General features: G+C 67.8%; 50 protein-coding genes and 1 pseudogene (1 of these 51 running past the window's edge). 36 read left to right on the forward strand and 15 right to left on the reverse strand.

The features are described 5' to 3' along the window. Positions 1-98 precede the first annotated feature (98 nt). The 4 genes from ABT288_RS14965 to ABT288_RS14980 form a co-directional block, all read right to left on the reverse strand. Positions 99-1295, reverse strand: a complete 1197-nt coding sequence (locus tag ABT288_RS14965) for a tyrosine-type recombinase/integrase (RefSeq protein ID WP_351606960.1) — start codon at positions 1293-1295, stop codon at positions 99-101. A 134-nt stretch (positions 1296-1429) separates the two neighbouring features. Then, positions 1430-1630, reverse strand: coding sequence for a helix-turn-helix domain-containing protein (locus ABT288_RS14970; RefSeq protein ID WP_351606963.1), 201 nt, complete (start codon positions 1628-1630; stop codon positions 1430-1432). Positions 1631-2514: 884 nt separating this feature from the next. Beyond that, the gene (locus tag ABT288_RS14975) at positions 2515-3000 is read right to left on the reverse strand and encodes a TrmO family methyltransferase domain-containing protein (RefSeq protein ID WP_351606966.1); all 486 of its coding nucleotides are present in this window, start codon (positions 2998-3000) and stop codon (positions 2515-2517) included. A gap of 74 nt (positions 3001-3074) precedes the next feature. Beyond that, on the reverse strand, positions 3075-4463 hold the full coding sequence (locus ABT288_RS14980) for an NsdA family TPR-like regulatory protein (RefSeq protein ID WP_351606968.1): 1389 nt from the start codon (positions 4461-4463) through the stop codon (positions 3075-3077). A gap of 665 nt (positions 4464-5128) precedes the next feature. Here ABT288_RS14980 and ABT288_RS14985 point away from each other — a divergent pair. The 17 genes from ABT288_RS14985 (at position 5129) to ABT288_RS15065 (ending at position 24680) form a co-directional block, all read left to right on the forward strand. Next, entirely contained in the window at positions 5129-5548 is a 420-nt protein-coding gene (locus tag ABT288_RS14985; RefSeq protein WP_351607106.1) for an ATP-binding protein, read from the forward strand. Between the two features lie 143 nt (positions 5549-5691). Then, positions 5692-6117, forward strand: coding sequence for a DUF6415 family natural product biosynthesis protein (locus ABT288_RS14990; RefSeq protein WP_351606971.1), 426 nt, complete (start codon positions 5692-5694; stop codon positions 6115-6117). Beyond that, the gene (locus ABT288_RS14995) at positions 6114-7070 is read left to right on the forward strand and encodes an ATP-binding protein (RefSeq protein ID WP_351606974.1); all 957 of its coding nucleotides are present in this window, start codon (positions 6114-6116) and stop codon (positions 7068-7070) included. Before ABT288_RS14990 ends, ABT288_RS14995 begins: the two co-directional genes overlap by 4 nt. A gap of 433 nt (positions 7071-7503) precedes the next feature. Next, on the forward strand, positions 7504-8535 hold the full coding sequence (locus ABT288_RS15000) for a radical SAM protein (protein WP_351606977.1): 1032 nt from the start codon (positions 7504-7506) through the stop codon (positions 8533-8535). Further along, positions 8532-9938: a B12-binding domain-containing radical SAM protein gene (locus ABT288_RS15005; protein ID WP_351606980.1), complete on the forward strand. Its 1407-nt coding sequence runs from the start codon at positions 8532-8534 to the stop codon at positions 9936-9938. Before ABT288_RS15000 ends, ABT288_RS15005 begins: the two co-directional genes overlap by 4 nt. Before the next feature lie 84 nt (positions 9939-10022). Continuing rightward, positions 10023-10976, forward strand: a complete 954-nt coding sequence (locus ABT288_RS15010; RefSeq protein WP_351606982.1) for a S66 peptidase family protein — start codon at positions 10023-10025, stop codon at positions 10974-10976. Further along, positions 10973-11977, forward strand: coding sequence for an amino acid--tRNA ligase-related protein (locus ABT288_RS15015; protein WP_351606985.1), 1005 nt, complete (start codon positions 10973-10975; stop codon positions 11975-11977). The genes ABT288_RS15010 and ABT288_RS15015 overlap by 4 nt, the downstream gene beginning before the upstream one ends. Before the next feature lie 21 nt (positions 11978-11998). Further along, complete coding sequence (locus tag ABT288_RS15020; RefSeq protein WP_351606987.1) at positions 11999-12415, forward strand: hypothetical protein; 417 nt, start codon at positions 11999-12001, stop codon at positions 12413-12415. Then, on the forward strand, positions 12412-13155 hold the full coding sequence (locus ABT288_RS15025; RefSeq protein WP_351606989.1) for an SDR family NAD(P)-dependent oxidoreductase: 744 nt from the start codon (positions 12412-12414) through the stop codon (positions 13153-13155). Before ABT288_RS15020 ends, ABT288_RS15025 begins: the two co-directional genes overlap by 4 nt. After that, positions 13155-14186, forward strand: a complete 1032-nt coding sequence (locus ABT288_RS15030) for a helix-turn-helix transcriptional regulator (protein WP_351606992.1) — start codon at positions 13155-13157, stop codon at positions 14184-14186. The genes ABT288_RS15025 and ABT288_RS15030 overlap by 1 nt, the downstream gene beginning before the upstream one ends. Before the next feature lies 1 nt (position 14187). Beyond that, complete coding sequence (locus ABT288_RS15035) at positions 14188-15174, forward strand: DNA glycosylase family protein (RefSeq protein ID WP_351606994.1); 987 nt, start codon at positions 14188-14190, stop codon at positions 15172-15174. 576 nt (positions 15175-15750) lie between these two features. After that, positions 15751-17619 (forward strand): ABC transporter ATP-binding protein, encoded by a 1869-nt coding sequence (locus ABT288_RS15040; RefSeq protein ID WP_351606996.1) that lies wholly within the window; start codon positions 15751-15753, stop codon positions 17617-17619. A 279-nt stretch (positions 17620-17898) separates the two neighbouring features. After that, complete coding sequence (locus tag ABT288_RS15045) at positions 17899-18684, forward strand: MFS transporter (protein ID WP_351606999.1); 786 nt, start codon at positions 17899-17901, stop codon at positions 18682-18684. Between the two features lie 162 nt (positions 18685-18846). Continuing rightward, positions 18847-20226: a site-specific integrase gene (locus ABT288_RS15050; protein ID WP_351607109.1), complete on the forward strand. Its 1380-nt coding sequence runs from the start codon at positions 18847-18849 to the stop codon at positions 20224-20226. Continuing rightward, a complete protein-coding gene (locus ABT288_RS15055; protein WP_351607001.1) occupies positions 20226-22004 on the forward strand; it encodes a hypothetical protein in 1779 nt (592 codons plus the stop codon). Before ABT288_RS15050 ends, ABT288_RS15055 begins: the two co-directional genes overlap by 1 nt. 188 nt (positions 22005-22192) lie before the next feature. Further along, positions 22193-24181 carry a site-specific integrase gene (locus tag ABT288_RS15060; protein ID WP_351607004.1) on the forward strand — a complete coding sequence of 663 codons (1989 nt, stop codon included), beginning with the start codon at positions 22193-22195 and terminating at the stop codon, positions 24179-24181. Between the two features lies 1 nt (position 24182). Next, positions 24183-24680, forward strand: coding sequence for a hypothetical protein (locus tag ABT288_RS15065; protein WP_351607007.1), 498 nt, complete (start codon positions 24183-24185; stop codon positions 24678-24680). 358 nt (positions 24681-25038) lie between these two features. On the opposite strand, the gene ABT288_RS15070 is transcribed toward ABT288_RS15065, so the two are convergent. Further along, positions 25039-26091 carry a PLL family lectin gene (locus ABT288_RS15070; protein ID WP_351607009.1) on the reverse strand — a complete coding sequence of 351 codons (1053 nt, stop codon included), beginning with the start codon at positions 26089-26091 and terminating at the stop codon, positions 25039-25041. Between the two features lie 1082 nt (positions 26092-27173). Here ABT288_RS15070 and ABT288_RS15075 point away from each other — a divergent pair. Then, the gene (locus ABT288_RS15075; RefSeq protein ID WP_351607012.1) at positions 27174-28772 is read left to right on the forward strand and encodes an NHL domain-containing protein; all 1599 of its coding nucleotides are present in this window, start codon (positions 27174-27176) and stop codon (positions 28770-28772) included. A 53-nt stretch (positions 28773-28825) separates the two neighbouring features. Here ABT288_RS15075 and ABT288_RS15080 read toward each other — a convergent pair whose 3' ends face one another. Then, the gene (locus ABT288_RS15080; RefSeq protein ID WP_351607014.1) at positions 28826-29365 is read right to left on the reverse strand and encodes a hypothetical protein; all 540 of its coding nucleotides are present in this window, start codon (positions 29363-29365) and stop codon (positions 28826-28828) included. 33 nt (positions 29366-29398) lie between these two features. Further along, positions 29399-30508, reverse strand: a complete 1110-nt coding sequence (locus tag ABT288_RS15085) for a hypothetical protein (protein ID WP_351607017.1) — start codon at positions 30506-30508, stop codon at positions 29399-29401. A gap of 348 nt (positions 30509-30856) precedes the next feature. Between ABT288_RS15085 and ABT288_RS15090 the strand changes: the two genes are divergently transcribed. The 3 genes from ABT288_RS15090 (at position 30857) to ABT288_RS15100 (ending at position 34409) form a co-directional block, all read left to right on the forward strand. After that, the gene (locus ABT288_RS15090; RefSeq protein ID WP_351607019.1) at positions 30857-31576 is read left to right on the forward strand and encodes a hypothetical protein; all 720 of its coding nucleotides are present in this window, start codon (positions 30857-30859) and stop codon (positions 31574-31576) included. A 67-nt stretch (positions 31577-31643) separates the two neighbouring features. Further along, entirely contained in the window at positions 31644-33509 is a 1866-nt protein-coding gene (locus ABT288_RS15095; RefSeq protein ID WP_351607021.1) for an FG-GAP-like repeat-containing protein, read from the forward strand. Between the two features lie 234 nt (positions 33510-33743). Further along, on the forward strand, positions 33744-34409 hold the full coding sequence (locus tag ABT288_RS15100) for an HNH endonuclease family protein (RefSeq protein WP_351607024.1): 666 nt from the start codon (positions 33744-33746) through the stop codon (positions 34407-34409). A 343-nt stretch (positions 34410-34752) separates the two neighbouring features. On the opposite strand, the gene ABT288_RS15105 is transcribed toward ABT288_RS15100, so the two are convergent. The 3 genes from ABT288_RS15105 to ABT288_RS15115 are packed head-to-tail and all read right to left on the reverse strand — an operon-like array spanning position 34753 to position 38027. Continuing rightward, positions 34753-35958, reverse strand: coding sequence for a terpene synthase family protein (locus tag ABT288_RS15105; protein WP_351607027.1), 1206 nt, complete (start codon positions 35956-35958; stop codon positions 34753-34755). A 5-nt stretch (positions 35959-35963) separates the two neighbouring features. After that, positions 35964-37118, reverse strand: coding sequence for a cytochrome P450 (locus ABT288_RS15110; protein WP_351607030.1), 1155 nt, complete (start codon positions 37116-37118; stop codon positions 35964-35966). A 21-nt stretch (positions 37119-37139) separates the two neighbouring features. Continuing rightward, positions 37140-38027: a recombinase family protein gene (locus ABT288_RS15115; protein WP_351607033.1), complete on the reverse strand. Its 888-nt coding sequence runs from the start codon at positions 38025-38027 to the stop codon at positions 37140-37142. A 332-nt stretch (positions 38028-38359) separates the two neighbouring features. Between ABT288_RS15115 and ABT288_RS15120 the strand changes: the two genes are divergently transcribed. Further along, positions 38360-38842: a hypothetical protein gene (locus ABT288_RS15120; RefSeq protein ID WP_351607036.1), complete on the forward strand. Its 483-nt coding sequence runs from the start codon at positions 38360-38362 to the stop codon at positions 38840-38842. A gap of 89 nt (positions 38843-38931) precedes the next feature. On the opposite strand, the gene ABT288_RS15125 is transcribed toward ABT288_RS15120, so the two are convergent. The 3 genes from ABT288_RS15125 to ABT288_RS15135 all read right to left on the reverse strand — a co-directional run bounded on the left by ABT288_RS15125 (position 38932) and on the right by ABT288_RS15135 (position 43355). Next, positions 38932-39231, reverse strand: a complete 300-nt coding sequence (locus ABT288_RS15125) for a serine integrase family protein (protein WP_351607039.1) — start codon at positions 39229-39231, stop codon at positions 38932-38934. A 66-nt stretch (positions 39232-39297) separates the two neighbouring features. Then, positions 39298-40368, reverse strand: coding sequence for a hypothetical protein (locus ABT288_RS15130; RefSeq protein ID WP_351607041.1), 1071 nt, complete (start codon positions 40366-40368; stop codon positions 39298-39300). Beyond that, on the reverse strand, positions 40365-43355 hold the full coding sequence (locus tag ABT288_RS15135; RefSeq protein WP_351607043.1) for a Tn3 family transposase: 2991 nt from the start codon (positions 43353-43355) through the stop codon (positions 40365-40367). Before ABT288_RS15135 ends, ABT288_RS15130 begins: the two co-directional genes overlap by 4 nt. Positions 43356-44426: 1071 nt before the next feature. Between ABT288_RS15135 and ABT288_RS15140 the strand changes: the two genes are divergently transcribed. From ABT288_RS15140 to ABT288_RS15190, 11 genes and pseudogenes are all read left to right on the forward strand, one after another. Continuing rightward, positions 44427-44786: a hypothetical protein gene (locus tag ABT288_RS15140; RefSeq protein ID WP_351607045.1), complete on the forward strand. Its 360-nt coding sequence runs from the start codon at positions 44427-44429 to the stop codon at positions 44784-44786. A gap of 66 nt (positions 44787-44852) precedes the next feature. Beyond that, positions 44853-45524 (forward strand): transposase, encoded by a 672-nt coding sequence (locus ABT288_RS15145; RefSeq protein ID WP_351607047.1) that lies wholly within the window; start codon positions 44853-44855, stop codon positions 45522-45524. Positions 45525-45775: 251 nt separating this feature from the next. Continuing rightward, positions 45776-46387, forward strand: a complete 612-nt coding sequence (locus tag ABT288_RS15150; protein WP_351607050.1) for an MFS transporter — start codon at positions 45776-45778, stop codon at positions 46385-46387. Next, positions 46384-46833, forward strand: coding sequence for an NUDIX hydrolase (locus ABT288_RS15155; protein ID WP_351607051.1), 450 nt, complete (start codon positions 46384-46386; stop codon positions 46831-46833). Before ABT288_RS15150 ends, ABT288_RS15155 begins: the two co-directional genes overlap by 4 nt. 209 nt (positions 46834-47042) lie before the next feature. After that, positions 47043-48275, forward strand: a complete 1233-nt coding sequence (locus ABT288_RS15160) for a methyltransferase domain-containing protein (protein WP_351607053.1) — start codon at positions 47043-47045, stop codon at positions 48273-48275. Continuing rightward, positions 48272-48805 (forward strand): HIT family protein, encoded by a 534-nt coding sequence (locus ABT288_RS15165; RefSeq protein WP_351607056.1) that lies wholly within the window; start codon positions 48272-48274, stop codon positions 48803-48805. Before ABT288_RS15160 ends, ABT288_RS15165 begins: the two co-directional genes overlap by 4 nt. Further along, a pseudogene (locus ABT288_RS15170) lies at positions 48802-49173 on the forward strand (class I SAM-dependent methyltransferase); the annotation flags it as partial. The gene ABT288_RS15165 and the pseudogene ABT288_RS15170, both read left to right, overlap by 4 nt. A 74-nt stretch (positions 49174-49247) precedes the next feature. Next, positions 49248-49637: a hypothetical protein gene (locus ABT288_RS15175; RefSeq protein WP_351607059.1), complete on the forward strand. Its 390-nt coding sequence runs from the start codon at positions 49248-49250 to the stop codon at positions 49635-49637. A 29-nt stretch (positions 49638-49666) separates the two neighbouring features. Further along, positions 49667-51010: a phosphotransferase gene (locus ABT288_RS15180; RefSeq protein ID WP_502972752.1), complete on the forward strand. Its 1344-nt coding sequence runs from the start codon at positions 49667-49669 to the stop codon at positions 51008-51010. A gap of 50 nt (positions 51011-51060) precedes the next feature. Beyond that, positions 51061-53436, forward strand: a complete 2376-nt coding sequence (gene fxlM, locus ABT288_RS15185; protein WP_351607064.1) for a methyltransferase, FxLD system — start codon at positions 51061-51063, stop codon at positions 53434-53436. Between the two features lie 202 nt (positions 53437-53638). Then, entirely contained in the window at positions 53639-54202 is a 564-nt protein-coding gene (locus ABT288_RS15190) for a GFA family protein (protein ID WP_351607066.1), read from the forward strand. A 522-nt stretch (positions 54203-54724) separates the two neighbouring features. On the opposite strand, the gene ABT288_RS15195 is transcribed toward ABT288_RS15190, so the two are convergent. Next, complete coding sequence (locus ABT288_RS15195) at positions 54725-54961, reverse strand: hypothetical protein (protein WP_351607069.1); 237 nt, start codon at positions 54959-54961, stop codon at positions 54725-54727. A gap of 190 nt (positions 54962-55151) precedes the next feature. On the opposite strand from ABT288_RS15195, the gene ABT288_RS15200 reads away from it, so the two are divergent. Beyond that, the gene (locus tag ABT288_RS15200; RefSeq protein ID WP_351607072.1) at positions 55152-55490 is read left to right on the forward strand and encodes a MazG nucleotide pyrophosphohydrolase domain-containing protein; all 339 of its coding nucleotides are present in this window, start codon (positions 55152-55154) and stop codon (positions 55488-55490) included. A 180-nt stretch (positions 55491-55670) separates the two neighbouring features. Then, a complete protein-coding gene (locus ABT288_RS15205) occupies positions 55671-56300 on the forward strand; it encodes a 2'-5' RNA ligase family protein (protein WP_351607075.1) in 630 nt (209 codons plus the stop codon). A gap of 132 nt (positions 56301-56432) precedes the next feature. On the opposite strand, the gene ABT288_RS15210 is transcribed toward ABT288_RS15205, so the two are convergent. Then, a complete protein-coding gene (locus ABT288_RS15210; protein WP_351607077.1) occupies positions 56433-57092 on the reverse strand; it encodes a hypothetical protein in 660 nt (219 codons plus the stop codon). A gap of 17 nt (positions 57093-57109) precedes the next feature. Between ABT288_RS15210 and ABT288_RS15215 the strand changes: the two genes are divergently transcribed. After that, a protein-coding gene (locus tag ABT288_RS15215) for a site-specific integrase (RefSeq protein ID WP_351607080.1) crosses the window boundary here: on the forward strand, positions 57110-57671 show its start. Its footprint extends 995 nt past the window's final position; 562 of the gene's 1557 nt are visible here — the first part of the coding sequence; it begins with the start codon at positions 57110-57112; its stop codon lies off the right edge, out of view.

Raw genomic sequence — 57671 nt, forward strand, 5'->3', positions numbered from 1 at the left:
TGGGGCGCCGGGGGGGGGGGGGGGCCCCCCTGTCCCGCGGGGGGGGCCCTGGCCCGGGGGGCGGGGCCTGGGCCCCACCACACGTTCGTAACTTTGTTTCACGCCGCCTCGACCACGGCCTCGAACTCGAGGGGCAAGTCGAGCTCGGTCCGCATAGTGAAGACTGCATCCATCAGAGACCTCAGGCGCTCGGGAGCATCGGGCATCACATGCGCGTAGGTCTGATGTGTGATCCTGGGGTCACGGTGCCCCAGCCACTCAGCCATGTCCGTCACCGGAACGCCCTTCGACAGGCCGGCCGAGGCAAAGAAGTGCCGGAGCCAGTGCGTGGTGATCCTCCGCGAGATGCCCGCCGCCTTCTTCGCGTTACGCCACAGCCGGTCGACGAGGGAGTACATGAGGATGTTGGTGCGCCCGACGTTGGAGAAGAGGTAGTCCCCCTCCAGGCGGTTGAGACCCTCCTCTACGCGAAAGGTGCCATACAGTCGGACATGCTCCTGTACCCGGGCGGCGATGGTGGGTGGCACGGGAACCGCTCGACCCTCGTCCAGGTCACGCCACTTGAGGTGGCGGATGCAATGGGCACGCCCCTTGCCCTTAGTGATGGCCTTTTGGACGGTGGTCTTAGGCTCCTCGTTCTCACCATCTTGCGTGACCTGGCGGTCGACGTAGAGAGTGCCACTCTCAAAATCAAACTGCTGCAACGTCACTGCACACGCCTCACCGATGCGCAACCCGCACCCAGCCATGAGCCACACGAGCAGCTTGTAGGGCCCGGGTAGGTGCCGCTCAATCGCCTCGATCTCTGCCAAGGTCGGCAGGCGGATGGTCCTTTTGACCCTCCGTTTCACTCGTTGGCGACCGGTGCGGACATGCTGGCACGGATTCCTGGTTATGTACTCGTTGGCGACGGCGAAGCTGAAGACACCGGCGAGCGTCTCATAGCGATTGATCGCCGTGCTCTCCTCATAACCGCGCTCTTCCACCATCCACTTCAACCACGCATTGAGATGCTTTGGCTTGACGGCACCGATGGCAGTAGTCCCAAAATAGGGATCCACGTGTAGGCGAAGACTCGTCTCATACTGGTAACGCGTCCCATTCACCCGGCTCCCAGAGTCGATGAACTCACGGTACACGGTCACAAGAGGGACGAGCAGCCCTGTGGGGGCGATGTAGGTACCGAGATCTTTCTCTCGCTCTACCTTGGCGGCAAAGGAGTCGGCTGACCCCTTTTTCTCGAACGACTTCTCCCGCTGCCGCCCACCGCGCCCACCAGGCTCCCGGTAGCGCACCGTCCAGGGATGGCCGCAGCGAGTTGCAGTGCAGGGATAGTTACCGCTCTTCTCGTCTTCCTTGCATTTCTGGAAAACCCGAGCCAACCTACCGGACCACCTGCCAGCCGACCAAGAGGACTCGATTCACCAAACTACCCGTACTTCCTTTCCAGGTATGCGACGATGTCACGCTCGCGAAATCTCAGGAGTCGACCGACCTTTTGAGGCCGCAAACCCCAGGCTCGGTATTTGTTCTTGATCGTCAATTCACTTACCTTCAGCCAATCGGCCACTTCAGCTGGCGTTAGAAGCCGGTAGCTTCCACCCTGCGTCAAAATCACACCTACCATCATCACCGGTAATGAATGCCATCAGAGAATCAGCAGAGGGTGCGCCCGACCTTCCAATTCTTGGATTGCAGCGCTGCCTACTGCGCCCGCTACGGCGCCCTGCCAAGGTCAGCCAAGCGCGACTCGCTCAATGGTCGTCACGATCGCCGGTTTGGCTAACCGGCGATCGTCGTCTATGTTGCACTCGCACTTGGTTAGGGCACCTGTCCTAGCTGCGGTCTCCGCACGAACTAGGTGTCGGCAGCGACGCGTCCAGCACAGCCAGCGTTGACACAACCAGCTGAACAGGGAGAAGAGGACTCCTCATCTGATTACACAGTGGGCCGGTTACCGACCTCATGGTTGGGGTGTGTTGTACGTTGACATAGCCCCGGAGAGGGTTCCAGTCTTCCGAGAGTCTTTCTCGTCTGCCGTGGGCGAATGCCAGGTCGGCCTGACAGCGCAGAAAGAGGACCCCTCGTCGGCCAGGACGACGTATGGCCTCGTAGGCTCGACGGGGCATGATCGTGGCGGCCGGTTGGCCGCCGCCATAGGGATTCAGATTCCGCTGCATGCCCCGCATGTGCGCAGGCCGCCAACGACGTATTCACTCCGCCTGTGCACCACGACCTGCGGCGGGCCGTTCGTGGCGTTATCGTGCCTCCACCCGCATGAATCGGCTCCGTGTAAGCGCGAGCTGGAAACTCCGCTGCTGAAGGTTGGCGCAACAGCCAAGGCTCTTCGCCGCCGGGTGGCGGCGAAGAGCCTTGTATGCGGCACTGTCGTGCATTTGGCGGTCACCCTCACCGAAGCCGCCAGGGTCGACGAGTTGACCGACCACTCGCTGGCGCCCCCTCGGGCGGCTACGTCCCGTCAGGCCGCCGGCCTTCGTTCCGGAGCATGCCCGGTCAGCGTTCGGCGGCGTCCCTCCAGTAGTCCTTCAGCATCTCGCTGGGCCACGCGGGCTGTGTGACGGTGCCGCGCGGCAGGAACTCCTTGAAGACCGCCACCAGGTCAACGACCAGGGTGCCGTCGTCAGCGTCGAGGTCAGTGACATGCAGGTCCCGTCCGTCGACGCGGAGCAACCGCGGGAACGAGGTCGCAAGGCGGGCAGGGCGCCGATGGTTGTGGTGCACGAAGGTGCCCGTGGCCGGCCACGCGGGGTTGTCCCGCGGGCTGCGCGCGTGGAGCGCCACGTCCTCGGGAGAGCCGAGGTTGAAGAACCAGGTGACCTGGAGGTGAGAGAACTCCTCGATCCCCTGCAGGGTTTCCTCCGGGTACTCCGGGCGCAGCCGAATGATCGACTCCACACCGCCCTTGAAGTCGTCGAGCCGCCCCTTGGGACCCCCGACCACATCGGCGATCACCGGCACCTCGATGGACTTTGTGGACACGGTTCCCCCTTCTCCGCTCGCGGCACAGCAAGGCGGTCGACCACAGCATGCCCGCCTTTACCACCATGGCGCCGTCAGGCTACTCGTTCGAGTACGGCCTTGGCGCGCTCGTCGATCTCCGCCGCCACGCTGATTCCCCGATTGCGGAAGGGGGACAGCACTCGGCGCATGTTCACGGCTGCCTCGCGTGCTCTGCCCGACTGCACGCCTTCCATCGCGTCCAGGGCCTGTGCCCACGTGAGGCACGCGGCCTCCACGTTCCCCTTGCGGGCCTGCACAGTGCCCATGTAGCCCAAAGTCACCGCGTGGGTCCGGCTGAAGGCGTCGGCCTTCCTAGTCAGCACGCTGTTGTTGAATTCTCGGAGCGCTCCGTCGAGATCGCCGAGCGTCCACAGGGTGCGGGCGGTCTCGTGCGCCAGGGAAGCCCGCTGGAAGAACCACACCCGACTCGGATCCTCGTCGCCGACGTCAGCCGCAGCCAGGTCGTCTTCGGCCCGGAGAAGCGCTGCGATCGCGGCACGCCTTTGTCCGTCAGCGGCGAGGCTGCGTGCCTGCACCACTCCGAGCAGTGCCCGCTCGCGGGGGGTCGCGAGGGTGTACCGCTTACGCTCCACGGAAGCCGTGGCGAGGTCGACGGCGGCCCGTGGGTGGCCAAGGTCCGTTGCCTGGTGAGCCATCGCCCGCAGGATGTGGCCGGCGAGGGGAGCGTCGTCGGCTTCCGCCGCGAGCTTCAGGGCCAGCGTGAAGTAGCGACGCGCGGCCTCGTGGTGGGAGGCGTCGAAGCTCATCCAGCCGGCGACGTACACCGCCTCGGAGGCAGCGGCGAGCAGGGCGCGACGGGTGTCGTCGCTGGTGAATACCCCTCCGACGTACCTGGCAACGTCGTCGACGAGGTACTGGTAGAGGGCCGTACGGCCGTCCATGCCGCCGTGTCGCTGGTCCCTTCGAGAGAAGAACTCTGTCATCTCACGCACAGCGCTGACCTCGGCGGCCCCAACCCTGCGGCTCGTCGCGGCGGGGCGAGACTTTGCCCGTTGGGGAGCCTCATCCCACCACTGCGGTCCAGGCAGAACCAGGCCACCAACCGAGTAGGCGGCGCCGGCCAGCAATCGGCGGCGTTCGAGGTCCACGTCGCTTCTCCCAAGGTCTACCAGCGCAGTCAGCGTATCGACGTTCCATTCCGATGCCGCAACTGCACCCGCACGCGGCGCGGAGAGCCCGATCTCAGCTGGAGTGATGGGGCGTTGGAGGCGCCGGGACAACGTCTCGCACAAGATAAGGGGTGCTCTGCCCGAGGGCTGTGTCCCCGCCACCCACATGGCGATGTGCGAGCGGCTGGTGCCCAGCAGTTCCTTTGCTCCTACCTCGGCCGCGACCCTCACGAAGGCCGCCGCCACTTTCTGCTGCGACCAGCCTGTTTCCGCGATCGCGTCGGCCAGCTTCACGTTCCGCTCGCGCGCCATCGACTACCTCGGTTCACCAAAACGATCTTTGACGGGTTTGACGGTCCCGGCAGCCGCCGGGAGATACCGCCGCGATGCGATCCACGGTTCGCTCGTGCTCAACGAAACCACCAACTGCCTTTGCCCGGGAGGGAACCGGTGAAGACCAGCCATATGACTGGCACGGATACCCGGACTGCGTCAGGCGACGGGCGCGGTCCCGCTCGAACGTCCGGCGTACGGCACCTCGACCACCCCCCGCAGTGGCCGTGCTCGTGCAGAACCTCCGAAATCCTCGTACCTCTCGGCACTGCCGACCGCTGGCAGCCCCTGATGGCCACTTCCCGATGGCCTGACCGGTTTCCTCGACCGATATGCCTCAGGCGACGGGGCGAGCACAAGATTCAGGTGCCTGCACCGTCGTCGCGGCCTGATGCGACGACACGGTGGCTCGAACTACCGGCCGACGACCTGCTGCCGGGACGGGGGCCCTTGCTCACCAGCCCGGCTCCGTTGGCCCGTTGCCTGACCGAAGCCTGCACCATCCTCGCCCCCGACGCGGACCGGACCCCCTTGCGCAGGGCTGTGTCTGCTGTCCGTTCGGTCCTGCGCTCCCCCCAGAGGACGTGATGACGACGACAGCCGTACGGATGCCTCGCGCGGTTCTCCGCCGCAGCGGGCACGTGATGGATGAGCGTTTCCCCGTTGCCCCACGCCGGCAGGGCGAGCCGCCCCGACCCGAGGATGCAGCTCGGGTAGGCATCATGCGCCGGATCGCCACAGCTCGGCTCAGATACTGCGGCCTCGGGGCAATGACCGATGACGTGTTGGTGATCGTCTCTGAACTGGTCACCAACGCGCTCGTGCACAGCGGCACCACGGAGATCGGCCTGACGGTGAGCCTTGCCGAAGGCTTTCTACGCATCAAGGTTCATGACGGCATGGCGGGCAGCGCCCAGCCCATGCAGGCGAATGACAACGCCGAGTCGGGGCGTGGCCTCGCGCTGGTCGAGGCCATGGTTCAGGCGAACGGCGGACAATGGGGCGTCAGCGATGGCGGTGCTACCGTCTGGTGCCGCCTCCTCGCAAGGGAGGAAGGCGAATGACCTCTCCCGCGCTCGTGCGCCGTGGCAGCCATGGGGCGCCCCGCTGGGACCACCCTGTGGAGCCCGCAAGGCGGCCGGCAGACGCGGCCATCGAAGCAACCCTGTTGAAGGTACGCGCCTGGAGCCCGTACGACGGGGACGCCATGTTGGACGACGTAGCTGACGCTCTCGACTCCGTCCCGACGCCCGAGGACAACGTCGAGGAACTGGGGCAGCGCCTCCGCGGCCACCTCATGCAGCTCCTGGGCATCACCGCCAACTACGGTGCCGGGGATCACGAGCAGCCCGACCCCCGTATCAAGCAGGCCGGCTCAATGTGCGAGGAAGAGATGCCGGGCGACTACCGGCAGGGCCTCGGCCACCTGCGACGGATGGGCTGGGCCGTGAACGAACTGCTGGAACTTCTGGTCGAGCGCGAGATCGTGAAGAGGCCGGACTCCCTGAACAGTGACTCACTGCCGCTGATCGCCGAGGCGCACCCCCTCGCCACAGCGGGCACCGCGACGGATCAGGTACCCACCTGTGGGTCCACCGTGGCCGTTGACCAGGCGCATGGAGGCCAGCCGTGACAGTCCTCGTGCGCCCCGAACTACCGGCGGGTGCCACACCTCTGTCTGCGCTAGAACGGCGTGCACTTGCTCTGGCTGCGCTTGGCCACGGCGGTTCACAGATAGCGGGGAACCTAGCCCAGGAGAAGTACCGCCTTCCCGCAGACGGCCTGGGGCCGATCTGGTCCGCAGCAGCGAAGAAACTCGGCACCGAACGTAGCCGCCCGCAGGGTCGGCAACCAGAACTCATCTTTCGCGCGCGTGTCCACGGCGTACTTGATCTGCCAGACCCAGAGGGCACCGATTGGCTTCCTCCCGACGTCCTCGGCTATGTCCAAGCTCTGGCTCGTGGCAGGACGTTGAAGCAGTACGCGTGGGACGACCTGCACACGGAGGTATGGGAAGTCGAGGAGATCGCCAGGCAGGCGCGGAAGCTGCTCGGTGGAGCAACCACTCAGGCGAACTTGGTCTATCGGGCGCTGCCACAGCTGCTCTGCACGGTGCAGCCACCCGTTGAGCACGCCGGAGCAGGTCTGCTACCCACGGTGCGGTCATCGCCGATCGCCGCCAGCCTCCAGACTGACCTGCCCAGCGAAGAAATCGGGGCTGTGAGGGTGGGACGGGTATGGATTCGCGGCATGCTTCCCGTGCTCGGCTGGATGGGTCCTGCTCTTCAAGCTGCTGAGGTGGTCGCCCGGTTGGTTTCCAACGGCGTGCGCCACGGCCTGCCTGATCACGCGAAGACGCACACGCTCCTTCTACGTGCCGCCGTTGACGAAGCGGGCAACCTCCTTGTGGACGTGACCGACCTCAACCCGTCGTTCCCCGACTTCAAGACCGCAGTGCGAGGAGAGCGGGGCCGCGGCCTTCGGCAGGTCGCAGAACTGGGCGCCGAGGTCTTCTGGTTCCTTCACCACGAAGGCCCCGGTAAGACCGTCCGCGCCGTACTCTCAGCTTGGCCGGTGGACCTCTGATGCCAACAGAGCACCGCTGGAGCGGCGAGCGTCTGCGCAGACGGCGTGATGGCATGGCTGCCATGCCCCCTCCGTTGCGGACGCCGGCGACCTGCGCACCCCACACCGACATCGGCGCCGACGCGGACGCCAGGCCCAGCGCCCAGGCCACGCTCGACGAAGCCTCCGGGCAGCTATACCTCCCGCCCCGACCGAAAGAGTAGCGGCCCTGGACTACTACCGTGCTCAAGAAGCCCCGACGGCCGCCGCACCGGCAACCGAGACCACCGAGTGACAGCACGCGTGAATCCGATCTTCATAACTCCCATGTCAGGGTTTGGAATTCACGCGGAGCAAACCCTGACATCGAGTCTTCTCCATGTTCTTGCTGATCAGAGAGAGGAGCCGAAAGGCTGTGCACGTGAATGTCAGCGATGTCCGAGGGATGGGTGACATGCGCAAACCGCAGTTACGGGTGACGGTGAACTCCCGTTGCAAGAGGAGCTGCTACTACTGCCGCCCCTCAGGCGAGGCGGTAGCCACAAAGTCGGGAGCCTCGCTGGCTCCCGACCACTTGGTCGCCGTGGCCGCCGCTGCAAAGGACCAGGGTGTCGATGCCATCAAGCTGACCGGTGGCGACCCGGCTCTGTACGAGCCGCTCGTCGACACGGTGCGGCGCCTGCGGCAGGAAGCAGGCATGCGTGATGTCGAGGTCATTTCTCGGCACCCGCGCATCGGCGAGCTCGCGCCGGCCTTGGCCGAAGCAGGGGTGACCCTGTTCAACGTCTCCCTGGACACCCTGGACGCGCAGCTCCACAAGGAGATCTGCGGCGTCGACGACCACGGCGAGGTACTTGCCGCGATCAAGGCGTGTGTCGCCACCGGGGTTCCGGTGAAGGTGAACGTGGTGGTGATGTCCGGAATCAACACCACGGAAATCGAGCCCCTGATCGACTTCTGCGAGGCCACCGGCGTCCGCAGCGTGAAGCTGCTCGACATCATCAAGGACCTCAACGAGTCCAGCGAAAGTTTCGCCCGACGTTTGGAGATCAAGCGGCAACTCCACCTGCCGGACCTGTACGTGCCGCTGGAGGAGCTGGCGGGCGACCTGCGGGGGCGGGCCGTCGACGAGGAGGTCCTCCAGCAGGGCGGGCTCGGGCACCCCATGACCGTGTTCACGATGCCCTCGGGGACGAAGGTCGTCATCAAGGACTCCAACGCCGGCGCCTGGTACGGATCGGTGTGCCGGGGCTGCCCCCTGTTCCCCTGCCACGACGCCCTGATGGCCCTGCGGCTGACGGCCGATGCCCGACTGCAGTTCTGCCTGCTACGTGAGGACGTCACTGTCGACCTTGCCCCCCTGCTGGAGAAGGGCGACGCCGAGGGCTTGGCGGCGCAGTTGGAGGCGGCCTTCGAGATGTACGCCGCCGCTTACTTCCGACCCGGCGACGCCACTCCCCAGCATCTGGTCGAGGTCAGCCGATGAGCGTTTTCATGGGCCTCCCGGGCAGCCGGACCCAGTCCTCGGCCATCCCCGCACCCCGGCCAGCGACGGCTGGCCGCCCCACCTTGATTCTGGTCTATCCCAAGATCGATCACGAGAAGGACTACGTCTACTTCTGGATGCCCTTCTCGCTCCTCACGCTGGCCAAGCCGCTCATGGCCAGTGGCCTGGTCGACGTGGTGCTGTTCGACGGCAACCAGCAGGATGCAGCCGGGTGGGAGCGCCTCCTGGACGAACACCTCGATGGGTCTGTGTGCATCGGGGTGAGCATCATGACCGGCGGTGGCCAGATCGGCCACGCCCTGGACATGGTGCGCGCGGCAAAGCAGCGTCCGTTCTGTCCGCCGGTCGTGTTCGGCGGCCCGCACGTGAATGTGCAGCCCGAGCAGACCGCGGCGCATCCGCTGGTGGACGCCGTTCTCCAGGGTCCCGGCGAGAACTCCATGGTCGAGTACGTGAAATCGCTGCTCGGCCGCACGCCACGCCGCCTGGTCCCGGGCCTGCGCATGGACGACGGCCGATGCGTGGTGTGCGGGACCTCCAACCCACCGCGCACGGGGAACCTCGGCGCCTACCCGTGGTCGCTGCTGGACGTCGCCAAGTACATCCGCGACGACCCGACCGTGGCCTCAAGGACGCTGAACTACGTCTCCAGCAAGGGCTGCGTCTACAGGTGCCAGTTCTGCTTCGAACTGACCTACCAGCGCAAGTACTCCGCGATGGCCGCCCAGGACCTCCTCGACGACATCGCCGCGCTGCAGGCCACGTACAACATCAACGGCGTGAAGTTCTACGACGCTGACTGGTTCGTGAATTTGAGGCGGGCGATCGGGTTCTGCGACGGGCTGATCGACCGTGGCCTGGATCTGCGGTGGGCGGCCAGCATCAACCCCAACGACATCCTCAAAGCCCGCCGGGCCAAGCTCCCGCTGCTGGAACGGATCGCCGAGAGCGGCTGCTCCCGGCTGCTCATGGGCGTGGAGTCCGGCAACGACCGGGTCCTGAACGAGGTGGTGCACAAGGAGATCACCCGCGCGCAGATCCTCGACGTGGCCGCCGACATCGCCCGGCACGGCATCCTCGGCAGCTACACCTTCATCGTCGGGTTCCCCGGCGAGAGCGAGGCGGAGGTGGAGGACACCTACTCCCTGATGGGCGAGCTACGGCAGTTGGACCCGGAACCCGAAACGCGCGTGCACCTCTTCGCCCCTTATCCGGGCACACCGCTGTGGGAGCAGGCACTTCAGCACGGGTTCACCCCTCCCGATTCGCTGGAGGGGTGGTCGAAGTTCGACTACTACACCTCCCTGACTCCCTGGACCAGCGAGGCGACCGCAGCCCGGGCCAGGCAGGAGACCCGTATGCGACTGGCCCCCGCCCGCTGACACCCTCTACGGTCACCCCGTGCACCAAGGTCATCACTGTTCGTGCACCGGTTGCGCCGGCCCCGCTGTAAGGAGAGAACCCCGTTGAGCATCGCCCGACTTCTGCCCGCGCCCCTCGCCAAGGGTGGCCGCATCGGCATCGTCACCGTGTCCGCGCCGGAGCCCGCCGCCCATCCGGAGATCTTCGACCGCGGCGTGGAGCGCCTGCGTGGCCGCGGCTACGACCCCGTCATCGCTCCCCACGCCGCGACCCGCGACGGCTACCGCGCCGGCAGCGAAGCCCAGCTCCTGGACGACCTTCACGCCTTCGTCTCGGACCCCGCCATCAACGCGGTGGTGTGTGCCGGCGGTGGGAAGAACGCCAACCGGCTGCTGCGCGGACTGGATTACGAGCTGATCGCCGCGCATCCCAAGCCGATCGTGGGCGTGAGCGACCCGAGCCTGCTGCTGAACGCGATCACCGCCCGTACCGGCATGCCGACTTTCCACGGTCCCGCAGTGCTGTGGGATTGGGGTTCCGACGACGCTCCCTCCGCCACGGGCGACCACTTCGCCGCCGTCCTCGCCGGCGAGGCCGCTGCCGCGCGGATCGACGCGCCGCTCACCTGGGCGCGCAGCGGTTCCGCCCAGGGGCACCTGATCGCCGGCTGCCTGTCCTCCCTTCGCTGTCTGCTGGGCACGGTGTGGGAGCCGGACTGGAACGGCGCCGTCCTGGCGTGGGAGGACGCGTTCAAACCGGTCGAGCTGCTGGACCAGACCCTCACCCACTTCCGCGACCGTGGTGTCCTCGACCAGATCGCCGGCATGGTCGTCGGCGAGCTGGTGAGTTGCGAACCTTCCAGCGGTCTCGGGGCCCACGAGATGGTCATGGACCTGTGTGCCGAGTACACCTTCCCCATCGCCTTCGGGCTGCCGTTCGGCCACACCGCGCTCAAGAACACCCTGCCGATCGGCGCCGAGGTCCTCCTCGACAGCGACGACGAGCATGGCCTGACCGTCACCTCTGCGTGGACCACCCGGGGAGGCGAGCAGGAATGACGATCCCGAAGCAGGAACGGCGCCTGTATGGAACGCTGCTCAAGCAGCACCCGAGCGAACGGAACCTGCTGCTGACCAAGGCGGATCTGCTGCGCGCCGTGCGTGCCTGGCTGCACGAAGCGGGCTATACGGAAGCCGCTACACCGGTGCTGTGTGTGGCAAGGGAGAGCGCGCCGATCCCCCAGTTCTCCACCCGGCACCCGCTCACCGGGGAGAGCTTCCACCTGAAGCACTCGGCGGAGGAGTACCTGCGGCGCCTGGTCATCAGCGTCGACCGGGTATACGACCTGGGCAAGGCGATCCGGGCGGAACGGGCGGACGACAGCCACGCGATCGAGTTCACCATGCTGCAGACCGCCGCTCGGGACATTCCTCTGGCTGACGGCATCAAGCTGGTCACCGAGCTGGTCCAGCACGCTGTCCAGGCCGCCTTCGCCACGCTGCAGCCGCCCGGCGGTATCGACTTCTCCACCATCGCCACCCGCACGGTGGATGACGCCATCGCCGAGGCACTGAATCTGCCGCAGGCCCCGGTCGGCCCTGAACTCGTCACGGCGGCGCGGAACTGGCTGACGAGCCGCGGCCTGGCGGCAGGGGATTCCGACTGGGCGGTCATGGAGGAATTCCTCAAGCACGCCGTGGAGGCGGCCGTCACCACTCCCGTCGTCCTGTACGGGTTCCCCTACGAACTGCGGCACAACTCCCGCGTGGACGCTTCCGGTCGGGCACAGCGGTTCTCCCTGATCGCTGCCGGCGTCGAAATCTGCGACGGCGGCGTGAAGCTGCGCACCGCCGAGGACTACCGGCCGATGGTGCAGAACAACATCGCTCTGCGCACCCAGCTGCACGGCGTCCCGGCCGACGACGGGCCGGTCGACTTCTTCGCCGACATCGACTGCGACCCGGCCGACGTCTTCACCTTCGGCCTCGGGATCGAGCGGCTGCTCGGGCTGTGCACCGGCCGGAGTGTGTTCGAGACCCTCACCTTCCCCTACCACTAGACCGAGAGGACCATGTCCGACATGGCCAGCCCCACCTTGCGCGCAGTGGTGATCACCCAAAGCCTTGCCGGAGGCGCGCTCCCCGAGGCGTTCGCCGGGATGGAGGACCGCCGCTACCCGCACCTGCTCGACGCGCACACACCGATCGAGATCATCGAGCTGACGGTGCCGGCAGAGCGGGCCGCGGCACTCGCGCTGGAGCTGTCTGCCGCGCTGAAGCCGCAGCTGTACTACGCGCACATGCTGAACGAGGAGCGCATGCTGGTCGCCTTCCCTCGCACGGTGGTCGACATTCCTCGCGGTGACAGCGGTGCCATCGACCACGCCCGTCGCGTCGGAGCGCTGTTCGACATCCCGGACGAGCAGATGCGGTTCGCCGAGATGTGGGACACCGACCACCCCGACGCCCCCGCCCAGCCGGAGGCCAGCACCCGGTGACCCAGCCCTCGTCCACCAGTGCCCCGCTGGCCGTCGTCACCGGCGCCAGTGGGGCACTGGGCACCGCGATCCACAGCCGCCTCACCGCAGCCGGCTGGAGGGTCGTCGCCACATACAACACCCGTGCTCCTGAGCCTGAGCAGGGGAACGAGCACAGCACCTGGGCGCACTTCGACGCCGCCGACGAAGCCTCGTCCGACAAGCTGCGGCAGGCCGTCGACGCGCAGCCCGGCCGCTTACACGCGGTCTTCGCCTGCGTCGGCTCGCCCTCCAGCAAGCAGCCGGTAGCCGAAACGCCCATGGGCGAGTTCCGCAGCGTCTACGAGGCCAACGCCCTCAGCTTCGTCCGCACCTGGCACGCTCTGGCCGAACGGGCGCGGTGCGATGGCACGTCCGTCCTCGCGGTCGGATCAGACGCCGGACAGGCCGCGCGCGCGAACAACGGCCCCTACACCGCGGCGAAAGCCGCTCTCGAAGCACTCGTGGTCACCGTGGCCAAGGAGGAGGAGCAGCACGGCGTGCGGGTCAACCTGCTCGCGCCCTCGCTGATCGACTCGCCGCTTGCCCATCACGTCATGGCACTCAAAGGCGTTACCGATCCCAAGGGGTACTTCGCCCAGCTGCCCTGGGGCCGCCCCCTGGCACTGGACGAGGTCGCCGGCGCATGCATCGAGCTGGCCACGGCCGCGCACTGGTCCTACGTCACCGGTCAGGTCTACCCGCTCGGAGTAGTGCGCTGATGGTCGACTCCACCCGGGCCCGCCAACTGAGCATCGTGCACCTGCTCCGCAGCCGTACCAACGTGCCCGCCCCGGAGATCGCGGCCCGCTTCGGCGTCACCGAGCGCACCGTCTACCGCGACATGGCCGCCCTCATCGCCGCCGGCATTCCCGTGCAGGCCACCCCCGGCAAAACCGGCGGCTACCGGCTGGCCGCGGACACCGCGCTCGACCCGCTCACCATCAACTCCGACCATGCCCTACGGCTGTACGTCCTCGGCTTCCTCGACCCGACCACCCCGGATACGCCGGCGGAGGACCGCGCTCGCGCCGCAGGGGTCAGTGAGACCGTCCAGGACGTCATCCGGCGACTGGCCCAGCGCATCCATTTCGACACCGCCGACTGGTACTGGCGCGACGAAGGCTCCGGCCACCTGCCCGTCCTGCGCACTGCCATGCTCACCGCGACAGCGCTAGAGGCCACCTGGCGCACCAAGGACGGCGATCAGGAAACAGCCCTGGTCAAGCCGTACGGGGCGGTCTGGAAAGCCGGCGAATGGCACATGGTCGCCGCCCGAACCACCGGCGAGCCCACCCGCTTCCGGCTGAACCTGGTCGACCGGCTCCAGCCCACCGACCTCACCTTCGCCTACCCCGAAGGGTTCTCCGTCCGCAAATGGTGGGACCAGACCATGGAGGACTACGGCAAGGGCGACGTCCGGGTCACCCTGCGGGTGTCCCCTGGGGCACGGGACGAACTGCGGCGGCTGAGCTTGAAGTCCACCTCGCAAGTCCACGAACACGACGACGGGTTCCTGTCGATTGTCTTGTTCGTCGACCGCTGGGAGTGGCTGATTCCGCTGGTCACCAGCTACGGCCCCGACGTCGAAGTCGTCGAGCCCGCAGCTCTGCGCGCGGCCCTCACTCAGCAACTGCGCCGCACCCTCGCTCTGTACGACGACGCCGAGACGGGCGGCCCAGCCCCACCCGATGGCCTGCACCACGACGACTCCCGCCTTCGTTCGACCCACGGCCGCCACCCAGGAGCATGACGTGAACCCCCGCACCCTCGACCACACCGACACCCTCGAACTGCCCGTCACGGGCGGCGGTCCTTTCAACGCCCTGCACACCTTCTGGAAGCCGTCCCACTACGCCACCGGCCTGGAAGCCCACACCGAGTCCTGCAGCTGGCGCACCTTCCGAGTCGGCGACCTCGTGGTCGGAGCCCGGCTGCGTGCCGAGGAACGCACAGTGATCGCCGACATCTACACCGACGGCGACTTCAAGCCCGCCCACCGCGAGGAGCTGACGCGCCGGCTGATCTCTTCATATGGGTTGGACGAAGACCAGGCAGCGTTCGCGGAACTCGCGGCCCGCGTGCCCGCGATGAGCCAGCCGCTCACGGACTTGGGCGGGATGCGGCAGTCATGCCCTGAGGACCACTTCGAGATCGCCGTGATCGCCCTGCTGCTGCAGAACGTCACCATCCGCCGCACCACCCAGATGACCCGCAACCTGCTGATGCACTACGGCCATCTCGTCCACTTCGCCGGGATCACGCTGCGGGCGTGGTTCACCCCCGACGAGATTGCCCACGTCTCGCCGGAGACGCTGAAGGAACGGGACCGGCTGGGCTTTCGGGCCAAAAGCCTGCCGCACTACGCCGCCTACTTCCGCGACCACAGCACCGAGGACCTCCAAGCCGCCGGTAACCTCATGGAGGCGGTCCAGGAAATCAAGGGCGTCGGACCTTACACCGCCGCAGTGATCGCCTCCCATGCCTCCCGCGACCCTGCCGTCTTTGGCATCGACGTGTGGAACCGCAAGATCCTTGCGCGCCGCCTCCTCAACGCCGACGATGCCGAGCCCGAGACCGTGATGGCGCGACTGAACGAGCTGTTCCCCGGCTACGCCGGCACAGCCGGCCTTTACCTCGTCGAGCATGACTACCTGGCCAAGCCCGTCGCCCCGCTCCTGGGTTCCGGCCCCGACGCCCTCGCCGCCTGGAACGCGGCCCTGGAGCAGACCGGAACCTGACCTGCCGCAGCCCGAGAGCAGCGGACGCCACTGCCGCCGCTGCTCCTCGTTGCCATGCCCGCACCGCGCCCGACGGGATCCCCGCAATACCTCGAAGGGGTGATCCGAGCTGTTCGAGCGATGCAGGCGCACCTCGCGACAAGGCCCGCTTGACCACGACCACCGAATAGAACATCCGTCCACGATCTGCCCCGGATCCGCCCGTGACAGACCCGTCCGGGGGCCGTTGTTAGAGCACCAGTACCCCTCGTGCGTCCATCTGGAGGACTCCGTGAATCCTGTGCCCGTCCCCGTGGATCCTGTCGCCGTATTCGAACGTCCCGTGCCGGCCGGCCCGTGCTCCGCACGATCCGGGCGGCAGGTTGACGCCGCCGCTCAGCGCGCAGCACGACCGGATACGGGGTGGGCGGCATGAGTGAGCCCACCGATGCATCACCCGACAACATCCCGGGGCCGCGCACCGCCCCGCTGGAGTCCACACCCTCTTCGTCGCCTCCCGAACCGACGGCCGGGACCGAGGCGCCTTCTGCAGCCGAGCCGGATGAGCCATCGGAAACGGCCGCCAGCGAGCCGCAGATGCGGTACGTGGATCTGACGGGCAGCCGTGAAGCGGCCGGCCGTTCGATCAGGATGCGTGATATGGCCCGGCGGCTGCCGCAGCTGGTACGCCGGTCACTGGCACTCGCATGGCGGGTCGACCGCCGGGCAACCATCGGTCTCCTGCTGTGCCAGGCCGTCACCGGCGTGATGCAAGCCCTCGGCCTGCTCGCCATCAGCGGCACCCTGACCGCCCTGCTGACCAGCGGGGACGTCTACCAGCGGCTCCTTCAGGCATGGCCGTCCGTGGCCCTGCTGGCCGGCACCGCCGGCGTACGCGCCCTTCTGGGGATCACCGTCTCCTGGCTGTCTTCCCGGTTGGGCCCACTGATGTCGCGCGAGGCCGAGCAGATGCTGCTCACCGGCTGCGCCGAGGTGGAGCTGTGCGCCTATGACGAGCCCGACTTCAACCACGACCGCGAAGCCGCCGACCGCGGGGCACAGGTCACCGGGGACCTGATCAACGAGGGGCAGGACCTGATCGCCTCGTCGGCCTCCTTCGTCGCCGGAGCGATCGTGCTGGCCGGCGTGCACTGGGTCCTTCTCCCCCTTCTGGTCGCGGCCAGCCTGCCGCAGGCCCTGGCCCAGATCAGCGCCGCCCGCGTGCGATACCTGGCGAATCTGCGCAGCAACGGCGACCTGCGGATGCTGTCAATCCTGCGCTGGCACATCTACACCAAGGAGGCCGCCGACCAGATCCGTGCCGGCACCATGGCCGCCTTCCTCTCCGGCCGGTACCGGCAGACGGTCGCCCGGATCAACCGCGAGGACCGCGCCGCCGCCGACAAGGGGGCCCGCATGTCCCTGATCGGCGCGCTCTGCGGCGGCCTGGGGTCGGCGGTCGTATGGGCCGCGGTCGTCTGGCTGCTGGCCACCAGCCGCATCAGCGTCGGACACGCCGGGACAGCTGTTTTCGCCCTGCAGACGGTGGGCCAGTCGGTCCGCGGCCTGGTCTCGGTAGGGGCGCGCGCCGTGCGCACGGGCCTGTACATGGACGACTGGAGCGGCTTCCTGGACAAGGCCGGAGGGTTCCGCATGCGCCGGGGCGCGCATCACCCGGCACCGCCGAAGAAGATCGAGATCAAGTCGGTCACACACCGGTACGCGGGCAAGAACCAAGACGCTCTGTCCGACGTGACACTCACCCTGCGCCAAGGCGAGGTCACCGCCCTGGTCGGCTTCAACGGCTCGGGGAAATCGACGCTGTCGAAATTGATCAGCGGCCTGTACCTGCCCACCGAAGGGCAGGTGCTGTGGGACGGCGTACCCACCGGCGACGCCGAGCCGCAGGCGCTGTGGCAGCAGGTGGCCCTGGTACCCCAGACCTACGCGCGTTGGCCTTTGACGGTGCGGGAGAACATCACCCTCGGGCAGCCCACGGCGCGTGGCGACGCGGCGGTGCGTGAGGCGTGTGAGGCCGCCGGCGCCGACGAGGTCGTCGACAAGCTCGGCGCCGGCCTGGACACCCTTCTCGCCCGCGAGTGGCTCAACGGGGAGGAACTGAGCGGGGGCCAGTGGCAGCGCATTGCTCTCGGACGTGCGTTCTTCCGCCAGGCAGGGCTTTTGGTCCTCGACGAGCCGACCGCGAACCTCGATCCGCTTGCCGAGTACCGGAATTTCCAGCGGCTGCGGGGTCTTGCCCGGGACCGGGTGGTGCTGCTGGTGACCCACCGCATCACCAGCGTCGCCGTGGCCGACCGGATCGTCGTTCTCGACGAGGGCAGGGTCGTGCAGGAAGGCACCTTCCAACAGCTGTCTCAGCAGCCCGGCTTGTTCCGGCAGCTGCTGTCCTGCCAGGTCTCCTCGGATGCCAGGGACGATGACGAACAGCGGCAGGCACGCGCATGAACACACGCCCGCCGAAGAGCATCGTGTTTACGGACCTGTCCACCGCCGCGAGCACACGGCACACCGCCATGCTGGCTCGCCCAAATGCCGATGTGCCGACCGACCCACGACCATGTGACGCCCCCCTTCGTGTGCGGCGGAAGGTGTTTTTCCTCCACGGCTGTGTACGGGGCGGCGACCTGGGCGTGGATACCGCGGTGCCGGGGATGCCCGGGCAACACGATCACGCAGTCACGGTCGCGCCGGGCGTGCGTCTGAGGGAAGCCGAGGGGGTACGTCATGTCCTGCCCGTGTGACTCCGTCTCGTCGGCCGGGCGGACGTCTCTGTGGCAACACCGGGACTTCCGTCGGTACCTGACCGGCCAGGCCGCCAGTGTGGCCGGCAGCTCCATTAGCTCGATGGCCCTGCCCGTGCTGGCCGTTCTCGAACTGGATGCCAGCCCTGCCCAGGTTGCCTGGATCACGTTCATGGGCCAACTCCCTCCCGCGCTCCTGGCGTTGCACGCCGGAGCGCTGGCCGACCGGCATTCCAAGCGGAAGCAGATGATCACCGGAGATCTGGTCAGCGCCGCCGCGCTGGCCAGCGTGCCCGCAGCGGCGGCGCTGGGCAGGCTGTCCCTGGCCCAGCTCATGGTGGTCGCTGCGGTGCAGGGCGCGGCGGGCGTGCTGCACGACGCCGCCGCGATCAGCCTTCTGCCCAGCCTGGTCGACCGGTCCCTGATCCAACGCAGCAACAGCCGTATCGGTGCTCTGTTCGCCGTCGCCGCCACCGCCGGCAGCAACCTCGCCGCTGCCCTGACCGCGCTCCTCGGACCGGCCCGGGCAGTGCTCGGTGACGTCGGTTCCTACCTGGTCAGCGCCTGGTGCACCGCCCGCATCCAGACACGCGAGACCACCCGGGCGCGAGCAGGAAGCCACCGTCTGCACACCGAGATCGGTGAGGGCCTGCGGTACGTACGCCGTGACCACCGGCTGCGCACACTGACCCTGGTCAACGCGACTACCTCGGCCGCCCTGGCACTCCAAAACACCCTATGGGCCCTGTACCTGCTTGTTCCCGCTTAGCGACGGTGTTGCTTACCGCCTGATGTGCCACCTGACCTGCTCGTTTGTTTGTTGCACTCAGCCGGGTTGCATTGGTACTCATCGGCCATGCACCAATCGACGTACTCATCAGCAGGCTGGGAGTCCTGGGGGCTTGCGTTCAGACCGGCGATCCCGGAGGGGATGCCGTTGCTGTTCGACGACGACCTCCTCTTCGAGGACAGCAACGGCGTCCGTCCCACGACCGTGATCAACTGCTGGGCCTGCGAGCTGCCGGCGAATGGGTGCCCATCGCCGAATTCGTGGCCCTACTACGTGCGTACGGTGCGTGAGTGGCTGGAGTTCATATCCGAGCGCGGGGTCGCCCTGTTCGACACGAGGCGTCGTCTGAAGGCGGTGTTGGGCGCGTACTCCGTCTATCGAGCCCAGGGCCCCATCAAGCATCGCTTCGAGGCATCCACGTGGAACCAGAACATGGGGATCCTGGCGGGGTTCTACAAATGGGCGAAGGATGAGGAGTACGCCGACTCCGAGCCGTTCACGTACCGGCAGGCGGTCTGGGCCTTCAAGGGGCAAGTCCGTCGCGGGCGGGTCAACCAGTCACGGCGGCGCCAGGCCAAGCCGCATGTGACGATCAAGTATCTCGACGACGACTTTACGGACATGTTCCTGAAGGGGTTGGCGGGCCTGGGCCCCGACGGGGAGCGGGATCTGCGCTACCGAGGACGGGAGTTGGCCCGAAACTCGGCAGTCGGCCGAATGATCGTCTCCAGCGGGCTACGCAGCCAGGAGTACACGTACCTGCTGGCCTGCGAGGTGCCCCTGCTTCCCTCGCGACGGACCGCGGTGCCGGTCTCTTTCCCGGTCCCGTCCGGGGTCACCAAGGGAAGCAAGTACCGCGAGTCGTGGATCGATTACGACTCACTGGCTGAGCTGCACTCCTACATCGCTCTCGACCGGGCAGCGGCGACGTTCGGATCGTCGTGGCGTCCGCCGGCCCGCTGGGGGGAGCCGCTGTTCGTGACGGCCGTTGACCAACGGGGCGGACGCGTCAACGGGGTGCGTGTGCAGTGGAGTTCGCTCGGCCCTGATGAGCGGCGGCGTCTGGTCGCCCCGGACGGCGGTTCGATGCTGCTGTCGGTGTGGGGCCAGGGACGTCCGTTCACCGGATGGGCCACGGTCTTCGCGAGGACCTCCGATCGCATCCGCGAGCTTTACGAGCCGCGCTTTCCGCACGTCAATCCGCACCGGCTGCGTCACACCATGGCCATGGCGACCATGGCGCGGCTGATGCGTGGCTGGTACGAGCAGGCTGCTCGGCAGGTGCGCGACACCGACGACGATGCCGCCCTGGCGCACTACCTGCGGACCCAAGAACCGCTGCTGATTCTGCGCGATCTGCTCGGACACACCAGTTCGCTGACCACGGAAGCGTACCTCCGCCGCCTGGACGTGCTCCGCCTGTTCACCTCCCTGTATCGGCGGGTCGGCAAGGAGTACGGCCTGCTGGACGAGGACGCCGAGCTCGAGACCGAGTTCGACGACGAACCGGCGGTGGTCTGATGCCGGCCACCGTCACCCTTGACCCGCTGGGTGTGCACTGCATCTTCAGCGACGGGTCGGAGTACCGCCGTCCTCTTCGTGTGCGGCGACCAGTGGAGCTCCCGGGGCTGGCACGCACTCTGCTGGAAGGCGCCACGGACCTTGTCCATCCGCACGGGCAGGTCGACAGCGCGGGAGGCATCGACCTCTACCTCACGGCCATCCGCGGCTTCACCGACTGGCTGGTCGAGTTCGGGTTCTCCGGCGGGGCCTCCGACCTGACGCGCGCGCTCCTCGCCCGGTACTGGCGGCAAGGGGTGCGATCCTCCCAGGAGAGCGCGCTGCGGGCGATGTTGCGTTGCGCGGATGACCAGGATCAGCTTCTGGCGCCGGGCGTGCGCGCGTTCGTCGATGGCCGGCTGTTCAACACGGGCGAGCGGTACGGCTCGCACCAGCCCTACAGCGAGGCCGAATGGGCTCGGCTCATCCGTACCTGCCGGGACGAGGTCGATGGCGCCTACCACGCGTTCTGCGTGGTCCGTCAGCAGGCTTCGTCGGCTGACGGACCAGGGGCTTCGCTCCGTGAGCGCACTGCCCATCACTGGCTGGTGCTTCACAACGGGCCCGACCCGCTCGTCAACGATATGGCAGACCGCGGCTCGTTCCCCTTCCGGCAGAGATACGGGGTCGGTCTTCGCGCAGTGCTGGATCCGCTCATCCCGACCCTGGATGTGATCATCGCCTATCAACTGCTGTTCGGCGCGTACACCGGGGTCGTGCCGGACGGGATCGCGGACCTGGGACTCGACGACATCGAGTGGGCGGGTGATGAGAAGATCCTCCTCAGCTACGTCAAGGGCCGCACCGCGGCGGAGAGCCTTGCTCTGTCACGTCAGGCCACTCGCCTGCTGGAACAGTGGCTCGATCACTCTGCGGTGGCCCGCCGCTTCGCACCCGAGGAACTGCGCCCCGAGCTCTGGGTGCGTTTCACGCCGAGTGGCACACGGGCGGGAGAGCGATGGCTGGCCAAACCGGCCACGCGCCTGTCCATATGCGCCTGGGTGGAGCGGCGCCAGGCCGTCGACGAGGGCGGGCGGCCCGCACAGATGACTGGTGACGACGGTCTCCCCCTGGCCCTTCACCTGCACCGCATCCGCACTACGCACGATGCGCTGAAAGACCGGTCGCACTGGCGCGGCAGCCGCCGGTCCACGCTGGATCCGAACCGGTCCCCCGGCGTCGAGGGGGACCACTACCTGACGAACACGACGCCGGCTCAGCGCGAGGCGGCGGAAGACATCATCGCCCAGGCGCAGGAGGACCTCGTTCGCCGGGCGCTGCCGCCCTTGGTGCTGGCCACCGCTGAGATGGCCGACCTGGTGGAGAACTATCCCGAGCACATGAAGCGGCTCGGCCTGGATGACAACGCCTTGGCGCAGCTCCTGTCCGGGGAACGCGACGTATTCACCGCGGCTTGTGGAGATCAGCTGTCGGGGCTCCACGGGCCGAAGGGCAAGCCCTGTCCGGCACGCCCGTGGGTGTGCCTGTTGTGCCCGCTGGCTTTGTTCGCCCCCCGCCATCTGTCGAACCTGCTGCGACTACGGGCGTTCTTCTCCCGCCAGTGGCAGCAGATGACCACTGCCGAGTTCATCCCCGTCTTCGGCCCGTACGCCCACCGACTCGACGAGATCCTGACCCCCGACCGGTACTTCTCCGAGCACGCGCTACGGGCAGCCGCTGCCGAGGTCACCGACTCCGATGTCGAGCTTCCCCTGCGACCTGAGGAGCACACCGTATGACCACCCTCCACCGGCCCGCGGGCCTCACGGCCCCCTTTTCGCGTTCCGTCTTTCGAGGTGAAGACGTGTGCGCTGCGGCCGGTCTGCCGGTTCACGGTGCGGGCCCGCATCCTCATTTCGACGATGCAATCTGGGACTTCACCGGTGTCATCGGGCTGCCGCGGTACCTTGCGCGGTACGCGCGGATCTTGTCCTTCACCGAGATCCTCAATCCCCAGTGGAGGGAACTCGCGAAGGAGTTCATCTTCGCCCGGCTCGCACCGGACCACCCCGCGGTGCGGGAACTTGCCCACGCCTACCGAACGCCTGTGCAGGTAGCGACGGTGCACGGGCGGCTGACCGTGCTGACCGGCTGGCTCAACTGGCTCACCGAACAGGGCGTCGACAGTCTCGGGGAGGTAACCCAGCAGCATTGTGCTGCCTACCTGGAGCTTCGCAAGAAGGTACGGGACAAGCATGGAGTCGTGATCCGCGACAGCAGCCCCGGCTACCGCATGGACGTAGTGGCGGTCATCCAGGAGCTGGGCTACTACAAGGAGTTGTTCTCAGCCGACGGCTATGTGCCGGCCTTCCGTCCGTGGGGGCGGCGCACGGCGTACTCCGTCGCCGGGATGGTCCGTCGGACGGGCAACACGACACCGCCGCTGAGCAATGACGTCTTCCAACCGCTCGTCGCGGCGGCCCTGTTCGTGGTGGAGGTGCTGACGCCGCACGTCATTGAACTCCAGCAACAGTTGCAGGAGATGGTGCCGAACCGTCCGGGCCGCAACAACCGTGAGCGTCCGGACTGGAGGGTCGAGGTCGCGCAGGCCATCGACCGCCACATACAGGAGGCCGATCCGTTCGATGTCGCCCTCGATCACGTCGTAGCCGAGCGGCTGACGGACGGCTGGGATCCGCACGATCCGCTGCTACGGGTGAACCTGATCTCCCTCGCCCACGAGACCGGACGGCACGCCTTCCACTACACGTGGCTGCCCACCCTGCGCGGCCACCTGGAGAAGGCCGTCAGGGAAGTCGGCCTGGCCAAACGCTGGGGCCGGACGGCCGCCCTGGTCGAACGCGCGGACGGACGGGGCAGTGTCCCCTGGACCCTGCCGATGAACACCACCGAGGCCCGACTGCAGCTCTCCCGGGCCCGCACAGCCTGCCTCATCGCGCTCGCCGCACTGACCGGAATGCGGAAGAGCGAACTGGCCGAGCTGACCCACGACTGCCGCCAGCCTCCCGAACAGCTTGGTGAGGGCCGCCTCCGCTACCGCCTGAAGGGCAAGGTCATCAAGGGCCGGAAGCTGGGTGGTGAACACGATCAGTGGGTGACCATCAAGCAGGCGTACGACACCGCCGGCGTGGCCGCCTCGCTCGCCGACCCGGTGAAGAACACCGGTCACCTGTTCAAGTCGCTCTCCTTCTTCACCCCGTACGAATGGTTCCTGACCTGGGTCAATGGTCCAGAGGGCCGTCGCCTCGGGCTGGCGCCGATCCCCGAGGTGCCGGTCAGTCTGCGGATGCTACGGAGAACCCTCGCGGTGGAAATGGCGCACCGGCCCGGTGGTCTGCTGGCCGCCAAGATCCATCTCAAGCACATTTCGGTGGTCACCACCGAGGGCTATGCGGACCGCCCCGGTGGGGCCCAGTCGGTGCTGATGGCCGAGTTCGGCCAAGAGGAGCGAGAGCACAAGATGCGCGTCGCCCTCGACGCATTCCACGACTACCAGAACGGTATCCGGCCTGCGGGGCCTGGCGCCAGCGACCTCCTGGACTTCTTCGCGTTCGTCGACGAACAGCTGGATTCCTCCGGGGCGCCGAACATCAAGCGCAGCGACCAGGAGGTGACGAACCTGCTCGCCAAGCGGGCCAAGGCCCTGCACCTGGGGCCGGCGAACTACTGCTGGTTCCTCGATCCGTCCAAGGCGCTGTGCCTCAAGCTCGCAGGGTCCCACGCCCGCGGGGCGACAGAGCCCTTGATCGGCATGTGCGATTCGGCGCGGTGCCCCCAGGCCACCCACCATGCCGGGCACCGCCCGGTATGGGCAGCCAGCGCCGAGAGCAAGAAGGTCTTCATTGCCACCATCGGGCGCGCGCAGCGGACGGAGAAGGCCCGGCTGGGTACGGAACTCGCCCGCGATGAACGGGTGCTGGCCGAGATCGACGCCCACTCCGGAACGGGGGCATGACGTGGCCCGCATCAGCGACGAGAGGCGGCGGGACAACGAGACGGCCATCCGGCAGGTCATGGAACGGCTCCTTGCCGGTGACGTTCCCTCGGGAGGCAAGTGCGACATCAAGACCCTCGCGGCCCAGGCCGGGGTCGCCCGCACCGGCTTCTATCCCAAGAAGAACCGCGACGGCTCACCGCGGCCTGGCCCCTACCAACACCTGGCGGAGGAGTTCGAGCGCCGGTTGACCGAGCTTCGGGAAACGGGCGTGATTCCGGACCCGCGGGCGGCACAGATCGAGCGCCTCAATGAACAGGTCTCCGGGCTGAAGGAACGCCTCACCGCACGTGACGAGCAGATCGATGGGCTCACTGATTTCAGGGAACGGGCTCTCTCGCAGATCGCCGCCCAGAGGATGGAGATCGAGCGGCTTCGCGACGCCTTGGCCACGCCGTCGAATCTCCGTGCTCTGCCGAACAGTTCACGAGCGAGCGCGCCGTACGGATCGTGCAACTGAGTGCAATCGTATGCCGGGGGCAGCTGCCCGGCCGATAAAGGCCGGGCAGTCGCCCCCCTGGTGTTGACCTGGCCTGCGCCCGGCGGTAGGAGAGCCGGGCGTGGCTAGTCTCCTCGCACGGACTGCCAGTGGATCCACTCGGTCGCCCCGCCTTTGGCTTTGAGCTTTCCGCGCTTGTCCTGCGGGTATCGGGCCCGGTCGTTTCGATGGGAACCGCGCGGGCCTACACCGCCGCCGAGGTCTACCGGTCCTCTGGCACGCCCCAGCACATTGCGGGTGACGGGTGGGGACATACATCAGATCCGGCGGCCGGTACGCGCTGACGGGCCGCGGCTGCATCGGCTTGGGGAAGCTGGTGTCAGGGGGACACCGCGTAGCCCGGCGCAGACTGGCCGAACTGCTGGGCGATGTACCAGACCGCGTGGTCCGAGCCGTGGAAGAACACGTGCAGGCGTCCGTGGCCGTCGGCCTCGACGACGGGTTCGCCACCGATGTTCTGCGCGATCTGCTCGTGGGCGCTCCAGGCGGTGCCGTTGATGACGGTCTGCTCGCAGGCCCACAGGTGGCCGCCGCCCCAGTGGAAGGCGGCGAGCCGGCCGTCGGCGGCCTGGACGGCGGCGGGGTTTCCGGTGAGGGTTCCGCCGAGGCTGGTCAGCGTGGCCCACCCGTTGTAGTCGTCGGTCTGGGGCAGGTGCCACAGGGCGTTGTCGGTGCCGCGGAAGAACACGTCCAGGCGTCCGTCGGCGTTGGTGGTGACGACCGGGTCGCCGCCGATGTTCTGCACGATGCTCACGGGGCTGTCCCAGCCGCTGCTGTTGGCGTCCCGCTGGCGGGTGACCCACAGATGACCGTCGGTGCCGCGGAAGAACACCTGAAGGCGGCCGCGGGCGTCTGTCGCCACTGCCGGGTCTCCGGCAGGGGAGCCGCCCAGGCTGCCCGGGTCGGTCCAGTCGCCGTAGCCGGACTTGGCGGTCTCCCACACATGCCACAGGGCGCCGTCGGTGCCCCGGAAGAACGCCTCGGGGCGCCCGTCGGCGTTCAGCCCGGGGACCGGGTCGCCCCCGATATGGGTCACCAGCGTCTTTCCCGGGCCGTAGGTGCCGTTGATGACCGTCTGCCAGGGATGCTCGAGGTGGCCCTGGTCGTTGCGGAAGAACACGCCGATGCGCCGTGCTGCCGTCCGTAGAGCGGAGGGATCGCCGGACAAGGTGCTGCTGCCCAGCTTCTCCCAGTCGGACCAGCCGCCCCATGTCTGCTGATGGCTGGTCGACGGCGCGTTGTCGGCGCGGTGCCTGATGAACACCTCCAGGCGGCCGTCCGACGAGGGAGCCACCGCCGGATTGCCCGTCAGCTGCCCTCCGAGCGAAGCCACGTTGTCCCAGGTCATGCCCGGAGTCGAAGGAATCGTCATGTTCTTCCCCTCCCGTTCGCCCCCGGTTCTTCAACCGGGCGGCATCACCATATGCATACGATCAATTACCCTTCGTAATCGCCAGTTAGGCTCGGCAAGCTCTTCATGACGGAGCGTCAGTAGCCGTCGGGCGCCGACGGCACTCCTCAACGCACCTCTGTACAGCGCCCCTCACCGCCCCCTAGGGCCGACGAGGGCGCTTCTCGCCAATGTGCACTGGTTGCAACTTCGCGCGCCCGCGGCCGTGCCCGGTTGGCGCGCTCTTCGCGTCTAGAGGTTGTTGCCGAACGCCCGACGCGCCGTGTGCGGGCCTACCCCGCGTCTCGGGTCGTCCGCAATAAAAGTGGAACACCTTCCCCGCCGCCGGCACGCACCCCGAGCGGGTGGTTCACGAGCAGAACGTCGCTGCCGCCCGCCCCAACTTCACCGAGCGCTCAGCGAAGTAACTGGTCGGAGCGCTGCGCCACCAGGAGGTCGAGCGACTGCGCCCGAGCCGCTTGGACTTCGGCCACGCCCCGTCCACGCTCGACCGGTGCCGTCCACCGCAGCGCAAAGTCCGCGTGCGGAAGATGGATAGCCCGTGTGGGCGAGCTCCTTCAGGTCATTCAGTGGTCCCGCTGACCGCGCGAGAGGCAAGGAACGAGCACGCCACTCCAACACTAAACGTCTCTTTTGGGACTGAGTCGTCGGGTTTGGGTGCTACTTGCCCTGTTTGCCTGACCTGCTGGACTGCCAGCATCTCCCTTGCAGGGAGTCTATCTCGCAGGGGAGACCGCGACTTGGAAGGGCGGAAGGGAGCTGCCCGCATTCTTCACGCCCGGTGATGGCGTCCGTGGCGAGCCGTTGGCTGCCACCGAGCGCGTCGGGCTGGTCCCCAAGCCGCCGCGGTCGAGCGGTCGTCTCCACGTCCCGGGCATTGCCGGGGACTGCTACCGATCCGGTGTGGTGTCTCGCCAACGTGCCCGACAGGGAACATCACGCACGTGATCTCGTCACCTCGACACTCTTGTGACTTCCTGCAGTCAACCTACAGCCGTCCGTAGTGGGCGGTCGGTAAACGGTGAGCGATGAAGGGGATGACGATGAGCACTGCCCAGGCGGCAGCCACAACTGGCCAACGCTTCGACCCTCCGATCAGCACGGTCGTGGGGACCGTGGTCGCGGGGTTCAAGGGGGAGAACGAGCCTGCGGTTGAGGCTGAGTTGCACTCCCCGTGCGGGATTGCGGTGGACAGCGCCGGCACCCTCTACATCTGTGACGTCAACAACGCCCGGGTACGGAAGGTCACGACCGATGGGAAGATCAGCACACTCGCCGGCCCGGGCTCGGGCGTCGACGGTGATGGCGGCCCCGCCACCGCCGCCGGCTTCAACGGCCCGCAGGGGGTGGCGGTGGACAGCTCCGGCGTCGTCTACATCGCCGACAGCTTCAACCATCGCATCCGGATGGTCACGGCCGATGGGAAGATCAGCACGTTCGCCGGCATGAGCACCGCGGACCTTGAGGGTGGTGGTTTCGACGGGGACGGCGGCCTGGCAACCTTGGCCCAGCTGAGACGCCCGATGGGGGTGGCGGTGGACAGCTCCGGCGTCGTCTACATCGCCGACACACGCAACCACCGGGTCCGGAAAGTCACAACGGATGGGAAGATCAGCACCGTTGCCGGCATGGACTGCGCGGGCTTCGGTGGTGGCTTCGACGGTGACGGCAGCCTGGCGACCTCCGCGCTGCTGAGCAACCCGTACGCAGTGGCGGTGGACGGCGCGGGCAACCTCTACATCGCCGATTCCGGTAATCATCGGGTGCGGAAGGTCACGGCGGACGGGTATATCAGCACATTCGCCGGCAGTGGCCCCAAGGGCTTCGCAGGTGGCTTCGGTGGTGACGGCGGCCTGGCAACCTCGGCCCGGCTGAACTTCCCCACGGGGGTGGCGGTGGACAGTACCGGCGTCCTGTACATCGCCGACCAGCGCAACCACCGGGTCAGGATGGTCACGGCGGACGGGAATATCAGCACGTTCGCCGGCAGCGACCCCGCGGGCTTCACCGGTGTCTTGGACGGCGACGGCGGCCCGGCAACCTCGGCCCTGCTAGCGAGCCCGTACGGCCTCGCTGTGGACTTCACCGACGCCCTCTACATCGCCGAACAGGGCAACCACCGGGTTCGGAAGGTCGAGTCGGCGAAGATGGCCGGGCTGCCCGAGTCGGGCACGGTGGTCTCCTGGGCCAACGTCCGCAGCAGGCTGCGGATGGGGGTCGGGGGTGAGTCCACCATGGACGGGGCCCCGGTCCACCAGTTGTTCACCCCCCCGCGCACCGTGCCCAGGAATCACCTGCGGTGGCGGCTGGTCGTGGTGGGCCTGGACAGCGGCGATGTCCTGTACAGGATCGAAAACGTGAACAGCGGCCTGGTCCTGGAGGTCGTCGGGGCGCAGAAGACTGCCGGCGCGGCGGTCGCGCAACGTGCCTACGAGGGTGATGACGCGCGCCACCAGCAGTGGAGGCTGATCCCGGTGGGCTCGGGAAATGGCACCCCGCGGGTGTACGAGATCGCGAACCGGGGCAGCGGTCTGCTCCTGCAGGTCGACAACCGCAACCCCGGCACGGTGATCACGCAGCACGGGTCGCAGGGCAGCCAGCAAGGCCGGCTAGGCCAGCAATGGCAGCTGCTCCCCGTGTGAGGCACGTGGGGGTCAGGGGCTCGCGTGGCCCTGACCCCCACGGAAAGCCGGGCCTACTCAGACTGAGCAGGAGGTTCCTCGTCGGACTTGGCACGGGGGGGTTTGTCGGCGCTCGCCTGGGGCGCCTTGCCGGGCTCGGGTGCTTTGGGTGCTTCGGGGGCCTTGGGGGGCTTGGTGTAGTCGCTCTTCTTCGGCTTGCTCTCCAGGTCCTCGTTCTTCTGAAGGCCGTCGTGCTTTGTCACCGTCTCACTCGCCTTGTGCATACCGCCGGCCGCCGCCGTGGACACCGAGCCGGGATTCTGGGCGTACTCGGCCTGCGTACCGGCCGATTGCCGGGTGGTCTGGATGAAGGAGCCGAGGAAGCCCAGCATGGCCCGCGCTTCGGGCGACTGCTCGCGTACGACCTTCGCCCGAAAGGAGGCCCCGTGAATGGCGTTGTTGTACAGGCTCGTGCTCTTGTCGTCGTATGCGTCATCCTCGACGTCCTCGAAGTCGTCGACGCCCGCCGCCGGTCGGGGCTTGTCTTTGTTGACGGTCACCGAGAAGAGGCCGGCGCTGTTGTCCGCGAAGCCGAAGATGTTGTTGAACACCATGGTTGTCACCCTTTGTCGTCGTCGTGTGCCCGGTCAGGGCTGCTTGTGCAGCGCTCGCTGGCTGTCGGTCAGGCTCTCGCCGTCGAACATCGTGTGGTGGACGTCCAGGGCGGAGACGACCTCGGCCAGCCCCTTCATGCGGAAGCCGCCGCCGGCCAGGTCGAGGTCGCCGATGTCGCGGGCGACCACCTGGGCGAGGCCCGGGTAGTCATCCGACTGGGGGGGCGACAGGACCGCGACCGGCACCGGGTACATCACCGCGATCAAGCCGGAGAAGGTCACCGGGATCTCGTAGCAGTAGTGCCTGCGGCAGCGCCGCTGCGTGGCGATGGTCTGCACGCGGGAGTCCGGCGGGACTTGGCCGGAGATCTGCGATTTCGACGCCCAGCTGGTGTTCAGGGAGCCGCCGACGGAGCCCGAGATGCCCAGCAGCAGCGAGGCGTTGAGTGTCGCGCTGCCGGTGGCGCTGCCCTGGGTCGTGAACGCGACCGAGTTCGTCACCGAGGCCGCCGCGGAGTTCGTCGCCGCGTTCCGCACGCCCGTCTCGGTGGCGTTGGCGTTGTCCACCCCCACGTTGTCCTTGCTGTTCTTGTTCGTCATCGTGTTGGCGTTCTTGTTCGCCAGCTCGTTCTGGAGCTGCGTCTGAAGCTGCGCCTGGAGGTCCATCTTGAGCTGGTTCTGCAGCATCAGCTGGAGCTGCGCGCTGACGCTGCCGCCGAAGGTGAGCTTGGCCTCTCCATGGAGCGACCACGTGACCCCGTTGGAGACGGTGAAGTCGACCGAGTCGGTGAAATTCATCGGGGACGCCTGGCTGCGGTTGACGTAGGTGCGCGAGGAGAACATGTCGGGCGGAGGCTGGCTGATGTCGCACCGCTCCTCGATCAGCGGCTCCCCGAGGTTCATGTAGGCGAGCCAGCCCAGCTGGAACGCGGTCCCGGGAAAATCGCCGAAGCTCGTCTTGTTCACGGAGAACCCGACGGGCTTGTGCCGCACACCGTAGTCGTCGCTGTAGACCAGGTTGGGGTGGTCCAGGATGGGCCGCCAGGTCTGCTCGTCGTCGACGTTGATGTCGAGTTCCCGCAGGTTCTTCTTCGTCAGCGGCTGGCGCTTGGCCCGTCCCAGGTTGTACGCGTTGGAAGACATTTCCCGCCCTCGAGTAATCTGGCAGAATTGCACTCGGTGAAATGTGAACGAGAATCTGCGCGCGTTCTGAAAATCGAAGTTAGCACCCGATCTGCCGCCCGGGAAGACGTCCGACTGCTATGCGCTCAATCGAGTGATAGGGGCTCGGCGGCATTCTCAACTCGCCTCAGGCAAAGGTAACTTGGGGCCGGTCGGTTGCTCGGCTGGCATTTCCCGAACCGCCTTATTCGTGTGAACGCAATGGCCTCAGGTTTTTGCGGCGGGTGAGGTATTCGCGGCAGTCTTCAAATCGTCTCCGGAATCGTTGACCGAAGTTCTTTCGAGTTTCAGGACAGGTGGGGTTTCGCGATGTACACCCAAGAACGCACGGCGATGTCGAATCTGGTGGTCGGCGGCCCGGTGGCGGTGAACAGCTACGACAACGCCATCGTGGCTGCGCTGGTCGAGAACCGGCCGGTCATGCTCGTCCACGCCTTCAACGGCGGCTACCTGCAGCCCGCCGAACTGACCGAGGCCAACCACAAGAGCGGCGTCAAGCTGGCTACCGCGCTCGGCCCGGCCACCAAGGAGGCCAAGGGACACCTCTGGTACATCACCCCCGCTGGCTTCTTCGGGCAGCGGCCGCTGTACTTCATCGAGAGCGCCGCCGGCCAGGTCTCACCCAAACCCGCCGGCGCAGGCGCCCCGGACGCCGGGCGCGGCGACGACGGCGCGCCCAAGCCGCAGCGCAGGCGCATCACCGTCCACCAGGACGCCCCCAAGAGCACGGCCGACACCGTCCAGGTCGGCCTGCCCGACAAGGTGGACGCCCTGTGGCGCGGGAAGAACGGTGCGCCTGAGGACACCCAGCTCTGGGTCGTCACGGTGACACCGTGGGGCGGGATCACGTTCGTGCCGATCACCCACCCCGACACCATCCTGGGGTTCAAGGACCACGCGGTGACGGGCGACAGCGAGGTACGGCTCACCTACAACTGGGGCGGGGACTTCACGGGCACGGTCATCAACACGTTCTACCCGCGGCTGCCCAACGAGTGGAGCGTGCCGTACCACCACGTCTTCACGTGATCCGCGGCCCCGCCGCGCCGCACCCCTCCCGAACCCAACGCCCGCCACGCCTGGAAGAGGCACCACGATGCCCGTGCCCACGAAAGAACTGAAACTGGAGATCGTCAACGCCGCCACGGGGAAGACCCTCGGCGCCAAGGCCGCGCCGGGCGCGGACGGGGCGCTCGTCGTCCGCGACTTCCCCGATGACGGCCCGAGCCCGGAGCAGTGGCAGCTCACCCCCGTGCAGGCCGCGCAGGGCGGACAAGCGCAGGAGGAACAGGCGTATGTGATCCGCAGCGCGGCCGGCGACAAGGTGCTCGACAACCCGGGCGCCGCGGACCGCAGCGTCCGCCAGTGGGACGCCGCCGCCGGCAGGAAGGACCAGCAGTGGCACCTCGTCCCTGTCGAGGGTGAAGCGGGCCTGTACTTCATCGAGGCCGCGACCGACGGCGCCGTACTCGACCTCGCCGACCCCGACGACCCCGGCAATGACGATCAGGACGACACCCGGGTCGTCCTGCGCGAGCGTGAGGACGGCGCGGCAAGCCAGCGGTGGCGGTTCGTTACGGCCGAGCCCGAGCGCGTCAGCGACCCCGTACTGCCCTGGGCGCCGCTGGACCACTGGAACGGCCGCCGTTCATGGCGGCTGGTCCGCCCGACCGCGCTGCGGCCGGCACCCGGCGCGACGCCCTGCTTCAGCGACATGCTGCTGGTCCTGGAGAAGTTCGGCAGCGACCAGGACGCCGGCGGGTGGAAGAGTCACCAGGCCAACACCTTCCCCAGCGGGCAACCGGGCTGGTGGGCCGGGCTCGGAGACCGGTTCCTCGCCGACACCGTGGAAGCAGGGCGAAAGGACATCGTCGGGCTCAAGCCCGCGAAAGGGGCTGTGACGTCCTCCGGCAGGGGCGACGGCACGTTCGACGACGACGAGCGCGTCCTGCACCCAACCGCGCCCTCGGCGAGCCCTTCGGACCTGTGGACCCTCGCCGACCTGACAGGCGACGGCAAGCCCAATGTCGTCGTGCTTGCCACCGACGGCGTCCGGGTCTCCCCCCAGGACCAGGACGGCACCTTCCCGCCCGCGGACGGCGAGCCAGTCCTCAACGCGTTCGGGCACGGCCAGCAGGCCGGCGGGTGGCTTGCCGACAAGCACCCCCGCTTCCTCGCCGACACCACCGGCGGCGGCAGGCTCGACATCGTCGGCTTCCACGACGACGGCGTCTGGGTCTCCCTCCAGGACGAGGACGGCACGTTCGCACCCCTCGGCGACGAACCGGTCCTCAAGGCGTTCGGCCACGACGAGGAAGCGGGAGGGTGGCTTGCCGACAAGCACCCCCGCTTCCTCGCCGACACCACCGGCGGCGGCAGGCTCGACATCGTCGGCTGCCACGACGACGGCGTCTGGGTCTCCCTCCAGGACGAAGACGGCAACTTCGCCGAACCCCTGTACATCCTCGACGACTTCGGCACCGACCAGGGATGGAGCTCGGTCGAGGAACACCCACGCTTCCTGCTCAAAACCACAAGCGACGGAGAGCTGGACATCGTCGGGTTCGGCCCGCAGGGCGTCGTCGTCGCACGCGGGCTCGGCGACGGCACGTTCGAGCCCGCCAAGCTCGTCCTGAACGACTTCGGGCACGCCCAGGGCTGGACGAGCAAAAAGCACGCCCGGCTCCTCGCCGACACCACCGGCGACGGCAACCCGGACATCGTCGGCTTCGGCGACGAAGGAGTCTGGGTATCGCACAACCGCGGCGACGGCCAGTTCGAGCAGGCCCAACTGGTGTGCCGCGGCTTCGGATACAACGAGGACGCAGGCGCCTGGCGGGTCGACCGCCACCCCCGCTTCCTCGCCGACATCACCGGAGACGGACGCCTCGACATCGTCGGCTTCGGCGGCCCGGGCGTATACGTGGCCCGAAACCTCTTCCGCCGCTTCAGGACCCGATAACCCACACCTTCGACCGCGTCGCCGGCTACTGGCGGACCACCACCCACCAGACCGCTGGCGCGAGCGACCACCGTCAGTACGACTGCCTCCCGGCTGCGCCGAGCCTGGCGCAGCCTGGTGATGGTGTGACTTACCGCCCGTGCTGGTGAGCAGCGGGCCGAAGGCGGGGCGGGTCGCACCCAGGACCGCTACGAAGATCACCCACTGTCCGTGATCTCTGAAAAGGAAACCCCTGTGCGCCTCGCCCGAACCGCCGCGGCCATCCTCTCCGCGCTCGCCGTCCTGATCACCCCCGCCACCACCGCGCACGCCGCCGACCCAGGCGAGAGGGTCGCCCTGCCCGTCCGCGACGCCCTGCAGGCACTCCCACTCCGCGACGAGGACCGCACCGGGTATGAGCGTGCGAAGTTCCGGCACTGGGTCGACGCCGACCGCGACGGCTGCTCGACCCGCAGCGAGGTCCTGATCGAGGAAGCCGTCACCGCACCCGCACGGGACGGCCGGTGTCAGCTGAGTGGCGGGTCCTGGTACTCCCCGTACGACGACGCCTACTTCACGCAGGCCCGCGCTCTCGACATCGACCACCTGGTCCCGCTCGCCGAATCATGGGACTCCGGCGCCTTTGCCTGGAGCGCGAAGGAACGCGAAGCCTACGCCAACGACCTTGAGGATACCCGGGCGCTGATCGCGGTCTCCGCCGCCTCCAACCGCTCCAAGTCCGACCAGGATCCCGCGACCTGGCAGCCCCCGGCCGCCGGCTACCGCTGCACCTATGCCACCGACTGGGTCGCCATCAAGACCCGCTGGGGCCTCGCCGTCGACCCGGCCGAGCAGGCTGCGCTCACCGGCATTCTCGCCGGCTGCCCGAACACGCCGATCGAGGTCACCCTCGCCCGCTGACCCAGCCACAGCGCCACGGTCCGCCGGCCTGCGTCACGTGCGGGCGGACCGAGCCGTGCCGGACCGACAAGTGCTCCGGCGCCTGACAGAACAACGGAGCTCAGGGGGGGACCAGTCTGCTGACGCCTGGCGACAGCCGCCGGTGACTGTTGGGTATGAAGTCCAATAATTATTGCCGTTCAGAGGGCGCTTCGCATTTACTGCGGTACTCCCCCGCCGCTTCCCGGCAGGGCCCGCATCGCCTCACCCGGCGTCGAGTTGAGCGCGCCGGGCCCGCTGAAGCCGCCAGGCCCTCGTACGGCAGGCCGAGCCGCAGTACCAGCGCGACCGAACACCGCACCGTTCACGTTGGCTGGCGGGGTGATGCGTGTTCCTGCAGGTCGCCATGGTTCTGTTCACCGTGGTTGGCGGGCCCTGTCAGCAGTGTGGGAGGGACCAGAGGCTGGGCCTGGGAGGAGTACCGTCCAGCAGTGCGATGCCAGTCGTGGTTTCCGCGAATCATGGTGCGCATCATGTCCGTGTACGCGTGGACTGCGGTGCGTTCGGATGACGAAAGGGCCAGGTTGCTGCACAGGGCGGGGATTTGGCGTTCGTGGTCGAGGAAGCGTTGTACCGCGGTGTCCGCCTCTTCGATGGTCTGGTTGATCGCCTGTTTTCTGGAAAGGTTCTGGTCGCGCATGCGGCAGAGGATCAGGTTGGGGTCGCCGGATGCCTCTTCCTTGTCGAGAGAGACCACCTCGTTGACGAGGATGATGTGGTCGGTGGTGATGCGGACCATGTGCGTCAGGAGGCTGCTGGACCAGGCGAGTGTGGGGACCTCGAAGTGGCCGAGGCGTTCGCCGGCGGCGAGGCTGACATCCACTCCGACGCTCTTGCGGCGCAGGTCCAGGTATTCCTCGGGGGTGCGGTGTGTGCCGGAGTGGCGGTCGGCGACCTCGGTGAGGTTTCCCCAGAAGTAGCTCAGCAGGGCGTGCGCGGCTCGGGCCCGCCACAGCGGCGACATGCCGTGGTTCATGCGGGTCCACACGTCGGTGAAGGCAGCGACGATCGGGGTGGTGTCCTGTGGGGTTCTGACGGGGGTGCCGAGCGTTCGTAAGATCATTTCTTTGCAATCGGCCACCGCGGCTGCGGGATGCTCTCCGGCGGGCACGATGAACTCGTCATCGAAGAGGAAGAACCAGCCCATGAGGTCGTAGGCGAGAGGGAGGTCCTCGGCGCTGATGCCGGGGTAGAAGTAGGCGGCGAGGTCCGCCACGTGCGAGGACAGGTACCGTCCGGCCGCCTCATCACCGCTGACCGCGCCCAGGTCACGTACCCAGTCCAGGTTGCGCTCACGTGCCGCCGTCAGGTGCGGGTTGGCCTGGAAAGGGAAAGGCACAGAGAATTCCGCATCCTGCGGCATGGATCCTCGCAAATGGTGCTGTCGGCATTCCTTCTCGAATGCACTGTCGTTCGGTATGGGCCTTTCAATCCCGCTCGGAGACCCGCCCGATGGGATTGCGCCGACCGGTGGTGCAATGCTGGGGGCCGACTCACCGGATGACGGCACGGCCTTCAAGGCGATGCGCGGCGCGTCCGGTCGGTGGTGTGCATCAGTAAGCGTTTGGGGCGCAGTGCGCTGCTGAGCTGAGGCCGGCTGTCGGTTCCGGCGGCGGGGCGCAGTTCCCAGCATGCGGTGATGGTGGCCAGGGCCAGGGTGGCTTCGGTGAGGCCGAATTGGTCGCCGATGCACTTGCGTGCGCCGCCGCCGAAGGAGAAGAAGGCGTCGCGCGGCAGGGCACCGTCCAGGGCCGCTCCGGTCCATCGGCCCGGGTGGAAGCGCTCAGGGTCGGGGTAGGTGTCGGCGCGGTGGTGGATGAGGTAAGGGCTGTACGCGATCGTGGTGCCGACGGGAATGACATGGTCACCGAGGCGGGTGTCGTGGGTGGTGATCCGGGTGCTCAACGGAAGCGGCGGGTACAGGCGCAGGGTTTCCCTGACGATATGGCCGGTCAGAGGCAGCGTGGGGAGGCCGTCGTAGGTGGCGGGCTGCCCGGCGAGGACGGCGTCGACTTCCGCGTGAAGGCGTTGTTCGACATCTGCGTTGCGGGACAGCAGGTGCAGGGCCCAGGCGAGGGTGGTGGCCGTGGTCTCGACGCCGGCGACGAAGAAGGTGACAGCCTGGTCGGCCAGTTCGGTGTCCGATACTTCGGGCGCATCCCCCGTGGCGTCGCCGGCGCCCAGCAGGAGGGACAGAAGGTCTGTACCGTCGCCGTTGTCCTGGCCGGGAGCGGTAAGGCGGTCGGTCACAGCGGCGGTGACAGTGTGCCGCAGTCGGCTGCTCGCGCGGTGGTAGCGGCGGTTGGCTACCGTGGGCAGCCGGTCCAAGGCGGCCGGTAGAAACATCCGGCGGAAGATCCCGGCGAGCACCACCGTCAGGTCGCTGGAGAGTCGGGCCATGACCTGCGGGCTGAGCGAGGCGCTGAACATGGTCGCGAGCAGGACCCTGGCGGTGATCTTCTCCATCTCAGCCGGGACGTCGATCACCCCACCATCGCGCCAGGAAGCGGTCACCGCAGCGATCTGCTCGGTCATGACCGCGGCCTGGGCGGCTCGATGGGCCGGGTGGAAGGCGGGCTGCGTCAGCCGCCTCTGTCGCCGGTGCTGATCGTGAGGACAGGTCAGAACGCTGTTCCCCAGGACTTGGCCCCGGTGTCCTAGCTCAGACACCTGCCGCAAAGTAGCGGGTGATCACGTGCTCGCCGCCGTGGCGGCCTGCTCGTCGTGTTCGCGGAGCATCCGCATGACGGTGGCGGGTGAGGGGTGCTGGCCCTTCTTCGCGCCGGTGGTGATGACGAGCCGCTTGGCGATGTCGCGCAGGCTCATCTCCTGGTCGCGCAGGTGGAGGGCCATGGACAGCATGGAGTCGTCGGTGACGCCCGCGCCGCCGATGGTCTTGCCGCGCTTGCGGGCGGACTCGTGGCCTTCGAGGGTGCGGTCGCGGATGTACTCGCGCTCCATGCCGGACATGGCGGCGAGCACGGTGAACACGATGCCGGACGGGTCGTGTGAGCCCTTCAGCTCCCCGGTGAGAAACTCCAGACCGACGTCGCTGGCCTTGAGCTCTTCGGCGAGCATGGCGAGTTCGATGCCGCGGCCGAGCCGCTTGTGCTCGTGGACGACGAGGGTCACGGCGACGCCGGAGGAGCGGATCTCCCCGGCGAGCTTCACAGCGGCCTCCAGCTCGGGGCGTCTGGTGGCGCGGGTGGAGATCTTCTCCGAGAAGACCCGCGTCACCCTGGCCTCGGCGAGGGAGTCGAGCTGTGCGTCCAGGGACTGCCGGTTGGTCGAGGCGCGCGCGTAGCCGAGGCGGACGTGTCCGACCGGTTCGGCGCCGACGCTCACCGGCCGGGGCAGCTCAGTCCACGCTGAACCCGGCTTGCGTACGGCGGGGGTCGGCACGCTGAGCGTCTTGGCGAGTTGAGGCACGAGGCGGAAGCGGGCGGTGTGGTACTGGATCGCCACCTTGCCCTTGCCGGTCCGGCACGGGGAGCCTGCGGGGGCGGCGCAGGTGGACATCGGGCAGGCGTGCGATTCCACGCGCTTGAAGTCGCCGCTCACGAGTCCGGAGCGTTTCATGAGGGTGGTTCAGATGTCCAGCCGTTTGCAACAACTCATGAAACATGATCGCCGCAGGTGGATCGCCGGGCGGGCGGGTGTTTCACGAGCGACCACCTATGAAACAGAAGCCCCGGGGCGTGTCCAATCGAGGGTATCCAGGTCATGGTGGGTGGTCCCGCTCTTGTTCGCCACCAGGTCCCAGTCGCCGTCCACCAGCGTCCAGTCCGCCATGCCGCGCCTACTGGCGGCCCCGTCTGCTTGCGACCAGATCGACCGTTTGCGTGGTTTTGCGTCGAGTCCCGGCAAGGAGAAAGGCGCGGGACGGGCGTGGTGTGGCTAAGTTCCGTCACATGAGCGACTCATGGACTTACGACATCCAAGCAAACGGCGGGTGGCAGGAGACGAAGATTCGCGGAGACGGCAGCAGGTACCTCATGGTCCGGGCCGCAGGTGAGTGGGCGTACCGCCAGGGCAAAGACGTCTACACTGTCGATGCGGACGGGCAAAGCCCGAAGGTGGGCCAGAGTGTTGAGCATCTGAGAACCGCGGGCAAACCCCAGTACCTTCACGCCGGCCAGGACGGTGTGATCGGCTCCCTCATCGGGAAGTGGGGGCCGAACGGCGGACCGTTCAAGATCGGCAAACACTTCGCGTTCTCGAACCCGGACACCAGTAACTTTCTGTACCTCGCCATGAACGATAACGCCGGCGACGGATTCAAGGACAACTCCGGCGTCATGCAGGTTGTCGCCTACCTTTACGTCTCCAAGGAACGCGAACCGCAGTGGGTCTGGGAGGGCACCCCCCGCCGCTGGACGCAAGTCAGCCGTTAGTCGCGCAGGCCATGAACACGGCGGGTTGTCGTTTGTGGGACATCCCGCCGGTATTGCTGCTGAATTGAACGCTAAGGAGTCTGGGCTGGTCAGACGCCTTCGGCCACCGCGTCCGTGGCTGTCTGCACGTCGTGCTCGCGCAGCATGCGCATGACGGTGGAGGGGGAGGGGTGCTGCCCCTTCTTCTTGCCCGTGGTGATGACGAGCCGGGCGGCGATGTCGCGCAGGCTCATCTCCTGGCCGCACAGGTGGAGAGCCATGGAGAGCATGGCGTCGCCGGCGACGCTGGCCCCGCCGATGATCTTGCCCCGCTTGCGGGCACTCTCGTGGCCTTCGAGGGTGCGGTCGCGGATGTACTCGCGCTCCATGCCGGACATCGCTGCCAGCACGGCGAAGACGATGCCGGAGGGGTCGTGCGAGCCTTTGAGCTCTCCCCGGTGAGGAACTCCAGGCCGTCAGCCGGTGCTGCTGATGCCCAGTCGCAGGCCCTTTGTTCCCAGTCCCGTCGGACCGTAGGGGATACGGGGGTGCACCGGCTGAGCGCGTCCCGGCTCTGCGGGCCCCGCCTGGCTCCGGTCGGTGTGGTACCTGGGTGAGAACTCTTCCCAGGTTTTCGTGGCGTCTGCGCAGATTTTGAAGTCTTCGTATGCTTCCACGCACGTTTGGTCTTCCTCGGTTGCCAACAGTTCCCCGAGGCCCCCGATCAGGTGGACGTAGTTGTCGTCGATCATGGCGGTCAGCTCTTCGTGGCTCAGCTCATGTGCTGCAAGGGCGTTCCACTCGCGGGAGTCTGACTCCTTGCCGAGCGAGTACCGGTCGTTGACCAGTACCGTGTCGAGTTCCAGCCAGTGCAGGTAGTTGTGGAGTTTCAGGGCGCCGAATTTTTCGGATGGGAGCCCGTATAGGCGCCATCGCAGGTAGTGGAGGGGAACGATGCCCATGGTCACGCTTTTCACCCTGCTATACAGGAGCTCGCTTCGTTTGATCTTGCCTTGAAGCAGGTTCCCGGCAAGGAACTCCCGGAACGTGTCCGTGAACCCCTCACAGGCTCCGGGGATCTCACTCCTGAGATATTTCATGAATGCGTGAAGCACCGGATCTGCCGTGCTGTCGTCGAGCAGTCGCACCAGATCCAGCTGGTGACGGTGGTCGTCGACGTAGAAAGTCATCAGCATGGCATGGTTCAGCGTGGCCAGCGTGTCGAAATCCCGCACTTTCGGGAAGGCCATGACGGTCAAATGTGTCTGGTCCTTCAGATGCTTCGGGTTGAGATTCTGCGTGACAGGGAACCTGCGGCAGTACCGGTCGAAGAATTCTTCGAGGACATCGCGGTCCTGTGGCGCGATATAGCGCAGTGCGTCACTGCCGGTCGGAGGAAGCACTTTTCCGACCATCCTGCTGGTATGCCAGAACGCTGTCATCCACTGCGAGTGGGACTCCAGGCCATGGCCGGGTGTTCCGCGGCCGGGCGCCTGCCACGCTGCCTCGTTCGTCCGGGGGTCGGTGAGGTTGCGGAAGTCCGTCATCGTGTCTCCGTGCTCGATAGGTCGGCGGCGTCCGCCGGGGTCCGGGGGTGGGGCACGGCAGCGGCCGGCCCGAGGTCGAGGCGCTTGTCCATGTCCAGGCGGAAGGTGCCGTAGGGGTTGATGTTGGACCAGAACAGCGCTGTAAGGCCCCGCCGGTCCTCGTCGCTGAGCCTTGATGCCCACGCCGGCTCGGCCAGAATCTGCTGCACCAGGAGCGTGTTGACGTGCACCAGGCTGGACTGGAGCAGGTGCAGGGCGAGCATGGAGGTTTCGGCGTGTTCTTTGTCCGGGCCGGTCAGGGCACCGTCCTTGCCGTAGTGCAGCACGGTGTTCGCCGAGTTCCAGTTCTCGACGACCTGCAGCCCTCCGTGGATCTCGCGGCGCAGGCCGGGGCTGGCCAGGTAGTCGCAGGCGAAGATCGTGCGCGCGGCACGGCCGAGTTCTTCGAGCGCGGCGTAGGTGGGGTGCTTGGGGCCGCCGCGGGTGAAGCGCCGCAGCACCTGCTCGGCCTGCGCCGTCCCGAGCCGCAGCGCGGTGGCGTACTTGACCATCTGGTCGTACTGCTGCTCGATCAGGTCCCATCGGATCGGCCGTGTCAGTGAGGCGCCGAGGGCGGGCCAGCCGGGCGGGGTGTCGTCCGGGCGGTACAGGCGGATGCTGCCGATGTTCTTCAGCCTCGGCAGCAGGCGGAAGTTCAGCAGCTCGGTGAAGGCGAACCCGACGACGCTCGCGCCGTGGGTATCGACGTAGTTGGACTCGATCTCGGCGTCCGTGCAGTGCCGCAGGAGGCCCTCGATCATCGCCGCGACCTCGGACGACGAGCAGGACTTGAGCTGGGAGTAGATGCAGACGTTCTTCCGCTCGACGTGCCAGTAGATCATCACGCCGTTGCCGCCGTAGCGGGCGTGGTACTCGGTCATGAAGTTCGAGGACCAGGATCCGAACTTCTTCGAGTCCGACGCGCATGCGGTGCCGCGGCCCCACCACATGGTGTCGCGGGCGGCGAAGGTGGCGTTGACGAGTTTCGTCACCGCCGCGCGGAGGTTGTCGACGGTGATGAAGTGCCGGCGCACGTGCCGCAGCGCGGCCTCGCTCTCGCCGTGCTCGCCGGTCGCCACGATCGCCCGGATGCCCATGTTCGTGCCCAGCGCGAAGAGGGCCAGCAGCAGGCGGCGCTGGCGGACGTCACGCTCGATGCGCTCATAGGCGGCCACCGAGGAGAACTCCTCGGTGAAACCGGTAAGAAAGTCGGCGTTCTTCAACACGTCCAGGAGGTCCAGGACCCCCCAGCGGCGTGCGACCTCCTCCTTGAGGGCAGCAAGTCCGGTGGGCTCGGCCAGCGGCTCCAGCTTCGGCACGGTAATCCAGGGCTCGCCCTTACGGGTGGTGACCTTCACCCCGCCCGCCGAGCCGTCCGCGAGCGCGCCGGACAGCCGGTCCAGGCCGACGGTCATGCGCTTCTTCAGGTCCGCGATGAACGCCCTCGGGTTCAGCGGCTGGCGGATCGCGGCGTAGTGCACGGCGCGGGTGGCCTCGAAGTCGCCGGGCAGGTCATCCTCTGGGTTGCGCCAGCGGGCCGCGCCCTCGACATAGATCTCGCGGCGGCGGACCGCGTCCCGCAGCGCGACCAGGACGCACAGCTCGTACGTGATCCGCTCGACCCTGCCCTTGTCGTCGACGACCGCCTCGCGCCAGTCCTTGCGCACCACGCCGTCCATCGGCACGACGTCCGTGGCGTCGTAGAAGCGGGTCTTCCCGTCGACACCGGCGTACTTCTTCAGCAGCTTCATCGCGTCCATCACCGGCCGGTAGGCCGTGTTGTTGCACCTGAAGCCCAGCGTGTTCAGCAACGGCGGCAGCATCTGCCGGTAGTACGAGCTGTAGGAGGAGCGCAGCGTGGTGCGGACCTTGGCCTTGAAAACCTTCTCGTTCGCCTTCGCCTCGGCCACCAGCTCACGCAGCGTTTTCTCCCCGACCACCGGGAACAGCGCCCGGCGCACGACCTCGTCGGGCTTGTCGACGGCGGCCGTCGCCAGCTTGAAGAGGATGCCCTCCTTGCCACGGACCTTCTTCAACTCGGCGGTGAGCTGCTTCTCCACCCGCCGCTCGGCCCGAGCGTTGATCTTGTGGACCAGGGCGACCAGCAGGTCGACCAAGGTGTCAGTGATCTCCGCCTGACGGGACGAGCACAGCGCCGCGAGCAGGGTGATCCGTACGTCCTCGCTCGTGTCGCGAAAGTCCGAGGGATACATCTTGATCGCCCGCGCCCGCCAGGCGGCCACCAGCTTCTGCGAGCAGTCCGCGAACAACCCCTCGGGCAGCCCGAGCTTGCGCACGTCGTTGAGCTTGGTGATCTCCGTCAGCAGGGAATCCAGCCCCACCGCGCCGGGGTCGCGCTTGAGCGTGGCCAGCAGGGCGGTCCCCACCTCGTTGTCCTCGGCCACCAGGGACAGCAGCCGAGCCGTGCCCGCCTCGCCCAGACGGCCGATCGTGCGGGCACAGAACGTCTTCTCCCACCTGCCCCGCGCCGCGACGAGTACCTTCTCGACCCGGGTCCGGCCCGGCGGCTCGACCTTCCGTGCCCGGCACTCCACCAACAGGGCCTCGCGCTGCCGGTCCTCCACCAGCTCGACCGGACAGACCTCCACGGCCAGCCACTCGGCCAGCGCCTTCTCGTCCGCGACCGTCGACGGCCGGAACCCCAGGGCCTCGCGGATCTGCCTGCGGTGGTACTCGGCAGTCCGGCCGACCAGCGTGTACTTCGCGAAGTCGGTGGCCTGGACCTTCACCAGATCGGCGACGTACTCCACCGCGGCCGGCGGGACCTCTTCCAGCACATCGGGGAACCGGCCTTCCAGCTCGAAGAACTTCAGTAACAGGCTGAAGCCGAGCCGGGTCGTCCCGCTCTTGTTCGCCACCAGGTCCCAGTCGCCGTCTACCAGCGTCCAGTTCGCCAGCAGCTCCTCTGGCGACCACTCTTGCCGCACGCCCGCCCCTTTGGCCTCGATCCCTCGATCAGACCAACGAAGGCGCCCAGGACCGGGAAACGGGGCGCGTCCGGCTACCCGCGACGTACTTTGCGGCTGGTGTCTGGGCTAGGACACCGGGGCCGACTTCACGGGCCCGGTCGTACAGGCTTCCCCCTTTGTCGAACACCCGGTCAGTGACCAGTACGTGCCGGGTGAGCGCAGGGTCACAGACGACGATCGCGGGAAGGGGACCGATCCGGATCCGCACGAGATCGCCTTGAGCGGGCAAAGCCCTCAGGAACCCCAGGGGGTCACGGAGCAGCGCGAGAGCATGGCCGACCAGCGGCAGCGCGCCGGGCGCCTCGGGAATTGAGTCCCTCGTGGCCACAAGCGTCCTCCCATTCCACGGCGGGCAACTCGGCATCAGCACCGAAGAGGCAACGCTGCAACCAGAACGTATACGCACAGAGCGTCACATCATGCCGACTCCGTCGAACGTGGCGTGATCGTGCGACAGTGCACCGGGGCGCGCACCCCGGCCCACTCGGCGACCTGGACCCGCCATCTTTCGTGAACACCCGCCAGCTACGCGACCAGTCACAACCGCCTGCTGCCCTCGGGCAGCTCGATCGCACACTGGCTGCACCGCCGGACGTTGCTCCTGGCCATACCTCCAGGGTTCTCCCCTCCGGCCGTGCGGGCATGAGGTGGTCCCGGCATGCGTGGCCAGCGGTCCGCCTACCAGATGCGGTGATGATCCGGACCGGAATGGAGATCGCCGAACAAGCGGCCGGCCCGAGCGCCACTTTTCGCGTAGTAGCTTTCCGTAGGGCTTTGCGTGGCGTAACTCGCCCGTGCATAGGAACCCCCTGGGTCACTCGATGGTTCCGCAGGAAAAATGCTGCTGACAACAGCGCAAACGGTCGCGTAATGGCCTTCCGGGCGCCCGCCCGCGCCCGAACGTCGAGGGTATGCGCTGCACCGTCCGAGTGACAGCGGGGTGAGTCGCTTCCCCTGCCCATGCCCGTAGAGGACTCTCAAATGGCCCAGCTACAGGGAGAGATGGGCACAGGGAGGGAGAGATCGCGGATGCGTGCACTCATGCGGGTACTCACAGGTGAGCGGACAGCCAGGTCGGTACTGGTCGCCGGTGCGGCGTTGTCGCTGTTCACCGCGATGGCCGGGCTCTGCACCGATGCCCAGGCCGCCACGGGAAGCTTCAGCTATCAACGCGCGGACACCGGGGGAATCACCACCATCGACAATCCGCCCGACCATTTCTGTTTCATCCTCAGCGGCGAGGCACTCAGCGTCCACAACGGAACGAACAGCACCGCCATTCTGTACGAGGACGCGGAATGCGACCCGAATCAATTCCTCGACGCGGCTCAGCCGGGGCAGACCCTGCGCTTCGGTGTGCGGCTGCCGTTGAGCGTGCGATTCGGCTGACTGGCAGGGACCAGTGCCAGGGGCCGAGGGAGTGCGGAATTCGTCGCGCCCAAGGGTAAGTCGCCGGTGGTGCCGCGCGAGGACAAGAGCGATCGGCGTATCAACGTGCTGGGCGCCTTGGTCGTGGGTGCCGATCCTGACCTGTGCTGGGAGCACACTCCCTGCAAGATCGACGCGGCCGTGCTGCTGGAGTTCGTCTGCTGTCGGCTGGCCGGCCTGCCCGGCGGGGCCGCCGCGCTGGCCCCGGCCGCGGACGGTGGCGGCCCCGCACTGCCTGTCTGGCGGCGGCCGAGGCCGTGCACCGTGGTGCTGGACAACGCCTCCGCGCACCTGGACAAGGAGTTCAAGGGCTGCCGCGAGCAGCTCGCGAGGATCGGGGTGGAGCTGTTCTACCTGCCGCCCCGCAGCCCCGAACTCAACGACATCGAACGCATCTGGCGCTCGGCCAAGTACGAGGACTACCCCCACCGCGCCCACACCAGCATCGACGCCATCGCCCCCGCCATGGACCAGGCGCTGACCCGCCAACGAACCCGCATCAAGGATCAGCAGCAAACTTCACCAGAACCGCTTAGCGGGCGTGCTCGGGCTCCCCGCCGGGCGCGACGTGCTGGGCTAGCACTACCAATGTGGTTGCTACAGGTGACGAGGACACAGGCCCGCCGATCGGGACGTTTGCGGGGACCGGGGACGCGGGCTTCAGTGGTGACGAAGGTCCTGCTGTGTCGGCTGAGTTGACCCATTGGGGTTTGCACAGGGCCTGGCCCGTCGAGGGAAACACCTCCTGTCCGCTGCCAATTCGGATGCCGTAGGACTCGGCCACGAGAGTCGCCGGTACTGTGTGCTTCCTCACAGAGAACCAGGCCGAAATTGCAACAGGATGCGCTACCGCAACGCGACACGACCGTCTGCGCCAGCCGCCCTGCAAAGCAACACGGCCTGCGGGGGACACAGGCTCTGCGGAAACAAACCTGCTCAAGTTCCTTTCGATGAGTCCGACCGCCTTCGGCGTGGTCCTGGGGCTGGGAGCTCTCGGCGCGGCGGCAGGAGCGCTCGCCGCCCCGGCGCTCGCCCGACGGTACGGCCCCGGGCCGATGATGCTCGTCGCGCTCGCGCTCACCCCGCTCACCCAGATCCCGCTGCTGCTCGCCTCCCCAGCCCTGACCTGGCAGATCGCCATCAGCGCCGCCCTGTTTCTCCAGCTGGCCTGCGCCGCGGCGGCAGGAACCACCCAACGCTCCATTCGTCAGGTCGTCACCACCGATGACATGCAGGCCCGCATGCAGGCCGCCAGTACCTGGCTCACCTCAAGCGCCCGGCCGGTAGCCGCCCTGGTCGCGGGCGGCCTCGGGACGCGCATCGGCGTACGGCCCACCCTGATCGTCGGTACCTGCCTGCTCCTCGTCCCCCTCGTGGTCCTCTACCGCTCCCCACTGCGCGGCCTCCGCCAGATGCCCGGAGACCGAGACCAGGCTGCCCCCTCCCGTCCAGGAGACCCACTCGTGCAACCATCCCTCCCCTCCCCATCCCCTTCACCCCACGCCGCCCCCGCCGGCGAGGGACAGCGCAATCCCGCGGCGGACGGAGGTGGTACGGCGTGAGCGCGGAACTGAACGTGATCGGCGGCCACCTGTACCTGGAGCGGGACGGCATGGTGCTGCTCGGGCAGCGACACCCGGACTCGGCATACGCGGGCGGCCACTGGCACGCGCTGGCCGGGCACGTGGAACGAGAACCGGTCCGGACATGCGTAGTACGGGAGGCGATGGAGGAGGCGGAACTGGTCGTCGCCGAGGAAGACCTCACCCTCGTGCATACCGTGCACCTCCTCGACCACGAGGACGCCATCCCTCGCATCCAGCTCTTCTTCCAGGCCGGCCGATGGCAGGGCGAGCCCCGCGTGCTGGAGAAGGACAAGTGCCTGCGGTGGGCCTGGTGGCCCATCGACAGCCTGCCGGAGCCGACCGTCCCGTACACACGAGCGGCCATCGAGGGAATCCGCGCAGGCCGGCTGTATACCGAGATGGGCTGGAGGCGGCAGAAGTGAGCACCTCGGAGAGGAACGTGCCCCGGCCCAGGCCAGAAACCGCCCAGCGGACGGATGGCACTTCCAAGCACAGCGCCGGGACGAGAGATGCGTCCGCGCTGCCCGGGCCGAGTACGGCAACGACGGCCGAGGGTTCGGCTGTGCAAGGACGAGCAGAAGGCTCCTCGTCGAGCGCATCAGAACGCCCGAGGCTGAGGATGCGCGAGCCCATGTCCGCTGACCTGCTCGCCGTCACCACTGCCGCACGCACCGCGATGGTCGACCGCCTCGTCACCGATGGTGTGCTGACCGATCCGCTGCTGCGCGACGCCCTGCTCAGGGTCCGCCGGGAACTGCTCCTCCCCCATGCCTATCTCCGGGAGAGCGGTCCTGGCATCGAGCCGATCCAGTGGCGGCTTCTGGACGGCGCTCATCCCGACGACCAGGCGGAGTGGCTCGACCTCGTCTACAGCGGCGACTCCGTCCTGCTCCAGCGCGACGGCGAGCCGCTGGATGCCCTAGGCCGGGGCCCGGTGACCGGCGGCCACATGACCTCCATGAGCACCTATGCCCCCGCCACCGTCGAGGTGCTGCAATGGCTCAATCTGGAGCGCGGGCAGCGGTTCCTGGACCTGGGTTCGGGTCCGGGGATCTCTCTCGCGCTCGCCGCTGCCGTCACGGGTCCCGGCCTCGCCACCGGTGTCGAACGCGATCCGCACATGAGTGTGTTCGCCCAGCGGAACCTGGACCGGCTCGGGCTGGGGGCGGTGGTCATCGAAGGTGACGCGCTCGGCGGACACGCCGCCGGGGCACCGTACGACCGGATCCATTCCGGGATCGGCGTGCCGTCTCTCCCGCTGGCATGGGTGGAGCAGCTCGCCCCCGGCGGAACGCTGCTGACCACGCTCGTGACCAGGACGCCCAGCTGGCCCGGCCAGATCCGCGCCACCCGCACGCGGAAGGGCAGGCTGCAGGTGGTGCTGACGGGCAGGCCGCGCGGCCACCGGCCCATGCTCGGTTACGAGTGGCTCACCGCCGTGAATCACCGGCCCCGGGTCAAAGCCGACCCCGGCCGGCAGCGCCCGATCCGGCTCGCGCCGCCCGACGATGACGCCTACGGCTTCTGGATCGCCGCCGCGTACCTGGCACCGGGCTTGGTCAGGGACTTCCAGGCCGACACGATGACCATCGTCGCCCCGGAGGAGGACTCCTGGGCGGTGGCCGGTCACGGCGACGGCACGGTCCGCGTGCACGGGCCGCGTGATGTGTGGGCCGAACTCGAAGATCTCCACGACGCTTGGGAGCGGGCGGGCCGCCCGGACACGTACCGGGTCGACATTCCGGACGGCGGTGGCCCGCAACACGTCACCTCCGGTCCCGGCCGGATGGCCCTCACCTGGACGCTGCCGCCGCTCGCCACCGTCCCCCACCAGACGCCTCCATCGGTTGGGAGTTGTCCATGACCCAGCAAACCAAACCCCCTTCTCGGCCCGCCGACGGCCCCCGTCGGCCGGCCGGGTGGTCCGAGGGTTTCCTCCGTCAGCGCGGCGGCCAGGGCTGCCCCATGTGCGGCAACGACTTCACCGCCGACGACATCGGCTGGGGCATCCTGCTCCACCGGGGCGAAGTGGCCAACGCCTACCTGTGGCGCTCGGGCCAGGTGCGGGGCTACTGCGTACTGATCCACCGCGGCGCACCGCACGTCGCCGAGCCCACCGACCTGTCGGACACCCATGCCGCCGCGTACTGGGCCGACACCCTGACGCTCGGCAAGGCCCTGACGGCGTTCTACCAGCCGGTGAAACTCAACTACTCCACCCTCGGCAACGTGGTACCCCACCTCCACACCCACATCGTTCCCCGGTACGCCGACGATGCCGACCCGGCGCCAGGCGGGCCGCTCCCATGGTCGGCCCTCGATACGGACCGTCAGGGCGAGGCGCAGCTCCAGGCGGACGCCGTCGCACTGCGTGCGCTGCTGGAGCACGCATGAGGGGCCGCCCGGGAGAAGAGTCCGGGGGCCTGTTCGCCTCGGCGGCGGCCGACTACGCCCGATACCGGCCGGGTATCCCGTCCGAAGCGGTCCGCCTGCTCGCCGGCACAGTGAAGGACGTCGCCCGGCCTGTCCTGCTCGATCTCGGCTGCGGCACCGGGCAGGTTGCGGCTGCGCTGCTTCCCGCTCTCACTAATGTCGCCCGCCTGGACCTGGTGGATCCGGACCCCGGGATGCTCCGCGAGGCCACTGAAGTCCTCGCCCCGCTCCTGGGTGACAGTCCCGCTGGCTTCCACTGCGTGCGAGCCGAGGACTTCACGCCGCCCTTCGACGGCTACCGATCGGACCTGGTCACCTGCGCGCGGGCGTTTCACTGGATGCCCCGGCCCGCGGTCCTCACGATGGCCGACCGCGTCACCTCTCCGGGGCCAGCGTGGCGATCATGGGGGATGGCAGCCTCTGGACCTACCAAGCGCAGTGGACGGCGGATCTGCAGCGGCTCATCCAGTCCTACCTCGGCCCCGAGCGGCGGGCCGGCACCGCTGGGGCGTACACCGAGCCGGGGCGCCGCTACGAGGACGACCTCGCCGAATCCGCGTTCAGCGACGTCACCGAGCACCGGTTCCCGGTCCGCCGCACGTGGACACCCGCAGCTGTGGTCGGCTATCTGCGCAGCACGAGCTTCGCCCGCCCGGCGCTCTTCGGCGATCAGCACGCACGGTTCGAGCGGGAGGCCCACTTGCTGCTGGAGGAACACGCCCGAAGTGAAGGGCTCATCGAGGACGCCGTGTTCACCGTGCTGCTCGCGCGCCGCCCCGGCGGTGACCGGTGAGCGGGGGGCGGCACACCGAGCCACTGGACGTGCACCTGGTCGCGGTCCGCGATACCGAGACGGGCCCCGAAGTGCTCCTGTCCCGGCGGGCCGGCGACGTCTACGCGACAGGACTTTGGCATCTCCCATCCGGTCACCTCGACCCCGGAGAGGATGTCGTGTCCGCGCTCGTGCGGGAGACCAGCGAGGAGACCGGCGTCCTCGTCGATCCCGCTGATGTCCGCGCGGCCGTCACCGTGCACCACCGCTCCCCCGGCGGCGGCGCACGCGTCGGGTTCTTCTTCGAGGTCCGGCACTGGCGCGGCAGCCCCCGCGTCATGGAGCCGGACCGGTGCGACTCCATGGGCTGGTTCTCACTCGACGCGCTGCCGCAGCCCATGGTGGCCTACTGCCGGGCCGGGCTGGACGCCTACCGGGCCGGAGCCCGGATCGCCCTGCACTTCCAGGAGCCCGGCGATCCCATCGCCTACGACCCGGCCGTCGACCGGCTGCGCCTCGTCCCCGACGCCGGTCCAGGCACCGTGCCGAAGGACGCGGTGCGGGACTTCGTCGAGCGGGCGGTCGGCCGGATCACCGGCTGGACGGATGTCTCCTGGGCACGCAAGGGCAGCCAAGTGTGGCGGGCACGCGATGCCGAAGATGGGGTGTGGTTCGTCAAGATCCACCAGAACGACCGCTTCCACCAGCGCGAGCTGGCCGCATACCGCAGCTGGGTTCCCTATCTGGGTCCGCTGGCACCCCGTCTGGTGGCCGCCGACGAATCACTGCGGGCCATCGTCATCACCGCGGTACCCGGCCGCTCCCTGCACGGCGCCGTTCACTCACCCGACCAGGAGCGACGGATCTTCCACCGCATCGGGCAGCTCGCAGCAACCATTCACCGCAGCGCCCCGGCACTGCCGCCCCTCCCCGCCTCCCTGCCGCTCGAAAAGCTGGAACGGCACCTCGACGGCGCACGCGACTACCTTGAGCCCGGGGACGAGGCGTTCATCCGTGCCACCGCAAAGGGGGCCGCTGGTCTGCCGGCCCTGGAGAGGGTTCCCACGCACGGTGACTGCCAGCGGCGGAACCTTCGCTGGGAGCAGTCGACGGGCACCTTGTACGTAATCGACTTCGAAAGAAGCGAAGGCGGTCCGGCCGTCAGGGACTTCGTTCGCTTGTCCGACGCCTGGCACGGCCGGCCGGACCTGCACGAGGCCCTGATGACCGGCTACGGCCGCCCCCTGACCCCCGCCGAAGAAGAGCACCTGGTCGTCCTGTCGGTACTGGATGCCGTCTCCGGCATCCAGTACGGCGTCGCCCACGGAGACCCGGAACTCGTCGAGCGAGGCCGCCGCGCCCTGGCCCGGCTCCGCGCAACGAACCGTCTTTGACCAGCACACCACACCACCCACCAGCATAAAAGCAGTTGAGGAGCACGACTGTGGCGTACGTCGTCCGCGACCAGTGGCAGCAGCACTATGCCGACGGCAAGGGGTTCCGGGAACTCGGTGAGCGCGAGCGGGCCCTGCTCGCCGAGCACGCTCCCGTCCCCGACGGCGGCGGACGGGCGCTCGACGTGGGCTGCGGCACCGGCAGCCTGGCCGCCTACCTTTCCTCCCTCGGCTACACGGTGGACGCCGTCGACTTCGCTGACAGTGCTCTCGCCCGGGCCCGGGACGAACACGCCAGCGTCGAGCAGGTGCGCTGGATCTGCCTGGACATCGAGCGCGACGACCCGGCAGAGCTGCACGAAGACGGCTACGACCTGGTCACCATGCGGCTGATGTACCCCTTCCTGCGCGATCGCAGCCGCATCCTGCACGGGCTCGGTGAACGGCTGCGGCCCGGCGGCACGCTTGTGGTCATCACCCCTGTGGTCGAGCACACCCCGGCCGAACGACGGGACATCGCCCTCGACGAGGACGAGGTCCGCCTGCTCACCGAAGGCTGGGAGACCGTCGAGCGGCTGGAGGCGGACCAGCTCGCCGTCCTGGTCCTGCGCGGCCCGTGCCACACCGGCGCCCGGGCGGTGGAGCGGCAGCGACCGCCCACCGGTCTGGCTGTGACAGGCGCCCTTGCGGTCGTCACCGACGAGGCCGGCCGGGTCCTTCTCGGCCGCTCTCGCCGGGGCATGTGGGAACTTCCCGGCGGGAAGACCAGTGGTGCGGAGTCCTTCGAGGCGGCGGCGGTTCGGGAACTGGCCGAGGAGACGGGCCTGACCGCCTCGGCCTCGGACGCGCACGTGGTCACGATGCTGGCCGACGACAGCCACGGCGTGCCGCGGCTCACCGCGGTCGTCCGCATCACCGCATGGTCCGGCACCCTCGCCAACCGAGAACGGCAGTTGTTCGACCGGTGGGAGTGGCATGACCTGCACGCCCTGGCCTGCCTCGGTCCCGTGTTCACCCCTGCCGCGCAGGCACTGGACGCGATCTGGCCCGGGGTTATCCCCGGCCTTGCACCGGTCCACTCCTATCCGCTCGCGATCGACCAACCGCCCGTGCCCGGCGAACCGGCCGAAGCTGTCCGGCGGCGCCAGCAGATGGCCAAGACGGTCATCGACGGCGGCTGGGCGCCCTCCGAACCGGTACAGCAGGCGCTGCGCACGGTGCCCCGGCACCGCTTCGTTCCCGAGAAAGACCTGAAGACCGCGTACGATGGCGGCGACCGGGCCGTCATCACCCGCCGCGACGAGAATGGAAAGGCGACCAGTTCGGTGTCCGCGGCCTGGCTCCAGGCCGACATGCTCCAGAGCCTGTGCCTGAAGCCGGGAGCGATCGTGTTCGAGGCGGGATCCGGCGGCTACAACGCCGAGCTCGTTGCCCATGTGGCTGGCCCCACGGGCAGGGTGGTGACCGGAGACATCGACCCCTACGTCGTGCACCGGACCCGGCGGTTGACCGCAGAGGCCGGCAGCGGCCGTGTCACCGCGTTCCAGGGCGATGCGGCACTCGGTGCCCCCTCACACCTCGTACCGCGCGGTGGCTTCGATGCAGTTGTGATCACCTACAACTGCTGGGATATCTCCCCCTCCTGGCGGGAGCAGGTCGCTGAGGGCGGGCGTCTGGTCCTGCCCCTCGAAATCCACGGTTACACCAGGGCGATCGCGTTCGAGCGGCGCGGCGAGGTGCTGCACGCGCGAAAGTTCACGCACTGCGGATTCCTCCGCGCCCAGGGCGAACACGCCCGTCCCATCCCGGTCGTGGACTTCCTCGACGGCGAGCTGAAGCTCCGATTCGAAGACGGCACCCCCGCCTCGACGCACGGATTGGAGGAGGCGCTGCGCGGGCCGCGCCACGAGGTCGCCACCGGGGTCACCATGGGGGCGGGCTTCTACTTCGGCTCGCTGCAGCTCTACGCGGCCACCACATTGCCAGGCTTCGTCCGTCTGTCCGCCCACCGGGACAAAGGCACCGGCGTCACCCAGATCGCGAAGGACGGCGACGCGCCGGCGATCCTCGGCGACGCCTCACTGGCCTACCTCATCCACGTCCAGACCCGGCACGGTGACAGCCCTGCCGAAAAGGAGTGGGAGTGGGTCGTCCACGCCTTCGGACAGCACGGCCCACAGCTCGCCGAGCAGCTGGCGACCACGGTGAGAGCCTGGGACCGCGACGTGCGCAAGAACGACGGCAAGCAAAACGACCCTGTCCTGACCGTTCACCCGACCGGCACCGCCGACCGGCAGCTGCCCGCGGGGTACGTCCTGGACAAGATCGACAGCCGCCTCGTGTTCCAGTGGCCGGGCAGTAACGGACACCGCCCTGCATCTGTTGAGCGCACCGAAACAGCCGCCGCGGCCCTGGAAGGCGCGTGATCGTCTGGGGCAACGCGCCATTCGGGTGGCTGGCTTCGTCAATAACCCACGTCATCGACATCGGCATCCCCGCGTGTCCGTCAGACCTGAGCCCGGCGGAGCCCGGCTCACGCGCATCGGGATACCCCCTCCCATCGATCCTGCACCTGCTAGACGCCTCCACCACGTTGCCGTCCACATCCGATTTCTACCGAGGAGATCCATGGCCGAGATGACCCGTCCCTCCGAACAAACCGAGCGCGGAACCTGCGGCAACACCACGCGCCATGCTTCCGGTGACCCGGTGCTGGTGCGCACACCGTCCCGCCTAGTGTCCGAACGCCGGCAAGCCGACGGATCCAAGACCACCGAACAGGCTGTCACCGTCCTGGCCCCAGAGTCAGAGATCCGAACCGGCCGATGCCAGTGCGGTGACATCGCATACGAGGTGAGCGGCCTGCCGGATGATCCCCATCTGTGCTCGTGCCCCCACGAAACGCGTATCTCGGGTGGTCCGGCCGTGCTCTGGGTGGGCTTCCGCAAGGACAGCTTGACCTGGACCGGCCCCGGCGGCGAGCCCACTTGGTACTCGACGTGGCCGACTCTCCACCGCGGCTTCTGCCCCCGCTGCGGAACCCACCTGATCTCCGTCGCCGACAACTCAAGCACCGTCATGATGACCGGGTTCAGCCTCGACGACCAACGCGGCATCGAGCCCGTCGGGCACTCGCACCGCGAGGACGCCGTGCCATGGATGTCCATCACCCTCGCCTCGGTTCGCTCATAGCCGCAACGGGTCTGCTGCCAGGCGCCACGGGATGCTGCATGGCGCGAACAGCGAAGGAAGAGCCCGACCCGCCTCCGTGAATGCCAGCTGATCCGCGGCTGCGCCCTGCGCACCCGCCGAGTCTCGTCCTGGAGGGCGCCTCCCATGCAACCCAGCCATCCCCCTGTCCAGTTCTTCGACGCGCACCGCGTCACCTTCGTGGAACAGCCCCCACCAACTCTGTCAGCATGGGAGCAGGCCGAGGTGGATCGGATCTGGGAGGAGACGACTGCCCGAAACCCGACTGTCTTCGACGGCCCCTTGGTCGGGAGTCTGGGTGTCGACCTGCCCTCGTCCGGCCAACTAGTGGCGAGCTGGGCACGCATGACCTACCGACACAGGGCCCTGCGCCAGCTCCGACCGCCCGAGCACGTACCGGGGGCAGTATTCGTCACTGTCCTGCTGCCGACCGAGAGCGGACTCGCTATCGGACGCGGCTCCTCCACCACAGCAGCACCCGGCCGCTGGACCCTCCCCGGAGGATCAGCAGAACCCCCACCGACCGGTGATGCCCTTGAGCTGGACGCGCTCCGCCAGCACGCGGGCCGCGAAGTGGCTGAGGAACTCGGTATCCGCGTGTTCGAGGAGGAGCTGCGGCTGTGGACGATCACTCGCGGACGCCGGTTCGGCAGCCTCGGTTTCCACTTCCTGGCCCCACCGGTATCCAGCGCATTCGTACGCCGTCAGCATGAGGACCTTGCCGCTTGCGAGTCCGATCACGGAGTAGGACCGGAGCTCGACGCGGTCGCCTTCGTGTCCTCTAGCACCGAGGCCACCAGGCTCGGACCAGGCGCGGAGTACCTTCCCCACGTGCTCGACCGATACCCCCCCAGCCTGAATCGACTACAGATGGCCCGCTCGGGCCGCCCCGGCCTCCCCCTGCAGATCCACAGAAAGGGACACAGTCGATATGGACCTTGACGAGCTAAAGCATCAGGCGCTTCGCATTCACACTCTGTACGACCGGCATAACCAGCGCGAGCGCGGCCGCACCTGGACGCGCACCGACTTCATGCTCGGCTTCATGGGGGACGTCGGAGACCTGGCGAAGCTCGTCATGGCCGAGGAAGGCACCCGAGCTATGCCAGGCGGCCGGGCGGCACTGGAACACGAGCTTGCCGACTGTCTTTGGTCGGTCATTGTCCTGGCCCACCTCTACGGCGCGGACCTTGAGCATGCCTTCACCCGCACCATGGCCGAACTTGAGGAGAAACTCACCAAGGGGCACCCACGAGAGTCGCCCGCGTAACGGTCGTGAAATCGGTGTGCTTTCCGCATCACTGCTCTGCCGGGAGAGGGTTCTCCGGCTACCCCAGACAGCTCAGTCTTCATGGGGTGTCACATCTGGTCATTCTTGGCATACGCCTTCGGGGATTAGCTGCGTCCGATAGCGTCTACGCGGATTCATCGCGTCGAAGGGCTGGTTGCCATGGAGGACTTTTTCGCACGAGTCGAAGGCCGTACCCATGCCTGGCCGCCCGGGCGGAAGGATCTCCATTGGCTGGTGATCCCACCGGAAGCGTTCGCCCGCGAGCACCTGTACGAGCCGTACCGCACGCTGGCTGAGCAGCCCGGGCTGTGCCCGGTGGCGCCGGAGTGGATGCACATCACCGTGCTGCACGCAGGCCCCCAGGACAGCGCAAGTTCCTTGGAGGTTGACCAGCTTGTGGACGAGGTGGCCAAGCGCGCCGCCGAGACCGACCCGTTTGAGCTGACGCTCTCACGCCCGGACGTAGGCACTGTGGCGATCGAGTCCAAGGGTTACCCGGGCGCTCCGCACCGTCACTTGTGGGAGTTGGCCTGGGCGGCGCAAAACACAGTGGTCGGCGACCGGTGGCCGCGCATCCCGTCCATTTCGTATCCCCATCTTTCACACGCATATGCCGGTGCTGAGGGCCACCTGGCTGACCGCAGCTTGCTTAAGGTGCTGCTGTCCGATCTACCCGGGGGCGAAGTCACCATGCCGGTCACCACGCTGACACTGGTCGCCGAATGGCACGACCGCCGCGAGATCAAGTGGGACGTCCTTGCCGAAGTGCCGCTGGGCGGGCGGGGCTGATCAACGCTGCCGGTTGGCTGGGACCACCTGCAACCCGGGGCCAGTGAGGTGCGGCGCCCGGCGGTCTCAGCACGTGCGTCCTCTGTCGGGCGCAACCTAGTGGAAATGGCCGGCTGATGGACCGGTCCGGGTTCAGGGGCTGGTGGTCCAGCGCGTGATCAGGTTGGGGAGGTCGGCCTCGTGCAGGGCGAGGTAGTGGACGGGTTCGGGGTCGCGCAGGTGACGGGTGAGGACGACCTCGAATAGGTCGGCACGCTGGTCGTCCGCGTAATGCTCGGTCAGCTGGTACCAGTGCCGGAGCACCCGCCAGGTGAACCGGTTAGGGCTGGGACTCGCCTGCCAGTCCAGCTCCAGGTGATGGTGTTGGTGGGCAGCAGCGATCGTTGTCCGCAGCGACTCGGGCACGATCTCGGGATTGGCGGCCCGGTCGAGGAGCTCGGCAAGGTCCTCGGCGCAGGACCTCAGCGGCCGGGCTGGATCGCGCGGCGTAGGGGGAGGACCGGCCTTGAGGGTGCCTTCAATCCGGTCCGGCCATTGCAGATCCGTACACGCCGTCACCGCGTCGGCATCCACGGGCTCGGTACCGCGAACGTCGTCGAGGTCGATCACATATCCAGCCGGTCCCTCGACCGTCTCGGTCTCATCGTCGAAGAACCAGCCGGCCTCGACAACGTAGCCGCGGTGGCCCGCCAGCGCGCCGGAGCTGATCTCCACCCGGTCGTGGCGGTGATACCCCTCCCTCTCGGTGATAAGTGCCTGCTGGACGACGCCCGCAGCCCAGTTCGTACACACCTCGATCGTTATGCCAAGTGTTGGTACCTGTCTCACTCGGCTGGAGCGGCGTAAAGCTGCTGGTGGGGACACGGTTAGGTTCCTGGTGCTCTAGATGTCTCACGGAGAGTGCCATGGACTACTTCTTCACGTCGCGCGACAAGGTGCGGCGGTACTACGATCCACCGCCCGGGGTTGACTTGGACGGCTTGGCGTACGTTACGCGCGCGAAGGCGCTCAAGGACGGCACTCCGTTCTTCCTGGGGCCGGACATGCGCCCGGTGGAGCCGCACTGCTCGTTCTTCTATGAGCTGGCCAAGACGCTGGAGCCCAAGTCCCTGCAGGACTACACGTACGACTTCCTCGATCTGGACGACTTCCTCGAGATGCTCGACCCGCCGGTCGACGTGCTGTCGGCCACGGAGGAAGACCTCCTCGCCTACCGGGACGACTGCGTCGAGCATCGTGACGAGCCGGTGGGCGCCGCGACGTGGAAGCGCCGCCGAGCCACGATCAACAACTTCTACGACTGGGCCGTCGATACCGAAGGGCTGCTGGACCGGCGTCCGTACTTCCGGCGCAAGAACGGCCGCGATGTGC

The sequence above is a fragment of the Streptomyces sp. NPDC001093 genome, from assembly GCF_040298985.1.
Classification (GTDB): Bacteria; Actinomycetota; Actinomycetes; order Streptomycetales; family Streptomycetaceae; genus Streptomyces.

Excerpts from the sequence above, each read along its gene's own strand:
- ABT288_RS15005 (WP_351606980.1), top strand. The coding sequence starts at position 8,532 with ATGAGCGTTTTCATGGGCCTCCCGGGCAGCCGGACCCAGTCCTCGGCC.
- ABT288_RS15190 (WP_351607066.1), top strand. The coding sequence starts at position 53,639 with ATGGCCGAGATGACCCGTCCCTCCGAACAAACCGAGCGCGGAACCTGC.
- ABT288_RS15165 (WP_351607056.1), top strand. The coding sequence starts at position 48,272 with ATGACCCAGCAAACCAAACCCCCTTCTCGGCCCGCCGACGGCCCCCGT.
- ABT288_RS15040 (WP_351606996.1), top strand. The coding sequence starts at position 15,751 with ATGCGGTACGTGGATCTGACGGGCAGCCGTGAAGCGGCCGGCCGTTCG.
- ABT288_RS14970 (WP_351606963.1), bottom strand. The coding sequence starts at position 1,630 with ATGATGGTAGGTGTGATTTTGACGCAGGGTGGAAGCTACCGGCTTCTA.
- ABT288_RS15140 (WP_351607045.1), top strand. The coding sequence starts at position 44,427 with ATGCGTGCACTCATGCGGGTACTCACAGGTGAGCGGACAGCCAGGTCG.
- ABT288_RS15055 (WP_351607001.1), top strand. The coding sequence starts at position 20,226 with ATGCCGGCCACCGTCACCCTTGACCCGCTGGGTGTGCACTGCATCTTC.
- ABT288_RS15160 (WP_351607053.1), top strand. The coding sequence starts at position 47,043 with ATGTCCGCTGACCTGCTCGCCGTCACCACTGCCGCACGCACCGCGATG.
- ABT288_RS14990 (WP_351606971.1), top strand. The coding sequence starts at position 5,692 with ATGTTGGACGACGTAGCTGACGCTCTCGACTCCGTCCCGACGCCCGAG.
- ABT288_RS15080 (WP_351607014.1), bottom strand. The coding sequence starts at position 29,365 with ATGGTGTTCAACAACATCTTCGGCTTCGCGGACAACAGCGCCGGCCTC.
- ABT288_RS15090 (WP_351607019.1), top strand. The coding sequence starts at position 30,857 with ATGTACACCCAAGAACGCACGGCGATGTCGAATCTGGTGGTCGGCGGC.
- ABT288_RS15020 (WP_351606987.1), top strand. The coding sequence starts at position 11,999 with ATGGCCAGCCCCACCTTGCGCGCAGTGGTGATCACCCAAAGCCTTGCC.
- ABT288_RS14985 (WP_351607106.1), top strand. The coding sequence starts at position 5,129 with ATGGATGAGCGTTTCCCCGTTGCCCCACGCCGGCAGGGCGAGCCGCCC.
- ABT288_RS15175 (WP_351607059.1), top strand. The coding sequence starts at position 49,248 with ATGGGGGATGGCAGCCTCTGGACCTACCAAGCGCAGTGGACGGCGGAT.
- ABT288_RS15015 (WP_351606985.1), top strand. The coding sequence starts at position 10,973 with ATGACGATCCCGAAGCAGGAACGGCGCCTGTATGGAACGCTGCTCAAG.
- ABT288_RS15200 (WP_351607072.1), top strand. The coding sequence starts at position 55,152 with ATGGACCTTGACGAGCTAAAGCATCAGGCGCTTCGCATTCACACTCTG.
- ABT288_RS15070 (WP_351607009.1), bottom strand. The coding sequence starts at position 26,091 with ATGACGATTCCTTCGACTCCGGGCATGACCTGGGACAACGTGGCTTCG.
- ABT288_RS15115 (WP_351607033.1), bottom strand. The coding sequence starts at position 38,027 with ATGAAACGCTCCGGACTCGTGAGCGGCGACTTCAAGCGCGTGGAATCG.
- ABT288_RS15045 (WP_351606999.1), top strand. The coding sequence starts at position 17,899 with ATGTCCTGCCCGTGTGACTCCGTCTCGTCGGCCGGGCGGACGTCTCTG.
- ABT288_RS15130 (WP_351607041.1), bottom strand. The coding sequence starts at position 40,368 with ATGACGGACTTCCGCAACCTCACCGACCCCCGGACGAACGAGGCAGCG.
- ABT288_RS15150 (WP_351607050.1), top strand. The coding sequence starts at position 45,776 with ATGAGTCCGACCGCCTTCGGCGTGGTCCTGGGGCTGGGAGCTCTCGGC.
- ABT288_RS15075 (WP_351607012.1), top strand. The coding sequence starts at position 27,174 with ATGAGCACTGCCCAGGCGGCAGCCACAACTGGCCAACGCTTCGACCCT.
- ABT288_RS15085 (WP_351607017.1), bottom strand. The coding sequence starts at position 30,508 with ATGTCTTCCAACGCGTACAACCTGGGACGGGCCAAGCGCCAGCCGCTG.
- ABT288_RS15050 (WP_351607109.1), top strand. The coding sequence starts at position 18,847 with ATGCCGTTGCTGTTCGACGACGACCTCCTCTTCGAGGACAGCAACGGC.
- ABT288_RS15030 (WP_351606992.1), top strand. The coding sequence starts at position 13,155 with ATGGTCGACTCCACCCGGGCCCGCCAACTGAGCATCGTGCACCTGCTC.
- ABT288_RS15205 (WP_351607075.1), top strand. The coding sequence starts at position 55,671 with ATGGAGGACTTTTTCGCACGAGTCGAAGGCCGTACCCATGCCTGGCCG.
- ABT288_RS15095 (WP_351607021.1), top strand. The coding sequence starts at position 31,644 with ATGCCCGTGCCCACGAAAGAACTGAAACTGGAGATCGTCAACGCCGCC.
- ABT288_RS15120 (WP_351607036.1), top strand. The coding sequence starts at position 38,360 with ATGAGCGACTCATGGACTTACGACATCCAAGCAAACGGCGGGTGGCAG.
- ABT288_RS15000 (WP_351606977.1), top strand. The coding sequence starts at position 7,504 with ATGCGCAAACCGCAGTTACGGGTGACGGTGAACTCCCGTTGCAAGAGG.
- ABT288_RS14980 (WP_351606968.1), bottom strand. The coding sequence starts at position 4,463 with ATGGCGCGCGAGCGGAACGTGAAGCTGGCCGACGCGATCGCGGAAACA.